The sequence below is a fragment of the Streptomyces sp. NPDC127114 genome (assembly GCF_042677525.1).
Classification (GTDB): Bacteria; Actinomycetota; Actinomycetes; order Streptomycetales; family Streptomycetaceae; genus Streptomyces.
The window spans coordinates 79,266-133,771 of the sequence record NZ_JBHXTJ010000012.1 but is presented as its reverse complement, the minus strand read 5'-3'; the positions used below and the strand labels follow the sequence as shown (position 1 = coordinate 133,771).

55 protein-coding genes and 5 tRNA genes (2 of these 60 cut by a window edge) are annotated in these 54,506 nt (G+C 71.8%); 12 read left to right on the top strand and 48 right to left on the bottom strand.

Going from position 1 to position 54,506, the window contains the following annotated elements; genetic code table 11:
• The 9 genes from lepB (ACFVGS_RS15430) to ACFVGS_RS15390 form a co-directional block, all read right to left on the bottom strand.
• Positions 1–429, bottom strand: the 5' end (the start) of a protein-coding gene (gene lepB / locus ACFVGS_RS15430; RefSeq protein ID WP_385692723.1) for a signal peptidase I. It extends 696 nt beyond the left edge of the window; 429 of the gene's 1,125 nt are visible here — the first part of the coding sequence; it begins with the start codon at positions 427–429; the stop codon falls past the left edge of the window.
• Positions 344–1,411, bottom strand: a complete 1,068-nt coding sequence (gene lepB, locus ACFVGS_RS15425) for a signal peptidase I (RefSeq protein ID WP_384421825.1) — start codon at positions 1,409–1,411, stop codon at positions 344–346. Before lepB (ACFVGS_RS15425) ends, lepB (ACFVGS_RS15430) begins: the two co-directional genes overlap by 86 nt.
• Positions 1,404–2,240, bottom strand: coding sequence for a signal peptidase I (lepB, locus tag ACFVGS_RS15420; RefSeq protein ID WP_385692701.1), 837 nt, complete (start codon positions 2,238–2,240; stop codon positions 1,404–1,406). The genes lepB (ACFVGS_RS15425) and lepB (ACFVGS_RS15420) overlap by 8 nt, the downstream gene beginning before the upstream one ends.
• Before the next feature lie 38 nt (positions 2,241–2,278).
• Positions 2,279–2,629: a 50S ribosomal protein L19 gene (rplS, locus tag ACFVGS_RS15415; RefSeq protein ID WP_384421821.1), complete on the bottom strand. Its 351-nt coding sequence runs from the start codon at positions 2,627–2,629 to the stop codon at positions 2,279–2,281.
• Positions 2,630–2,758: 129 nt separating this feature from the next.
• A complete protein-coding gene (trmD, locus tag ACFVGS_RS15410; RefSeq protein ID WP_384421819.1) occupies positions 2,759–3,580 on the bottom strand; it encodes a tRNA (guanosine(37)-N1)-methyltransferase TrmD in 822 nt (273 codons plus the stop codon).
• On the bottom strand, positions 3,580–4,239 hold the full coding sequence (rimM, locus tag ACFVGS_RS15405; RefSeq protein ID WP_385692700.1) for a ribosome maturation factor RimM: 660 nt from the start codon (positions 4,237–4,239) through the stop codon (positions 3,580–3,582). Before rimM ends, trmD begins: the two co-directional genes overlap by 1 nt.
• 77 nt (positions 4,240–4,316) lie before the next feature.
• Positions 4,317–4,556: an RNA-binding protein gene (locus tag ACFVGS_RS15400; protein WP_056566048.1), complete on the bottom strand. Its 240-nt coding sequence runs from the start codon at positions 4,554–4,556 to the stop codon at positions 4,317–4,319.
• A gap of 2 nt (positions 4,557–4,558) precedes the next feature.
• Positions 4,559–5,002, bottom strand: coding sequence for a 30S ribosomal protein S16 (gene rpsP / locus ACFVGS_RS15395; RefSeq protein WP_384421815.1), 444 nt, complete (start codon positions 5,000–5,002; stop codon positions 4,559–4,561).
• 213 nt (positions 5,003–5,215) lie between these two features.
• Positions 5,216–5,809: a hypothetical protein gene (locus ACFVGS_RS15390; RefSeq protein ID WP_384421813.1), complete on the bottom strand. Its 594-nt coding sequence runs from the start codon at positions 5,807–5,809 to the stop codon at positions 5,216–5,218.
• 357 nt (positions 5,810–6,166) lie between these two features.
• On the opposite strand from ACFVGS_RS15390, the gene ACFVGS_RS15385 reads away from it, so the two are divergent.
• Positions 6,167–6,892: a class I SAM-dependent methyltransferase gene (locus ACFVGS_RS15385; protein ID WP_385692699.1), complete on the top strand. Its 726-nt coding sequence runs from the start codon at positions 6,167–6,169 to the stop codon at positions 6,890–6,892.
• Positions 6,893–6,951: 59 nt separating this feature from the next.
• Here the strand turns inward: ACFVGS_RS15385 and ftsH are convergent, their stop codons facing one another.
• From ftsH to ACFVGS_RS15355, 6 genes are all read right to left on the bottom strand, one after another.
• The gene (ftsH, locus tag ACFVGS_RS15380; RefSeq protein ID WP_385692698.1) at positions 6,952–8,871 is read right to left on the bottom strand and encodes an ATP-dependent zinc metalloprotease FtsH; all 1,920 of its coding nucleotides are present in this window, start codon (positions 8,869–8,871) and stop codon (positions 6,952–6,954) included.
• Between the two features lie 158 nt (positions 8,872–9,029).
• Positions 9,030–10,583, bottom strand: coding sequence for a signal recognition particle protein (gene ffh, locus ACFVGS_RS15375; RefSeq protein WP_385692697.1), 1,554 nt, complete (start codon positions 10,581–10,583; stop codon positions 9,030–9,032).
• Between the two features lie 100 nt (positions 10,584–10,683).
• A complete protein-coding gene (locus tag ACFVGS_RS15370) occupies positions 10,684–13,125 on the bottom strand; it encodes a [protein-PII] uridylyltransferase (RefSeq protein ID WP_385692696.1) in 2,442 nt (813 codons plus the stop codon).
• A 26-nt stretch (positions 13,126–13,151) separates the two neighbouring features.
• Positions 13,152–13,490, bottom strand: coding sequence for a P-II family nitrogen regulator (locus ACFVGS_RS15365; RefSeq protein ID WP_004924863.1), 339 nt, complete (start codon positions 13,488–13,490; stop codon positions 13,152–13,154).
• Positions 13,487–14,833, bottom strand: a complete 1,347-nt coding sequence (locus tag ACFVGS_RS15360) for an ammonium transporter (RefSeq protein WP_384422962.1) — start codon at positions 14,831–14,833, stop codon at positions 13,487–13,489. The genes ACFVGS_RS15365 and ACFVGS_RS15360 overlap by 4 nt, the downstream gene beginning before the upstream one ends.
• Positions 14,834–15,186: 353 nt before the next feature.
• Positions 15,187–16,662 (bottom strand): hypothetical protein, encoded by a 1,476-nt coding sequence (locus tag ACFVGS_RS15355; protein ID WP_385692695.1) that lies wholly within the window; start codon positions 16,660–16,662, stop codon positions 15,187–15,189.
• Positions 16,663–17,084: 422 nt separating this feature from the next.
• Here ACFVGS_RS15355 and ACFVGS_RS15350 point away from each other — a divergent pair, with 422 nt between their 5' ends.
• On the top strand, positions 17,085–17,738 hold the full coding sequence (locus ACFVGS_RS15350) for a bifunctional DNA primase/polymerase (RefSeq protein ID WP_384422966.1): 654 nt from the start codon (positions 17,085–17,087) through the stop codon (positions 17,736–17,738).
• Between the two features lie 87 nt (positions 17,739–17,825).
• Here the strand turns inward: ACFVGS_RS15350 and ftsY are convergent, their stop codons facing one another.
• Complete coding sequence (ftsY, locus tag ACFVGS_RS15345; RefSeq protein WP_384422968.1) at positions 17,826–19,046, bottom strand: signal recognition particle-docking protein FtsY; 1,221 nt, start codon at positions 19,044–19,046, stop codon at positions 17,826–17,828.
• 115 nt (positions 19,047–19,161) lie between these two features.
• On the opposite strand from ftsY, the gene ACFVGS_RS15340 reads away from it, so the two are divergent.
• Both ACFVGS_RS15340 and ACFVGS_RS15335 read left to right on the top strand, forming a co-directional pair.
• Positions 19,162–20,622: a cytosine permease gene (locus tag ACFVGS_RS15340; protein WP_384422970.1), complete on the top strand. Its 1,461-nt coding sequence runs from the start codon at positions 19,162–19,164 to the stop codon at positions 20,620–20,622.
• A gap of 58 nt (positions 20,623–20,680) precedes the next feature.
• Complete coding sequence (locus ACFVGS_RS15335) at positions 20,681–21,688, top strand: LLM class flavin-dependent oxidoreductase (protein WP_384422972.1); 1,008 nt, start codon at positions 20,681–20,683, stop codon at positions 21,686–21,688.
• Between the two features lie 17 nt (positions 21,689–21,705).
• Here the strand turns inward: ACFVGS_RS15335 and ACFVGS_RS15330 are convergent, their stop codons facing one another.
• From ACFVGS_RS15330 to ACFVGS_RS15315, 4 genes are all read right to left on the bottom strand, one after another.
• On the bottom strand, positions 21,706–23,139 hold the full coding sequence (locus ACFVGS_RS15330) for a sugar porter family MFS transporter (RefSeq protein WP_384422973.1): 1,434 nt from the start codon (positions 23,137–23,139) through the stop codon (positions 21,706–21,708).
• A gap of 229 nt (positions 23,140–23,368) precedes the next feature.
• The gene (gene smc, locus ACFVGS_RS15325; RefSeq protein WP_385692694.1) at positions 23,369–26,929 is read right to left on the bottom strand and encodes a chromosome segregation protein SMC; all 3,561 of its coding nucleotides are present in this window, start codon (positions 26,927–26,929) and stop codon (positions 23,369–23,371) included.
• Positions 26,930–27,127: 198 nt separating this feature from the next.
• A complete protein-coding gene (locus ACFVGS_RS15320) occupies positions 27,128–27,346 on the bottom strand; it encodes a hypothetical protein (protein ID WP_365348954.1) in 219 nt (72 codons plus the stop codon).
• Positions 27,347–27,751: 405 nt separating this feature from the next.
• Complete coding sequence (locus ACFVGS_RS15315; protein WP_384422977.1) at positions 27,752–28,033, bottom strand: acylphosphatase; 282 nt, start codon at positions 28,031–28,033, stop codon at positions 27,752–27,754.
• 199 nt (positions 28,034–28,232) lie between these two features.
• On the opposite strand from ACFVGS_RS15315, the gene ACFVGS_RS15310 reads away from it, so the two are divergent.
• Positions 28,233–29,078, top strand: a complete 846-nt coding sequence (locus tag ACFVGS_RS15310; RefSeq protein WP_385692693.1) for a CAP domain-containing protein — start codon at positions 28,233–28,235, stop codon at positions 29,076–29,078.
• Between the two features lie 91 nt (positions 29,079–29,169).
• On the opposite strand, the gene ACFVGS_RS15305 is transcribed toward ACFVGS_RS15310, so the two are convergent.
• Positions 29,170–29,754: a flavodoxin family protein gene (locus ACFVGS_RS15305; RefSeq protein WP_384417033.1), complete on the bottom strand. Its 585-nt coding sequence runs from the start codon at positions 29,752–29,754 to the stop codon at positions 29,170–29,172.
• A 133-nt stretch (positions 29,755–29,887) separates the two neighbouring features.
• On the opposite strand from ACFVGS_RS15305, the gene ACFVGS_RS15300 reads away from it, so the two are divergent.
• Positions 29,888–30,274, top strand: a complete 387-nt coding sequence (locus tag ACFVGS_RS15300) for a winged helix-turn-helix transcriptional regulator (protein WP_384417030.1) — start codon at positions 29,888–29,890, stop codon at positions 30,272–30,274.
• Between the two features lie 77 nt (positions 30,275–30,351).
• Here the strand turns inward: ACFVGS_RS15300 and mutM are convergent, their stop codons facing one another.
• From mutM to ACFVGS_RS15255, 9 genes are all read right to left on the bottom strand, one after another.
• Positions 30,352–31,245, bottom strand: a complete 894-nt coding sequence (mutM, locus tag ACFVGS_RS15295; protein WP_384417028.1) for a bifunctional DNA-formamidopyrimidine glycosylase/DNA-(apurinic or apyrimidinic site) lyase — start codon at positions 31,243–31,245, stop codon at positions 30,352–30,354.
• Between the two features lie 126 nt (positions 31,246–31,371).
• Positions 31,372–32,142: a ribonuclease III gene (gene rnc / locus ACFVGS_RS15290; RefSeq protein ID WP_384417025.1), complete on the bottom strand. Its 771-nt coding sequence runs from the start codon at positions 32,140–32,142 to the stop codon at positions 31,372–31,374.
• A gap of 19 nt (positions 32,143–32,161) precedes the next feature.
• On the bottom strand, positions 32,162–32,335 hold the full coding sequence (gene rpmF, locus ACFVGS_RS15285; protein WP_030195083.1) for a 50S ribosomal protein L32: 174 nt from the start codon (positions 32,333–32,335) through the stop codon (positions 32,162–32,164).
• Positions 32,336–32,337: 2 nt separating this feature from the next.
• The gene (locus ACFVGS_RS15280; protein ID WP_384417045.1) at positions 32,338–32,943 is read right to left on the bottom strand and encodes a YceD family protein; all 606 of its coding nucleotides are present in this window, start codon (positions 32,941–32,943) and stop codon (positions 32,338–32,340) included.
• Positions 32,944–33,101: 158 nt separating this feature from the next.
• A complete protein-coding gene (locus ACFVGS_RS15275; RefSeq protein ID WP_384417022.1) occupies positions 33,102–34,139 on the bottom strand; it encodes a cell division initiation protein in 1,038 nt (345 codons plus the stop codon).
• Positions 34,140–34,413: 274 nt separating this feature from the next.
• Positions 34,414–34,905 carry a pantetheine-phosphate adenylyltransferase gene (gene coaD / locus ACFVGS_RS15270; RefSeq protein WP_384417042.1) on the bottom strand — a complete coding sequence of 164 codons (492 nt, stop codon included), beginning with the start codon at positions 34,903–34,905 and terminating at the stop codon, positions 34,414–34,416.
• Positions 34,906–34,931: 26 nt separating this feature from the next.
• Positions 34,932–35,513, bottom strand: a complete 582-nt coding sequence (rsmD, locus tag ACFVGS_RS15265; RefSeq protein ID WP_384417019.1) for a 16S rRNA (guanine(966)-N(2))-methyltransferase RsmD — start codon at positions 35,511–35,513, stop codon at positions 34,932–34,934.
• Positions 35,514–35,595: 82 nt separating this feature from the next.
• The gene (gene recG, locus ACFVGS_RS15260; RefSeq protein ID WP_385692692.1) at positions 35,596–37,809 is read right to left on the bottom strand and encodes an ATP-dependent DNA helicase RecG; all 2,214 of its coding nucleotides are present in this window, start codon (positions 37,807–37,809) and stop codon (positions 35,596–35,598) included.
• A 63-nt stretch (positions 37,810–37,872) separates the two neighbouring features.
• Positions 37,873–39,453 (bottom strand): DAK2 domain-containing protein, encoded by a 1,581-nt coding sequence (locus ACFVGS_RS15255; protein ID WP_385692691.1) that lies wholly within the window; start codon positions 39,451–39,453, stop codon positions 37,873–37,875.
• Positions 39,454–39,688: 235 nt separating this feature from the next.
• Here ACFVGS_RS15255 and rpmB point away from each other — a divergent pair, with 235 nt between their 5' ends.
• Positions 39,689–39,874 carry a 50S ribosomal protein L28 gene (gene rpmB, locus ACFVGS_RS15250; protein ID WP_003957616.1) on the top strand — a complete coding sequence of 62 codons (186 nt, stop codon included), beginning with the start codon at positions 39,689–39,691 and terminating at the stop codon, positions 39,872–39,874.
• A gap of 149 nt (positions 39,875–40,023) precedes the next feature.
• Here the strand turns inward: rpmB and thiD are convergent, their stop codons facing one another.
• Both thiD and ACFVGS_RS15240 read right to left on the bottom strand, forming a co-directional pair.
• Positions 40,024–40,836: a bifunctional hydroxymethylpyrimidine kinase/phosphomethylpyrimidine kinase gene (gene thiD, locus ACFVGS_RS15245; RefSeq protein WP_384417010.1), complete on the bottom strand. Its 813-nt coding sequence runs from the start codon at positions 40,834–40,836 to the stop codon at positions 40,024–40,026.
• On the bottom strand, positions 40,833–41,795 hold the full coding sequence (locus ACFVGS_RS15240) for a thiamine-phosphate kinase (RefSeq protein ID WP_384417007.1): 963 nt from the start codon (positions 41,793–41,795) through the stop codon (positions 40,833–40,835). The genes thiD and ACFVGS_RS15240 overlap by 4 nt, the downstream gene beginning before the upstream one ends.
• Positions 41,796–42,028: 233 nt before the next feature.
• Between ACFVGS_RS15240 and ACFVGS_RS15235 the strand changes: the two genes are divergently transcribed.
• Positions 42,029–42,262 carry an Lrp/AsnC ligand binding domain-containing protein gene (locus tag ACFVGS_RS15235; protein ID WP_384417004.1) on the top strand — a complete coding sequence of 78 codons (234 nt, stop codon included), beginning with the start codon at positions 42,029–42,031 and terminating at the stop codon, positions 42,260–42,262.
• A gap of 20 nt (positions 42,263–42,282) precedes the next feature.
• Positions 42,283–42,759, top strand: a complete 477-nt coding sequence (locus tag ACFVGS_RS15230) for a DUF3515 domain-containing protein (RefSeq protein ID WP_384417001.1) — start codon at positions 42,283–42,285, stop codon at positions 42,757–42,759.
• A 14-nt stretch (positions 42,760–42,773) separates the two neighbouring features.
• Here the strand turns inward: ACFVGS_RS15230 and ACFVGS_RS15225 are convergent, their stop codons facing one another.
• The 3 genes from ACFVGS_RS15225 to ACFVGS_RS15215 all read right to left on the bottom strand — a co-directional run bounded on the left by ACFVGS_RS15225 (position 42,774) and on the right by ACFVGS_RS15215 (position 45,977).
• Positions 42,774–43,913, bottom strand: coding sequence for a D-alanine--D-alanine ligase family protein (locus tag ACFVGS_RS15225; RefSeq protein WP_384416997.1), 1,140 nt, complete (start codon positions 43,911–43,913; stop codon positions 42,774–42,776).
• A 313-nt stretch (positions 43,914–44,226) separates the two neighbouring features.
• Entirely contained in the window at positions 44,227–45,228 is a 1,002-nt protein-coding gene (locus ACFVGS_RS15220; RefSeq protein WP_384416995.1) for an NAD(P)H-dependent glycerol-3-phosphate dehydrogenase, read from the bottom strand.
• Positions 45,225–45,977: a lysophospholipid acyltransferase family protein gene (locus ACFVGS_RS15215; protein WP_384416991.1), complete on the bottom strand. Its 753-nt coding sequence runs from the start codon at positions 45,975–45,977 to the stop codon at positions 45,225–45,227. Before ACFVGS_RS15215 ends, ACFVGS_RS15220 begins: the two co-directional genes overlap by 4 nt.
• Before the next feature lie 121 nt (positions 45,978–46,098).
• Here ACFVGS_RS15215 and cofC point away from each other — a divergent pair, with 121 nt between their 5' ends.
• Positions 46,099–46,770 (top strand): 2-phospho-L-lactate guanylyltransferase, encoded by a 672-nt coding sequence (gene cofC, locus ACFVGS_RS15210; protein ID WP_384416988.1) that lies wholly within the window; start codon positions 46,099–46,101, stop codon positions 46,768–46,770.
• A gap of 9 nt (positions 46,771–46,779) precedes the next feature.
• Entirely contained in the window at positions 46,780–46,983 is a 204-nt protein-coding gene (locus ACFVGS_RS15205) for a hypothetical protein (protein ID WP_385692690.1), read from the top strand.
• Between the two features lie 105 nt (positions 46,984–47,088).
• On the opposite strand, the gene ACFVGS_RS15200 is transcribed toward ACFVGS_RS15205, so the two are convergent.
• The 4 genes from ACFVGS_RS15200 to leuC form a co-directional block, all read right to left on the bottom strand.
• Positions 47,089–47,772 carry an HU family DNA-binding protein gene (locus tag ACFVGS_RS15200; protein WP_384416982.1) on the bottom strand — a complete coding sequence of 228 codons (684 nt, stop codon included), beginning with the start codon at positions 47,770–47,772 and terminating at the stop codon, positions 47,089–47,091.
• A 143-nt stretch (positions 47,773–47,915) separates the two neighbouring features.
• Positions 47,916–48,143 carry a hypothetical protein gene (locus tag ACFVGS_RS15195; protein WP_260227783.1) on the bottom strand — a complete coding sequence of 76 codons (228 nt, stop codon included), beginning with the start codon at positions 48,141–48,143 and terminating at the stop codon, positions 47,916–47,918.
• Between the two features lie 104 nt (positions 48,144–48,247).
• Positions 48,248–48,841: a 3-isopropylmalate dehydratase small subunit gene (gene leuD / locus ACFVGS_RS15190; RefSeq protein ID WP_384416979.1), complete on the bottom strand. Its 594-nt coding sequence runs from the start codon at positions 48,839–48,841 to the stop codon at positions 48,248–48,250.
• Positions 48,842–48,847: 6 nt separating this feature from the next.
• The gene (leuC, locus tag ACFVGS_RS15185; protein ID WP_384416976.1) at positions 48,848–50,272 is read right to left on the bottom strand and encodes a 3-isopropylmalate dehydratase large subunit; all 1,425 of its coding nucleotides are present in this window, start codon (positions 50,270–50,272) and stop codon (positions 48,848–48,850) included.
• A 140-nt stretch (positions 50,273–50,412) separates the two neighbouring features.
• Between leuC and ndgR the strand changes: the two genes are divergently transcribed.
• Complete coding sequence (ndgR, locus tag ACFVGS_RS15180; protein WP_128977462.1) at positions 50,413–51,129, top strand: IclR family transcriptional regulator NdgR; 717 nt, start codon at positions 50,413–50,415, stop codon at positions 51,127–51,129.
• A 162-nt stretch (positions 51,130–51,291) separates the two neighbouring features.
• On the opposite strand, the gene ACFVGS_RS15175 is transcribed toward ndgR, so the two are convergent.
• The 9 genes from ACFVGS_RS15175 to gltX all read right to left on the bottom strand — a co-directional run.
• Positions 51,292–51,367, bottom strand: a tRNA-Glu gene (locus ACFVGS_RS15175).
• A gap of 44 nt (positions 51,368–51,411) precedes the next feature.
• A tRNA-Gln gene (locus ACFVGS_RS15170) sits at positions 51,412–51,483 on the bottom strand.
• Positions 51,484–51,501: 18 nt separating this feature from the next.
• Positions 51,502–51,577, bottom strand: a tRNA-Glu gene (locus ACFVGS_RS15165).
• 62 nt (positions 51,578–51,639) lie between these two features.
• Positions 51,640–51,712, bottom strand: a tRNA-Glu gene (locus tag ACFVGS_RS15160).
• A 41-nt stretch (positions 51,713–51,753) separates the two neighbouring features.
• Positions 51,754–51,825 (bottom strand) — tRNA-Gln (locus ACFVGS_RS15155).
• Between the two features lie 97 nt (positions 51,826–51,922).
• Positions 51,923–52,642: an HAD family hydrolase gene (locus tag ACFVGS_RS15150; RefSeq protein WP_385692689.1), complete on the bottom strand. Its 720-nt coding sequence runs from the start codon at positions 52,640–52,642 to the stop codon at positions 51,923–51,925.
• Positions 52,643–52,675: 33 nt separating this feature from the next.
• A complete protein-coding gene (locus ACFVGS_RS15145; protein ID WP_384416970.1) occupies positions 52,676–53,047 on the bottom strand; it encodes a hypothetical protein in 372 nt (123 codons plus the stop codon).
• The gene (locus ACFVGS_RS15140) at positions 53,044–53,307 is read right to left on the bottom strand and encodes a hypothetical protein (protein WP_384416968.1); all 264 of its coding nucleotides are present in this window, start codon (positions 53,305–53,307) and stop codon (positions 53,044–53,046) included. Before ACFVGS_RS15140 ends, ACFVGS_RS15145 begins: the two co-directional genes overlap by 4 nt.
• 110 nt (positions 53,308–53,417) lie before the next feature.
• A protein-coding gene (gene gltX / locus ACFVGS_RS15135) for a glutamate--tRNA ligase (RefSeq protein ID WP_384416965.1) crosses the window boundary here: on the bottom strand, positions 53,418–54,506 show its 3' portion. The gene runs 384 nt beyond the window's last position; 1,089 of the gene's 1,473 nt are visible here — the last part of the coding sequence; its start codon lies beyond the right edge, outside the window; it ends in the stop codon at positions 53,418–53,420.

The window sequence follows — 54,506 nt, the reverse complement described above, 5'->3', positions numbered from 1 at the left end:
CGCGATGCCGATGAGCAGGGGCAGTTCCTTCCAGAAGGAACGCGGCTTCTTCGGGGCGCGGCCGCGCCCCGACGGACCCTCGTCCCCGCCGCCGTCGCCGCCGTCCGCGTCCCCGGTGCCGCCGCCGTCACCGGCCGGGCCGTCGGCAGGGCTGCCGGCGGGGATGCCTGCGGGACCGGCGGCCGGGTCGTCGGCGGGGATGCCTGCGGGACCGCCCGCCGGGCCGGAGCCCGGCAGCGCGCCCTGGTCCGGGCGGTGCTCGGAGCCCTGGACCGGGTGATCGCCCTGGTGGTCGCCCGGTCGCCGGTCGGAGCGTGGATCGGGGTCCGGGCGGCCCGTGGAGTCATCCGTCATGGCCGCCGCCGACGGGACGGGCCGCTCGGGCCGTTTGTCGGGCTCGCCGTGTCCGGATCGTGCGCCGACGGCCAAATCCCCCACATCCACTCCTCAGTCCGTGCAATCGCCCGCCCCGGAACAGGGACAGGCCCACCACTCCCATAACGAGCAGAAGTTCCGCAGGGGTCGGGAGCCGGGGCAATCCGTTCAGATCATGCTGGGAAACACTATGCGACACGCCCCGCGCCGCGGCCGCGTCCGCCCCGCCGCGGCTCGCTGCCGGTTCGGGTACGGACGCGAAGGTCGCGCGCTCTTCGAGCCTGCGCCAGTGGCCGACCGGCCAGGCGATGACGACGGCCCGGCCGACGATCCGGTCCTCCGCGACGGTGCCGTGCTCCGGCTCGTCGAGATGGAAGCGGGAGTCGGCGGAGTCGGAGCGGTGGTCGCCCAGCACGAAGACCCTCCCCTGCGGGACCTTCACCTCGAACGGGATCTTCGAGGGCTCGTTCCCCGGGTGCAGATACGGTTCGTCCAACGCTACGCCGTTGACGGTGATCCGCCCGTCGGCGCCGCAGCACTTCACCGTGTCCCCGCCGACCGCGACGACCCGTTTGATCAGGTCCCGCTCGTCGGCCGAGGGCAGCAGCCCGATGAAGGTCAGCGCCTGCTTGAGCTGTCTGAGGCCCACCGGGTCGTCGGACGGCGGCGCGGTCTCCTGCTGGAGCCAGTTGCCGGGGTCCTCGAACACCACGACGTCACCGCGCCGCGGCTTCGAGCCGAACCACGGAGTCAGCTTGTCGACGAGCACCCGGTCGTCGATCCGGATCGTCTGCTCCATCGAGCCGGACGGGATCACGAACGCCTGCACCAGGAAGGTCTTGAGGACCAGGGCGATCAGTACGGCGACGGTGACGAGGAGCGGGATCTCCGTGATGGCGGAGCGCCGGCGCCGCCGCTTGACCTTGCGGGCGAGCCTGCGTCGCTCGGCCCGCCCCGGAGGCGTACGGCCCGGACCGTCCGGCGCGGAGCCTTCGGCCCCGCGGCGGCCGGCGGGCGCCTTGCCCCGCCTACCCATGGCCGCGCCCGCGCCCCGTCGCGTGACCGCCTCCGGTCCACTGCGGTACGGAGGCGAAGGCGTCGGTCTCCGGCACGGTGGACCAGCGGCCGAACGGCCAGCCGATCCAGTCGGCGCGGCCGACGACCTTGTCGACGGGGACCACGCCGCCGCCGGGCTGTCCGAGGTGGTCGCGGGAGTCACTGGACTGGCTGCGGTGGTCGCCCATCACCCACAGGGTGCCGTCGGGTACGACGATGTCGAAGGGCACGCTGGACGGCTGGTCGCCCAGCATGACGTACTGCTCGCGCACGGGGACGCCGTTGACGGTGATCCGGCCGTCCTTGTCGCAGCAGACCACGCGGTCGCCGCCGGTGCCGATCACCCGCTTCACGAAGTCGGTCTCGTCGGGCTCGGCGAGGCCGAGGGCCGCGGCGGCGTCGTGGAGCAGACCGGTGACCGGGTTGCCCGTGGTCTCCTCCTGGACGAAGGAGCCGGTGCCGTCGAAGACCACGACGTCACCGCGGCGCGGCTCGCTGCCGAAACGGTACGCCAGCTTGTTGACGAGGATCCTGTCGCCGATCTGGAGGGTGGGCTCCATCGAACTGCTCGGGACCAGGAACGGCTGGAGCACGAAGTGGCTGAACAGCAGCAGGAAGACCACGCAGGCGAGGCCGATGGCGCCCGTGCGGCGCCAGGTCAGGAAACCGGACGGCTCGCCCGCCTCTTCCTCCGGAGCCTCCGTCCCGTCGGAGGCCCCGGGCCCCGTCCCGGAAACGCGCGCGGAGCGCGACCGCTCCTCCTCGCCGGAGGAGCGGCCGCGCTCCGTGTGCTGTGCTTCGGTGTCCATCGGGGGCGAGCCTATCCCGCCACCCTGTGGGCCGACGCTCAGTTGTCGCGCTTCTCCTTGATCTTGGCGGCCTTGCCGCGCAGCTCACGCAGGTAGTAGAGCTTGGCGCGACGGACGTCACCGCGGGAGACGAGCTCGATCTTCTCGAAGATCGGGCTGTTCACCGGGAAGGTGCGCTCGACGCCGACGGAGAAGGAGACCTTGCGGACCGTGAAGGTCTCGGAGACGCCCGAGCCCTGACGGCGGATGACGACACCCTTGAACTGCTGGATACGGGAGCGGTTGCCCTCGATGACGCGAACGTGGACGTTCACGGTGTCACCCGGACGGAAGGCCGGGACGTCGGAACGCAGCGAAGCGGCGTTGACCTGGTCGAGCAGGGAGGCCATGGAGGTCTCTTTCCTCGCTGATGCCACAGGTCATCAGCGGTATGTACGAATGATGGTTGATCGCCGTCCGTACCTGGCGGGCGTCGTTCCCCCTGTGGCAGGGGCGCGCGCCGGACGCACGGCAGCGGCCTATTCTTCCACGCCCTCCGGCCTGCGCCAAAATCGGCCGCCGGGCTCCGGGGCCCAGCCGAGCATGGAGAGGATCTCCCGGTCCTTCTTGTCGAAGGCGGCGGGGTCGCAGCGCTCGATCAGGTCCGGGCGGTTGGCGGCGGTGCGCCGGAAGGCCTCGTCACGGCGCCACCGGGCGATCTTGCCGTGGTGTCCGCTGAGCAGCACGTCCGGGATGCCGCGGCCGCGCCACTCCGGGGGCTTCGTGTAGACGGGGCCTTCCAGGAGGTTGGCCATGGCGCCCGGGGCGAAGGAGTCGTCGCGGTGCGACTCGGCGTTGCCGAGGACGCCGGGCAGCAGCCGGGCCACGGCCTCGGTGATCACCAGGACGGCGGCCTCGCCGCCGGCCAGGACGTAGTCGCCGATGGACACCTCGTAGACCGGCATCCTGGTGGCGTACTCGTCGATCACGCGCCGGTCGATGCCCTCGTAGCGCGCCGGCGTGAAGACCAGCCAGGGCCGCTCGGAGAGCTCGACGGCGAGCTCCTGGGTGAAGGGGCGGCCGCTGGGCGTGGGGACGACGAGGACGGGCTCGTGCGCGCCGGCCTCGAAGCCGTCCGCGAGGGTCTGGTCGAGGGCGTCGCCCCAGGGCTCGGTCTTCATGACCATGCCGGGGCCGCCGCCGTACGGGGTGTCGTCGACGGTGTTGTGCCGGTCGTAGGTCCAGTCGCGGAGGTGGTGGACGTGGACGTCGAGCACGCCGCGGGCGCGGGCCTTGCCGACGAGCGAGACGTTCAGCGGCTCGAGGTACTCGGGGAAGATCGTGACGACGTCGAGGCGCATCAGGAGGCGTCCTTGCCGGCGTCGGGGTTCTCGTCCTCGTCGGAACCCTGCTCGGCGGCTCGGTTCCCGGCCTCGGCCTCGACGCCCGCCTCGGCCTCCCCCGCCTCCGCACCGGCCTCCTCCTCGCGCGCGGACGCGACGACGGCCTCGCTGTCGTCGATCAGGCCGGGCGGCGGGGCGATGACGGCACGCTGGTTCTCCAGGTCGATCTCGGTGACGATCTCCGAGACGAAGGGGATCATCAGCTCGGTGCCGTCGGGCCGTTCCACGATGAACAGGTCCTGGGACGGCAGGTGGGAGATCTCGGAGATGACGCCGATCGCGGTGCCGTCGGCGAGGACGACGTCGAGGTCCACGAGCTGGTGGTCGTAGTACTCGTCCTCCTCCTCGGGCAGTTCGTCGGGGTCGACGTCGGCGATGAGGAGGGTGTTGCGCAGGGCCTCGGCCGCGTTGCGGTCCTTGACGCCCTCGAAGCGGAGCAGCAGCCGGCCGCTGTGCACCCGGCCGGCCTCGATGGTCAGCGGCCCGGCGGAGGCCGGGTCGGTGTGCAGGACGGCGCCGGGTCCGAGCCGCAGCTCGGGCTCGTCGGTCCGCACCTCGACGGTGACCTCGCCCTTGATGCCGTGGGCGCGGCCGATCCGCGCGACTACCAACTGCACTGGTGATCTCTCCTGTCGTACGGCAACGGGCCGGGGAGGGCGGTCAGCCCTCCCCGGCCCGTGCCGGTGTCAAACTTTCAGCGGACCTGGTCCACGTCGACGAGGTCGACGCGGATGCCACGGCCGCCGATGGCGCCCACGACGGTGCGCAGCGCACGCGCGGTGCGGCCGTTGCGGCCGATCACCTTGCCGAGGTCGTCCGGGTGGACCCGGACCTCGAGGACGCGGCCACGGCGCAGGTTGCGCGAGGCGACCTGCACGTCGTCGGGGTTCTCGACGATGCCCTTCACGAGGTGCTCGAGAGCCTCCTCGAGCATGATCAGGCCTCGGTCGACTCAGCGGCCTCGGCCGGAGCCTCGGCCTCGTCCGCCTTGGCCTTCTTGGCCTTGGGGGTGATGGCCTCACCCTTGCTGTCGTCGCCCTCGAGGGTCTTGGCGAACTCGTCGAAGGAGGCGCGCTTGGCTTCCTTGGTCGCCGGGGCGAGCAGCGGCTTCTCCGGGGCCGGGAGGCCCTTGTGCTTCTGCCAGTCGCCGGTGAGCTTCAGGATGGCGAGAACCGGCTCGGTCGGCTGGGCGCCGACGGACAGCCAGTACTGCGCACGCTCGGAGTCGACCTCGATGCGCGACGGGTTGTACGTCGGGTGGTAGAGGCCGATCTCCTCGATCGCACGACCGTCCCGGCGGGTGCGGGAGTCGGCGACGACGATGCGGTAGTGCGGCTGGCGAATCTTGCCGAGGCGCTTGAGCTTGATCTTGACTGCCACTGGAGTGGTGTCTCCTGGTCTTGACGTGGTTGGGCACTTGAGATGCCACGTGGGGTTGCGGTACTCGGGTGCCCGATGGACGCGTCAGTCGGAGGAGAGAGGGGTCCTGTGCGACTGTCGAGTACAGCTAGCCATTGTGCCACACGCCGCGGGGCCGACCGCGCGCGGTCCACCGGCCCCGGGTCCCCCGGCCCCGGGTCGGCCGACCTGGGGTCAGCTCGCGGCGCCCACCGTCTCCGGGATGCGGAACGGCTTGCCGCAGCCGCCGCAGACGATCGGCGCCTGGGCGAGCACGGACGGCACCACGCGCACGTTGCGCCCGCAGTCACAGACGGCCTTGACGCGGACGCCGCCGCCCGAGGAGCCGTGCCGGGCGGCCGGTCCGCGGAAGGAGCGCTTGGTGTCGGCGGCGGTCGCGACGGTGTGGGCCTTGAGCGCGCGCTGGAGGCGCTCGATGGTGGGCCGGTAGCGCCGCCTGGCCTCCGGGTTCAGGGTGACCAGGGAGAAGCCGCTGCTGGCGTGCGGCTCCTCGGGATGGTCCAGGCCCAGCTCCTCGGCGATCGCGAGGAATCTCCGGTTGTGATAGCGGCCGGCCCGGGAGGTGTCGCGGACACCTCGGGCGGCGGCGATGCCATGGACTGCCTCGTGGAGCAGTCGCTCGAAGGAGAGCTCGGCGCCACAGGCGGACGAGGACTCTCCGATCAGGGACTCGGGCGCGGCAAGGTCGGGCAGCTCGGGGTGGTGCCGCTGAATGTCGGCCCACGCCTGTGCCAGCTCTGCGGCGAGAACAGGTGGTGTCGTGCTCACGTCGGGTACAACGAGCCGGATCCCCTCCGGGTTCCATTCCGGGGCAACTCAAATATTTTGCACGTACCCGTCAGTCGGTACGGATGTGGGGGGAGGGCGCGTAGCGGCGCATACGCCCCGGCGCGCGGCAGGTCACGCGCACCCGAGCGGTGTGGGACGGACAGTACCGGGCCTCTGCCCGAACTCGGGCATCGGCCCCTCCCCCCGGCGGGAGTCCATGGCCGGAACCCGCGCCTGGCGCACGGGGCCGAAGCCCGTCCGGCCCCAGCACTGGACGGCGGCGCGCTCGCGCAGTTCCCTGGCTACGGGGGGTTGTCGTCCGAGTACGGATCCGAGTGACGGATTGGGGCGCTTTCCATGACACCTACGCTCGTCCCGCACCACCCCGCGCGCGACTGGGCCGAGATCCAGGAACGGATGCTCGTCCCGCTCTACGAGGCGGTGTACGGCCGGCTCGGCGTGGGCGCCGGCTCGCGGGTGCTCGGCCTCGGCTGCGGTTCCGGCCTGGCCCTGCTGATGGCGGCCGGGCGCGGGGCGCGGGTGGCCGGGGCCGACCGGGACCACGCGCGCGTGGCGCTGGCGCGGGAGCGGCTGCCCGGGGTTCCGCTCGCGGTGTCCGGGCTGCCGGAGGGCGGTCCGTACGACGTGATCACGGCGTTCCACGGCACGGCCGGCGTGGCCGGGGGCCTGGCGGCGGTCACTCCGATGGCGGAACGGGGCGCGGCGTTCGTGCTCGCGGGCTGGGGGCCGGCGGAGCGGTGTGCGACGGCGTCGGTGCTGCGGGTCGCGGCGCGGCTGGCGGACCGGCGCCCGGCGGACCGGGACGCTCTCGAGGAGACGGCCGCGGCGGCGGGCCTGCGGCCGGACGGGTCGGGGCGGGTGGCGTGCCCGTTCGGCTACGCGGACCGGGACAGCGCGGTGCGCGGGCTGCTCTCGACGGGTGAGTTCGACGCGGCCGTCCGGGCGACGGATCCGGACCAGGTCGAGAAGGAGCTCCTGGAGGCCCTGGAGCCGTACGTCCGCGCGGACGGGACGGTGTGGATGGCGAACGTCTTCCGGTACGTGATCGCCCGGTCGGCCTGAGACCGGCGCCGTCTCCAGGGCCGGTCGGACTCGGTTCCGCACGTTCCTCCGGACCGGCTCTACGCGTCCTTCCCCAGCCGCGGGATGCCCGCCGCCCGGTAGGCCTCGGCCTCCTCCAGGGTCTCGGCGGCCAGCAGGGCCTCGGCGAGGGCGTCGAGCTTGTCGCGGTGCTCGCGGAGCTGGCGCAGGGCGCTCTCGTAGCACTCGTCGACGATGCGGCGCATCTCCTCGTCGACGGTGTCGAGGGTGGCGGGCGCGGCGGAGAGTCCGTAGGCCTGCTGGGCGTCGCCGGGGATGGCGGTGAGGCGGCCGACGCGTTCGCTCATGCCCCAGCGGCCGGCCATGCCGCGGGCGATGCCGGTGACCTGTTCCAGGTCGCTCTCGGCGCCGGTGGTGATGACGCCGAAGACGACCTGTTCGGCGGCCATGCCGCCGAGGGCGCCGATGATGCGGCCGCGCAGGTAGTCCTCCGTGTAGGCGTACTTGTCGGACTCGGGCGTGGACAGGGTGACGCCGAGGGCGCGGCCGCGGGGGACGATGGTGATCTTGCGGACGGGGTCGGCGCCGGGCTGGAGCATGCCGAGGAGGGCGTGGCCGCTCTCGTGGTAGGCGGTGCGGCGGCGTTCCTCCAGGGGCATGACGAGGGGGCGTTCGGCGCCGAGCTGGACCTTCTCCAGGGCGTCGGAGAGGTCGGACCGGGTGACGGACTTCTGCTGGCGTTTCACGGCGAGCAGGGCGGCTTCGTTGGCGAGGTTGGCGAGTTCGGCGCCGGTCATGCCGGGGGTGGTCTTGGCGACGTGTTCGAGGTCGACGTCCTGGGCGAGCGGGATCTGCCGGGTGTGGATCCTGAGGATGGCCTCGCGGCCGCCGCGGTCGGGCGGGTTGACGTGGACGATCCGGTCGAAGCGGCCGGGGCGGGTGAGGGCCGGGTCGAGGACGTCGGCGCGGTTGGTGGCGGCGAGGACGATGACGCCTTCGGAGCCGGTGAAGCCGTCCATCTCGGTGAGGATCTGATTGAGGGTCTGTTCGCGTTCGTCGTGGCCGCCCATGCCGGCGCCGGCGCCGCGGGCGCGGCCGATGGTGTCGATCTCGTCGATGAAGATGATCGCGGGTGCGACCTTGCGGGCCTCGTTGAACAGTTCGCGGACGCGGGAGGCGCCGACGCCGACGATCATCTCGATGAACTCGGAGGCGGAGGCGGAGAAGAAGGGCACGCCGGCCTCGCCGGCGACGGCCCGGGCGAGCAGGGTCTTGCCGGTTCCGGGCGGTCCGGCGAGCAGCACGCCGCGGGGCATCTTGGCGCCCATGTCGCGGTAGGCGTCGGGGTTCTTCAGGAAGTCGACGACGTCGTTGAGTTCGCCCTCGACCTCGTCGATGCCGGCGACGTCCTCGAAGGTGGTGCGTCTGCCGCCTTCGAGTTCGACGGGCTTGGGCGGGGCCTTGCGGCCGAGCATGCCGCCGGCGCCGCCCATGCCGGCGCTCATGCGGCGGGCGATGAACACCCACAGGAGGACGAGGAGCAGCATCGGGGCGAGCGAGATCAGCAGGTTGGCGAGGAAGCTGCGTTCCTGGACGACCGGTTCGGCGGTGACGGTGACGTTGTTCTTGGTGAGCTGGGCCCACAGGTCGTCGTCGGCGAAGGCGGGCCGCTGGGTGGTGAACTTGGTGTAGTCGCCGTCGCCGCTGGGGACGGGCTGTTTGTTCTTCAGCTGGCCCTGGATGGCGTCGCCCTTGGAGTAGATCTTGGTGACGTTGCCGGCGGCGACCTGTTTGTCGAACTCCGTGTAGGAGATCGTCGGCCCTTCCTTCTCGTTGAAGAAGGACAGGACGAGGTTGGCGATCAGGTAGACGACGAGTGCGGTGAGGATGAGCCCGCCCCAGCCGCCGGGCATCTTCTTCCTGGCCGGCGGGGGCGGCGGTGCCCCTTCCGAGCGCCAGGGCTGGTCGGTCCGGTCGCGCGGGGGTACGGGGTTGGCCACGGGCTCTCCTCGGGGCGGCAGTGGCCCCAGTATCGAAGACCTGGTCAATCCCGGCATTACGGATGGGCTGACCGTACGAAAAGGGGCCCGGGGCGGTTTCCCACCGCCCCGGGCCCCTTCGTACGACCTCGGCCTCGGCCTCGTACGGCCGGAAGCCGTCAGCCCATGAACTTCTTGAACTCGTCCGGCAGCTCGAAGTCGCCCGGGCCCTGGCCCGCCGCCGGCAGACCGAAGGCGCCGCCCGCCTGGGCCTGCTCGCGCTTCGCCTGGGCGGCCTGCTCCTCGGCCTTCCGCTTCATCGGGTTGCCGCTCTTGCGCTTGCCCTTGGCCTGCTTGACCTGCTTCTTCTGCCGGCCGGGGCCGCCGCCCATGCCCGGGATGCCCGGCATGCCCGGCATGCCGCCGCCCTGGGCCATGCGCGACATCATCTTGCGGGCCTCGAAGAAGCGCTCCACCAGGCCCTTGACGGCGCTGACCTCGACGCCGGAACCCTTGGCGATGCGGGCGCGGCGCGAGCCGTTGATGATCGTCGGGTCCTGGCGCTCGGCCGGGGTCATCGACTTGATGATGGCGCCGACACGGTCGACCTCGCGCTCGTCGATGTTGGCGATCTGCTCCTTCATCTGGCCCATGCCGGGCAGCATGCCGAGGAGCTTGGAGATGGAGCCCATCTTGCGGACCTGCTCCATCTGCGCCAGGAAGTCGTCGAGCGTGAACTCCTGGCCCTTCTTGGACGCCAGCTTGGAGGCCATCTTGGCGGCCTCTTCCTGGCTGAAGGTCTGCTCGGCCTTCTCGATGAGCGAGAGCACGTCGCCCATGCCGAGAATGCGGGACGCCATGCGGTCCGGGTGGAACGCGTCGAAGTCGTCCAGCTTCTCGCCGTTGGAGGCGAACATGATCTGCTTGCCGGTGACGTGCGCGATGGAGAGCGCGGCACCACCGCGGGCGTCGCCGTCGAGCTTGGAGAGCACCACGCCGTCGAAGCCGACGCCGTCGCGGAAGGCCTCCGCGGTGTTGACCGCGTCCTGACCGATCATGGCGTCGACGACGAAGAGGATCTCGTCGGGCGACACCGCGTCGCGGATGTCGGCGGCCTGCTGCATCAGCTCCTGGTCGATGCCGAGGCGGCCGGCGGTGTCGACGATGACGACGTCGAACAGCTTGGTGCGCGCGTACTCGATCGAGTCCTTCGCGACCTGGACCGGGTCGCCGACGCCGTTGCCCGGCTGCGGGCCGTAGAAGGCCACGCCCGCGCGGTCGGCGACGACGGAGAGCTGGTTGACGGCGTTGGGGCGCTGGAGGTCACAGGCGACGAGCAGCGGGGAGTGGCCCTGACCCTTGAGCCAGAGACCGAGCTTTCCGGCGAGGGTGGTCTTACCGGCACCCTGCAGACCCGCGAGCATGATCACGGTCGGTGCGGTCTTCGCGAACCGGAGGCGGCGGGTCTCGCCGCCGAGGATGCCGACGAGCTCCTCGTTGACGATCTTGATGACCTGCTGCGAGGGGTTCAGCGCCTTGGAGACCTCGGCGCCCAGCGCCCGCTCCTTGACGCGGGAGATGAACGCGCGCACGACCGGGAGGGCGACATCGGCCTCGAGCAGGGCGATACGGATTTCCCGGGCCGCGGTGTCGATGTCCTGCTCGGAGAGGCGGCCTTTACCCCGGAGGGACTTGAAAGTCGCGCTGAGGCGGTCGGAAAGCGTATCGAACACGGTGGTCGCGATTCCTCGGGTCGGGGTGGGCAGTCACCCAAGGGTATCCGGCCCGGGGAGACAGGTGCCCTGGACGGTACGCGGCGGGGCCCCGCCGCGGTCAGCGCAGGGCCTCCTCCAGTGCCGCGGCCAGCCCCGCCGCCTCCTCCGGGGCGAGCAGGGAGCCGTCGGGGCGGGTCACGTACAGGGTGTCGACGGCGTTCGCGCCCAAGGTCGAGACGTGGGCGCTGCGCAGCCGGACCTCGGCGCCTTCCAGGGCGCGGCCGATGCGGTGCAGCAGGCCCGGGGCGTCCTGGGCGCGGACCTCCAGGACGGTGGCCAGGCGCGAGCCGGCCTCGGCGACGGTGACACGGGGCGGCGGGGCGGTGACGCCGCGGCGCCTGGGGTAGGCGGCGTCGCGTTCGGCGAGCCGGGCGGGCACGTCGAGGGAGCCGTCGAGGGCGCGGACCAGGTCGGCGCGGAGCCGGTGGGCCTCGGGCAGCGAGCCGTACTCGGCGGCGACCCGCCAGTCGAGGATCAGGACGGGTCCGTCGCCGAGCTCGCGGGGCAGGGCGACGGCGCGCAGTTCGGCGGCGCGGACGGTCAGGCGGTGCAGGGCGAGGACGCCGGCGACGGCGGGCAGCACCCCGGGGCGTTCGGGCAGCGCGACGAGGAGTTCCACGCCGACCGGTTCGGGTTCCTCGGTCGCCTCGACGGGTTCGGTGCGGAGGGCGAGGACGGGTTCGCCGGTGCGCAGTGCCTCGATGCCGAGCCGTTCCTGTTCGGCGCTGGGCGCGGCGGCCTCCGGGTCGGGCAGCTCCTCCCCCGCGAGCACTCCGGCGACGCGTTTGACGAGGTCGGCGACGAGGGAGGCGCGCCAGGTGGACCAGGCGGCCGGGCCGGTGGCGAGGGCGTCGGCCTCGGTGAGGGCGTGCAGGAGTTCCAGGGCGCCGAGGGTGCCGACGGCGGCGGCGACGGACTGGACGGTGGCGGGGTCGTCGAGGTCGCGCCGGGTGGCGGTCTCGACGAGCAGCAGGTGGTGGCGGACGACGGTGGCGATGACGGCGGTGTCGGCGCGGTCGAAGCCGATCCGGGTGGCGACGTCGCGGGCGATGGTCTCGCCGGCGACGGAGTGGTCGCCGGGCCAGCCCTTGCCGATGTCGTGCATCAGGGCGGCGACGAGCAGCAGGTCGGGCCGGTGGACGCGGCGGGCGAGGGAGGCGGCGCGGACGGCGGTCTCGACGAGGTGCCGGTCGACGGTCCAGGTGTGGACGGGGTTGCGCTGGGGGCGGCAGCGGACGCGTTCCCAGTCGGGCAGGAGCCGGGTGACGAGGCCTTCGGCCTCCAGGGCCTCCCAGACGGGGACGGTGGATTCGCCGGCGCCGAGCAGGGTGACGAGTGCCTCGCGGGCCTCGGCCGGCCAGGGCACCGGCAGCGGCTTGGCGGAGGTGGCGAGGCGGCGTACGGCGTGCGGGGAGAGCGGGAGTCCGGCCTGGGCGGCGGCGGCCGCGGCGCGCAGCGGCAGGACGGGGTCGCGTTCGGGGCGGGCGCTCAGGGCGAGGACGACCTCGCCGTCCATCTCGACGACGCCTTCGGCGAGCGGGGTGCGTTCGACGGGCGGTTTCGCGGCGCCGGAGCGCCCGAGGAGGGAGCGGAACCGGGGCCGGGCGGAGCGGGCCCGCAGGACCCGGTTCACCTCGCGCCAGGTGACGTCGGAGGCGTACGAGACGGTGCGGGCGGCCTCGTAGACCTCGCGGAGCAGGGTGTCGGCGTCGAGGAGGCCGAGTTCGGCGGCGACGGCGTCCTGTTCCTGGAGGGCGAGCCGGTCGGTGGCGCGGCCGGTGGCGAGGTGGAGGGCGTCGCGGGCGTCGAGGAGGCGGCGGCGGGCGTCGTCGAGTCCTTCGCGGGGGGCGTCGGCGAGCCAGGAGGCGGCGACGGCGCGCAGGGCCTGGGCGTCGCGCAGGCCACCGCGGGCCTCTTTGAGGTCGGGTTCGAGGAGGTACTGGAGTTCGCCGGAGCGTTCGGCGCGCTCGCGGCACAGGGCGTCGAGTTCGGGGAGCCGGCGGGTGGCCTGGTTGCGCCAGTCGGCGAGGACGGCGGTGCGCAGGGCGGCGACGAGGCCGAGGTCGCCGGCGACGGGCCGGGCGTCGAGGAGGCCGAGCTGCACCTTGAGGTCCTCGCCTGCGGTGCGGCGGGCCTCGGCGGTGGTGCGTACGGAGTGGTCGAGGGCGAGGCCGAGGTCCCACACGGGGTACCAGAGGCGGTCGGCGAGGGCGGCGACGGTCCGGGAGTCGGCGCTGCCGTCGTGGAGCAGGAGCAGGTCGAGGTCGCTGCGCGGGGAGAGTTCGCCGCGGCCGTAGCCGCCGACGGCGACGAGGGCGATGCCGCGCGGCGGTGCGGCGGCCTCGAACAGTCCGGCGAGCCAGTCGTCGGTCAGCCGGGCCAGGGCGGTACGGCGCGGCGGCCCGGACCGCTCCTTCTCGGTGAGAAGGCGCAGCCGGGCCGCCGCGTAACCGCTGGGTCCCGAATCTTCGGTTTCCTTGTGTGTGTCGAGGCTCGTCACCAGCGGCTCCTGTCCGTTTCCGGGGGTTACAGCGCGTCGGGTCCGCGTTCGCCGGTGCGGACGCGTACGGCGGTCTCGACCGGCACGCTCCACACCTTTCCGTCACCGATCTTGCCGGTGCGGGCGGCCTTCACGACGACGTCGATGAGCTGTTCGGCGTCGTCGTCCTCCACGAGGACCTCGATGCGGATCTTGGGGACGAGGTCGACGGTGTACTCGGCGCCCCGGTAGACCTCGGTGTGTCCGCGCTGGCGGCCGTATCCGCTGGCCTCGGTGACGGTGAGCCCGTGGACGCCGAACGCCTGCAGGGCCTCCTTGATCTCGTCGAGCCGGTGCGGCTTCACGACCGCGGTGATGAGCTTCATGCGTCCACCTTCGTGTTCTGCGTCGGGGCGGGGGCGGCTGCGGCGGTGGTGCGCGGGGCGATGCCTCCGCCGGCTCCGCTGAAGTCGTACGCGGTCTCGGCGTGCTCGACCTGGTCGATGCCGGAGACCTCGTCGTCCTCGCTGACCCGCATGCCCATGGTCTTGTCGATGACCAGGGCGAGGATCGCGGAGGCGATCAGAGAGTAGGCGAGGACGGAGAAGACGCCGATCGCCTGCTTGCCGAGCTGCTCGAGGCCGCCGCCGTAGAAGAGGCCCTTGGCCTCGGACTGGACGCCGCCGGTGGCGAAGAAGCCGACGAGGAGGGAGCCGACGACTCCGCCGACGAGGTGGACGCCGACGACGTCGAGGGAGTCGTCGTAGCCGAGCTTGTACTTCAGGCCGACGGCCATGGCGCAGAGGAGGCCGGCGACGGCGCCGATGGCGATCGCGCCGAGCGGGGAGCAGGAGCCGCCGGAGGGCGTGATGGCGACGAGGCCGGCGACCGCGCCGGAGGCGGCGCCGAGGGTGGTGAAGGAGCCGTGGCGCAGCTTCTCGTAGATGAGCCAGGCGAGCATGGCGGCGGCGGTGGCGACCTGGGTGTTGACGAACATGACCGCGCCGACGCCGTCGTCGTTGCCGAGCCACGAGCCGGCGTTGAAGCCGAACCAGCCGAACCAGAGGAGACCGGCGCCGAGCATGACCAGCGGGAGGCTGTGCGGGCGCATCGGGTCCTTCTTGAAGCCGACGCGCTTGCCGATGACGAGGATCACGCCGAGGGCCGCGGCACCGGCGTTGATGTGGACGGCGGTGCCGCCGGCGAAGTCGATGACGCCCATCTCGAAGAGCCAGCCGCCGGTGCCCCAGACCCAGTGGGCGACGGGGAAGTAGACGATCGTGACCCAGAGGGTGATGAACAGGGCCCAGGCGGTGAACTTGACGCGGTCGGCGAGGGCGCCGCTGATGAGGGCCGGGGTGATGATGGCGAACATCAGCTGGAAGACGGCGAAGACGTACACCGGGATGGTGTAGCCGGGCCACAGTTCGGTGATGCCGATGCCGCTGAGGCCGACGTATTCCGAGGACCAGCCGAAGAGCGAGGCCGAGTCGGTGCCGAAGGCGATGCTGAAGCCGTAGAGCACCCACAGGATCGTGACGATCCCGAGGCTGATGAAGCTCATCATCAGCATGTTGAGGGTGGACTTGACGCGGACCATGCCTCCGTAGAAGAAGGCGAGGGCCGGGGTCATCAGCATGACCAGGGCGGAGCAGATGAGCATGAACCCGGTGTTGGCTGCGGACAGCGTGGGCGCGTCTGCTGCCAGGGTCGTGATGGCTGCTGCCATCGGCGTCTCCTCGTCGTCGGTACGGCCTGTGCGGGGGCGGGGCCGGAGAGCGGCTCGGCCATGAGGGGTGGCCGGTTATGAGCCAGAGATTCGCGCAGGCCGGTTTCCGCCGATGCCGCTCGATGTTTCGCCGCAGTGACGAAGGGGCGGGGCGTGTTACGCGGTCGTGAACGCCAGGGTCACGGGGAGGTAACGGGCGTACCATCCGTCGTCCCGTGGCGGGGACGGCGGCCGGCCGCGCCGTCCGTCCGTGTGTCCTTGCGGCGGGGGAGCCGAGTCGGGCTTACGGGACGGCCGGCGCGGCCGGGGTCTGGGAGGGGCGGTGCGGTGGTACGGGGCGCTGCCCGCCGGGCTCAGACGGCCTCGGCCGTCTCGGGGAGCAGCGCGGTGAGCCGGTCGGTGAGCTGGACGACCTCGGCGACGTCGCCGTAGTCGCGGGCGGCGGTGTCGACGGTCTTGCGGAGCCGGGTGTTGACCCGTTCGGAGCGGACCTTGCGGGCGATGCCGAGGGCCTTCTCGGCAAGGACGACGGACTGCTCGGGCTCGCGCTTGAGGAGGTGGACGGTGGCCATGCCGATGAGGTTGAGGGCGTACGAGCGCTGGTGCTCGGGGTCCTTCTCGAAGAGTTCGACGGCCCGTTCCATGACGGGCTCGGCGAGCGAGGCGTAGGTGGGCGAGCGGCCCGCGACATAGGCGAGGTCGCGGTAGGAGTGGGAGTTCTCGCCGTTGAGCTCGGCCTCGGAGAAGAAGCGGATCCAGTCGGGCTCGGGCTCGCCGTCGAGACCGACGTCGGCGAAGGTGTCCTCGGCCATCCGCACGGCCCGCTTGCACTTGGAGGGCTGGCCCATGTTGGCGTAGGCGCGGGCCTCCATCGCATACAGCATGGCCTGGGTGCGCGGGGTGGCGCAGTCCCGACTGCCGTACTGGGCCAGATGGATGAGTTCGAGGGCGTCGTCGGGCCGGCCGAGGTGGATCATCTGGCGGCTCATCGAGGAGAGGATGTACGAGCCGAGGGGCTTGTCGCCGGCCTCCTTGGCGGCGTGCAGGGCGAGCACGAAGTACTTCTGGGCAGTGGGCTGGAGACCGACGTCGTAGCTCATCCAGCCGGCCAGTTCGGCGAGTTCGGCGGCGCATTTGAACAGGCGCTGGGCGACGGCGGGCGGCTGGGGCTCCTGGAGCAGGTCGGTGACCTCGTGGAGCTGGCCGACGACGGCCTTGCGGCGCAGTCCGCCGCCGCACTGGGCGTCCCACTGGCGGAACATCGCGGTGGTGGACTCGAGCAGGTCGAGCTCGACGGGCGAGAGCCGGTGCGGGCGGCGTTCGTCGGCGGCGGGCGCGGGCCGCTCGGGCTCGGCGACCGGGGTGGGCACCAGCCAGCGCTGCATGGGCTCGATGAGGGCGGGCCCGGCGGCGAGCTGGAGCGAGGAGCCGAGGAAGCCGCGGCGGGCGAGCATCAGGTCGCTGCGGGAGAACTCGCTGAGCAGGGCGACGGTCTGGGGGCCGGCCCAGGGCAGGTCGACTCCGGACACGGAGGGCGACTGGTGGGCGGCGCGCAGGCCGAGGTCCTCGACGGCGACGACGGAGCCGAAGCGCTCGGAGAACAGCTCGGAGAGGATCCGCGGGATGGGTTCGCGGGGCTGTTCGCCGTCGAGCCAGCGGCGCACCCGGGAGGTGTCGGTGGAGATGTGGTGCGCGCCCATCTGGCGTGCCCTGCGGTTCACCTGGCGCGCCAGCTCGCCCTTCGACCAGCCGCTGCGCACGAACCACGAGCTCAGCTGCTCGTTCGGGCGCTTGCCGGCAGTCGTACCGTCTGCGCCGTTGCCGCCCACTGGAACGCCCCCATCCACCTGATGTCGTCTGCGAACCCTTGCCAGAATGCCGTGTTCCGCGGCGCCCGTCCGGCGTTTTCGCTCCTTCGAACGGAAAAACGGGTTGCCTCCGGCATACCCGCTCGTGCGCTTCGCCCCCGGGTTCGTGTACCGAAGGTAATCCTACGATCACGCGTCCGGGCACGGCGTTTCAAGAAACGCCACCATTCGCCACCCCTTCGAATGAACTCGCCACGGGCGGAACGCGATTCACTTGACAGGCGAAGGATCGGGGTCGGCGAACCGGGGCGCGAGGAGGCGCGTGTCGCGGTCCGCACCACCGGCCACACCACCGCACGCCCGCGGCGGCGGTGACCGTGGCAGATCGTGACGGTGGGTCTCCGGTCCGTAACCACCGGCGCGTCCGACCCGTTGGAGGGGGCATGGGCTTCACGATCGGCGGCATTCGTGAGATGCGGTCCGGCTCACGTCGCCGCGTACGCACCACGGAGTGCACAGCGGTGGCCGAGTACACCGGACTGTGGGGCTGGGACGTGGTCCCGGGAGCGCGGGCGGCGGCCGGCCGGTGCTCCTGCGGCGATCCCTCCTGTACGGCCCCGGGGGCGCATCCCCTCTCCTTCGCCGAGCCGGTGCCGGCCGGCGCGGGCCTCGACGTGGCGACCAAGGCGTGGTCGGAGTACCCGGGGGCGACGATCCTGCTGCCGGTCGGCCGCTCCTTCGACGTGATCGAGGTCGCCGAGGCCGCGGGCCGCCGGGCCCTCGTCCGGCTGGAGCGGATGGGTCTGCCGCTCGGGCCGGTGTGCGCGACGCCGACGGGCCGGGCCCGGTTCTTCGTGGCCCCGGGCGCAGCGGACGAGCTGCCGCAGCTGCTCTACCGGATGGGCTGGGACGACGCCGATCTGGACCTGCACTGCCTGGGTCCGGGAACCCATGTCACGGCCCCGCCGTCGGATCTGGGCGGTCTCGGCCCGGTCCGCTGGCTGCGCCCGCCGACCCTGGACACGGCCGGGGCGCCGCCGCAGGCCCGGCTGCTGCTCGGCACGCTCGCGTACATCTGCCACCGCACGCACTTCTGACCGGGCGCGCGGCGCGAGGACGGGAAGGGCCCCTGCCGTTGAGCTGCGGCAGGGGCCCTTTCTCGTGCGCGTCGCGCGCCGGACGCCTCAGTCCCCGATGAGGGCGTCGACGAACGCGCCCGGCTCGAAGGGGGCCAGGTCGTCCGGGCCCTCGCCCAGGCCGACCAGCTTGACCGGGACGCCCAGCTCGCGCTGGACGGCGACGACGATGCCGCCCTTGGCGGTGCCGTCGAGCTTGGTCAGGACGATGCCGGTGATGTCGACCACCTCGGCGAAGACGCGGGCCTGGATCAGACCGTTCTGGCCGGTGGTGGCGTCGAGGACGAGCAGCACCTCGTCGAGCGGGCCGTGCTTCTCCACGACGCGCTTGACCTTGCCGAGCTCGTCCATGAGGCCGGTCTTGGTGTGCAGCCGGCCGGCGGTGTCGATGAGGACGACGTCGGCCTTCTCGGCGATGCCCTCCTTGACCGCGTCGAACGCGATCGACGCCGGGTCGCCGCCCTCGGGGCCGCGCACGGTGCGCGCGCCGACCCGCTCGCCCCAGGTCTGGAGCTGGTCGGCGGCGGCGGCACGGAAGGTGTCGGCGGCGCCCAGGACGACGGACTTGCCGTCGGCGACCAGGACGCGGGCGAGCTTGCCGGTGGTGGTGGTCTTGCCGGTGCCGTTGACGCCGACGACCATGACGACGCCCGGGACGTCCTCGGGGCTCTCCGTCCGCACGGTGCGGTCGAAGTCGCCGAGGAGGGCGACGAGCTCCTCGCGGAGCAACCCGCGCAGCTCCTCGGGGGTGCGGGTGCCGAGCACCTTCACGCGCTCGCGCAGCCGCTCGACCAGCTCCTGGGTGGGCGCGACGCCCACGTCGGCGGTGAGGAGGGTCTCCTCGATCTCCTCCCAGGTGTCCTCGTCCAGGTGCTCGCGGGACAGCAGGGAGAGCAGTCCCTTGCCGAGCGAGTTCTGGGAGCGGGCGAGCCGGGCCCGGAGCCGTACGAGACGGCCGGCGGTCGGCTCGGGTACCTCGATCTCGGGAGCCGCGAGCTCCTCGGCGGCCGGCTCCTCGACGACCACCGGGGCCTCGGGGGCCTGGGCGGTGGGGAGCTCGACCTCCTCGACGGTGCGGCGTGGTTCTTCCCGCGGTGTCTCCGCCTCGTCGCCGACATGCGGCTCGGCGGGCGGAGCGGTGATGGTCGGCGTGGTGGACGGCGGCTCGGCCGGCGGCAGCTGCTTCTTCTTGCGACCGCTGACCACGAGCCCGCCGGTCACGACGACCGCGACGGCCAGAGCGATGACTACAGCAAGGATGAGTTCCATAACGTCGTCCAGTATCGGCCACGAAGGCGCCGGGGGCGGAGCACGCCGTGAAGGGGTCGGGCGCGCGGCACGTAAAGTGTGTGGTTCCCCCACATCTGTACGACGGAGTACCCCTATGTCCCACGCGTCCGAGACCGAAGGCGCGCAGAGCGGCGGCACCATGGAGAGCCGCGGCCTCGAACCCGTGCCCGACGCCGAGCGGACCGGCCGGGTCCGCGAGCTGTTCCCGACCTGGGTCGCGGCCAACATCAGTGTGCTGCTGCTCACCATGGGCGCCGGCCTGGTCGTGTTCAACGGTCTGAACTTCTGGCAGGTCCTGCTCGTGGCCGTGGCCGCGCCGGTCCTGTCGTACGGGATCGTCGGCCTGATCTCGATCGCCGGGAAGCGCGGTGGCGCGCCGGGCATGGCGCTGTCGCGGGCCGTCTTCGGTCAGCGGGGAAACCTTTTTCCCGGCTCGTTGATCTGGGTGGCGCGCTGGGGCTGGGAGACCATCAACGCGGTCACCGGCGCCTACGCGGTGCTCACGGTGCTGGATCTGCTCTTCGGCGTGAGGTCGAACACGTTCCTCATCGTGGTGACGCTGCTGGCCTTCGTGTCCTGCACCTTCCTGGTGTCGGGGCTCGGGATCACCGCGCTGCGGGTGTGCAGCACCTGGTCGACGTACCTCTTCGGTGCCTTCTCGGTGCTCGTGCTGGGCTACCTGGTGGCGAACACGGACTGGTCGGCGGTCTTCGCGAAGCCGGCCGGCTCGACGGCGATGCTGGTCGCGGGCGTCGGCACGATCGCGGCGGGCGGCATCAGCTGGGTGCCGTCGGGCCCGGACTTCACGCGCTACCTGCCGCGCACGGCCTCGTCGAGGGGCGTGGTCGGCTCGACGGTCGGCGGGGCGGGGATCGTGGTGCTGCCGATGGTGCTGATGGGCGCGGTGATGGCGGTGGCGACGCCGGACCTGGCCTCGGCGCAGGACCCGGTGTCCTTCATCGGGGAGCTGCTGCCGGCCTGGATCTCGGTGCCGTACCTGCTGATCGCGCTGATCGGGATGCTGCTGATCAACTCGATGTCGATGTACTCGGCGGGCTTCACGGCGCAGACGCTCGGCATCAAGGTGTCGCGGGCGGCGGCGGTCAGCGTGAACGCGGTGATCAGCCTGGTCTTCGGCTTCCTGCTGATGGTGGTGGCGAGCAGCTTCATCGGCTCGTTCATCTCGTTCCTCACGCTGCTCGCGGTGGCGTTCTCGGCGTGGATCGGCGTCTTCGGCGTCGACATGCTGAGCCGCCGGACGTACGACGCGGAGGCGCTGATGGACACCACGCGGAGCAGCGCGTACTGGTACCGGGGCGGTTTCGCGTGGCAGGCGATGACGGCGTGGGGCGTGGCTCTGGTGGCGGGTCTGCTGTTCACCAGGGTCGACTGGTTCGCCGGCCCGCTGGCGTCCTCGTGGATCGGGAGGAACGGCCTGGGCTGGGCGGCGACGATCGTGGTCGCCGGTGTGCTGTACGCGGTGCTGCCGCGGGAGCGCGAGTCGGCGCGGGCCGCGGTGGCGGCGGCCGAGGCGCGCGAGACCGTTTCCATCTGACGTAGCGTCAGATAACGTCCCCCTTCGCAGGCATCCCACCCGCGGAGGGGGACTTTCCGTGCCGTTCACCGTCATCCGCTTCAACCTCGTCGACCCGCACGCCGATCCGGCCTCCCTCTCGGCCCGCTACCGGGCGGCCCTGGAGATGGCGGCGCACGCCGACGCGCACGGCGTGGACACCGTGCAGACCGAGGAGCACCACGGCGCCGAGAACAACTGGCTCCCCTCCCCCTTCGCCTTCGCGGGCGCCGTCTTCGGCGCGACGAAGACGATCGCGGTGACCGTGTCGGCGATCATCGGGCCGCTGCACGACCCGCTGCGGCTCGCGGAGGAGATCGCCGTCCTGGACCTGCTGAGCGGCGGGCGGCTGGTGACGGTCGCCGGGATCGGCTACCGGCCGGAGGAGTACGAGGAGCGCGGCGTCGACTGGGGCCGCCGCGGCAGGCTGCAGGACCTGCTCCTGGAGACCCTGCTGGCCGCCTGGTCGGGCGAGCCCTTCACGTATCAGGGCCGTACGGTACGGGTCACCCCGCGGCCCTTCACGCAGCCGCATCCGCTGCTGCTCGTCGGCGGCTCGTCGAAGGCGGCGGCGCGGCGGGCGGCCCGGCTGGGGCTGCCGTTGTTCCCGAGCGCGCACCTGCCGGAGCTGGAGGCGTACTACCGGGAGCAGTGCGCCGCGTTCGGCACGGAGGGCTGGACGATGATGCCGGCGCGCGAGACGCCGCTGCTGCACGTCTCGGAGGATCCGGACCGGACCTGGGCGGAGTACGGGGAGCACTTCCTGCACGAGGCGCGGACCTATGCGTCCTGGCAGTCGAAGGACATCCGGTCGGCGGTGCGTTCGGCGGCGGCGACGGTGCCGGAGCTGCGTGCGGAGGGCGTGTACCGGGTGGTGACGCCGGAGGAGTGCGTGGCGCTCGGCGGGGAGCTCGACAGTCTGGTGCTGCATCCGCTGTGCGGCGGCATGCCGGTCGAGGAGGGCTGGCGGAGCGTGCGGCTGTTCTGCGACGACGTACTGCCCCGGCTCGAGGTGCGGACCTCGGGCCGGGGCAGTTCTCGTGGGTGAGGAGGGGGCAGCGGGGTTTAGCCCATCTCCTCCAACGCCTTGCCCTTGGTCTCCTTCACGTACCTGAGCACGAAGGGGACGGAGAGCACGGCGAAGACCGTGTAGATGACGTAGGTGCCGGAGAGGTTCCAGTCCGCGAGGGACGGGAAGCTCGCGGTGATGGCCCAGTTGGCGATCCACTGCGCGGAGGCGGCGACGCCGAGGGCGGCGGCGCGGATGCGGTTGGGGAACATCTCGCCGAGGAAGACCCAGACGACCACGCCCCACGAGAGGGCGAAGAAGAGCACGAAGACGTGGGCGGCGACGAGCGCCACGACGCCCTGCGCGGTGGGCAGCTTGCCGTCGACGAGGTCGGCGGAGAAGGCCCAGGCCTCGAAGGCGAGGGCGATCGCCATGCCGACGGAGCCGACGAGGGCGAGCGGCCTGCGGCCGACCCGGTCGACCAGGACCATCGCGATCACGGTGCCGACGATGTTGATGATCGACGTGGTGAACGAGTAGAGGAACGAGCTCGACGGGTCGACGCCGACGGACTGCCAGAGCGTCGCGGAGTAGTAGAAGGCGACGTTGATGCCGACGAGCTGCTGGAAGACGGAGAGTCCGATGCCGACCCAGACGATGGGCAGCAGCTTCGACCGGGTGCCGGCGACCAGCAGGTCCCTGAAGGTGGACTTGTGCTCGCTGCGCATGGCCAGGTCGATCTCGGCGACCCGGCGGTCCAGGTCGACGCCGTGGCCCTCGACCTCGGCGAGCACCTCCTTGGCCCGGTCGACGCGGCCGACGGAGATGAGGAAGCGCGGGGACTCGGGGATCGCGAAGGAGAGCAGGCCGTAGAGGACGGCGGGGACGACCATCACGCCGAGCATCCACTGCCAGGCCTCGAGGCCGCCGATCTCGCCGCGCTGGTCGCCGTCGGCGAGGTTGAGGATGCCCCAGTTGACCAGCTGGGAGATGGCGATGCCGATGACGATGGCGGCCTGCTGGAAGGAGCCGAGGCGGCCGCGGTACGCGGCGGGGGCGACCTCGGCGATGTAGGCGGGGCCGATCACGGAGGCCATGCCGATGGCGAAGCCGCCGACGATCCGCCAGAAGGCCAGGTCCCAGAGGGCGAAGGGCAGGGCGGAGCCCACGGCGCTGACCGCGAAGAGCGCGGCGGAGATCTGCATGCAGCGGATGCGGCCGATGCGGTCCGCGATCCGGCCGGCGGTGGCGGCGCCGATGGCGCAGCCGATCAGGGCGATGGCGATGACCTGGGCGAGGGCCGCGGAGCCGATGTCGTAGCGGTCGCGGATGGCCTCGACGGCGCCGTTGATGACGGAGCTGTCGTAGCCGAAGAGGAAGCCGCCCATCGCGGCCGAGGCCGTGATGAAGATGACGTGTCCGATGTGGTCCGGATGGGCCGCTCGGCCTTCGGACGAAGGCGGTGTGGGCGCCTGCGCGGTGCTGGTCACGGGGGACTCCTCGGGGCTCCGGCAGCGTCGCCGGTGCGGTGGGGGGCGAGCCCTTCCAGTGGGGCACAACTTCACGCCGCGCACCACTTGAAGGTAAAAGCAACGTTGCAGAGACTATGCCTTCAGGTTTCGAAGTCAATACCTGATGTCGTATGACTTGAAACGCACGGCGAGGCTCATTGCGTTCACAAGTTGAATTGATCTTGAAGGAGAGCCCTGGCCGACCGGGTCAGCGCAGCCGCTGGCTGATGACCTTCGAGACGCCGTCTCCCTGCATCGACACGCCGTACAGCGCGTCGGCGACCTCCATCGTCCGCTTCTGGTGCGTGATGACGATCAGCTGCGAGGACTCCTGGAGCTCCTGCATGATCCGGATCAGCCGCTGGAGGTTGGTGTCGTCCAGTGCCGCCTCGACCTCGTCCATCACGTAGAACGGGCTGGGCCGCGCCTTGAAGATGGAGACCAGCAGCGCCACGGCCGTCAGCGAGCGCTCGCCGCCGGACAGCAGCGAGAGCCGCTTGACCTTCTTGCCCGGCGGACGGGCCTCGACGTCGACGCCGGTGGTGAGCATGTCGTCGGGATCGGTGAGGACCAGCCGGCCCTCGCCGCCCGGGAAGAGCCTGCTGAAGACGCCCTCGAACTCGCGCGCCGTGTCCCGGTACGCCTCGGTGAAGACCTGCTCGACCCGCAGGTCCACCTCCTTCACGACCTGAAGGAGGTCCGCCCGGGTCTTCTTCAGGTCCTCCAGCTGCTCGGAAAGGAACTGGTGGCGCTCCTCGAGAGCGGCGAACTCCTCGAGGGCGAGCGGATTCACCTTGCCGAGCTGCTGGTACGCCCGTTCGGCGGCCTTGAGCCGCTTCTCCTGCTCCGCGCGGACGAAGGGCCGCGGCTGGTTGCGCGGGTGTTCCGGGTCGTCCGGAAGGTCCTCGCCCTCGGCGGGCGGCGACGGCGGTACGGGCTGGTGGGGGCCGTACTCCTCGACGAGCACGGCCGGCTCCACGCCCAGCTCCTCCAGTGAGCGGGCCTCCAGCTGCTCGATCCGCAACCGCTTCTCGGCACCCAGGACCTCGCCCCGGTGCACCGAGTCGGTGAGCTTGTCCAGCTCCGCCTTGAGGTCACGGCCCCGGCCGCGGGCGGCGGCGACGTCCTGCTCGCGGGCGCGCTTCGCCGCGTCGGCGAGCTCCCGCTCCCGCTCGGCGCGGGTCAGCGAGACCTCGACGTGGGCGAGCAGCTGACGGGCGCCCGACGCCACCGCCGTGGCGACCTCCGCCTCGTGGCGCAGCCGGGCCCGGCGCTGCTCGGCGCGCGCCCGCGCCTCGCGCTCCGCGCGGGCCGCCCGGTCCAGGGAGTCGGCCCGGCCGGCGAGGCCCTTGACCCGCTCCTCGTGGGTACGGACCTGGAGCCGGGCCTCCATCTCGGTCTGGCGCGCGTTGGAACCGTCGATCGCGAGCCGGTCGCGCACGGACGTGTCGGGCTCGTCCTCCCCTCCGTCCCCCGAGGAGGCGTTCTCCTCGGCCACCAGCAGCCGCTCGGTCAGCTCCTCCGCCTCGGCCAGCGCCCGGTCCAGGGCCTCCGCGGCGCGCGCTGCCGCGGCGGCGGTGCGCTCGGCCTCCCCCGCCGCTCCCCTGGCCTGTCCGGCGAGCCGCCCGAGCTGCTGCGCCACGGCCGACTTCTCCCGGTCCGCGGCCCGCCGCCGCTCGCCCAGCTCCTCGACGAGGGCGGCCGCGGCACGCCGCCGCTCGACGGCGGCCTCCTTCGCCGCCTCCAGCTCTCCGCACCGCACGTCGAGCCCGGCGAGCTCGGCCGCCGCCTCGTCCACGGACGCCTGCACCTCCAGCAGGCTCGGCGCCCCGGCGGACCCGCCCTGCGCGAGGTGCGCCCCCAGCAGATCGCCTTCGGCGGTGACCGCGACGAGCCCCGGGTGCGCCCGCACCACGTCCACGGCCTGGTCGAGCCCGTCGACGACGACCACGTCCCTCAGCAAGCGCCGTACGGCGCCCATGAGTTCGGCCGGTCCGCCGACCAGCCGGGCCGCCGGCGCGGTGCCGTCGACGGCGGGCGGCCCGGCCGGCTCGTCGGCCCCGGCGAGCAGCAGCGACGCACGGCCGGCGTCCTGCTTGCGGAGGAGGCGCAGAGCCTCGGCCGCCGTGGCCGGGTCCGTGACGGCGAGGGCGTCGGCGGCGGCGCCGAGGGCCGCGGCGACGGGGATCTCGTAGCCGGGGGTGACGGTCAGCAGCTCCGCCGCCGGCCCGAGGAGGCCGGTGAGGCCGGCGGCGATCAGGGCGCCGGTGCCGTCCTTGCGGCGCAGGCCGAGGGCGAGGGCGTCGTGGCGGGCGCGGGTCGCGGCGCGGGCGCGGTCGGCGTCGGCGGCGGCCTCCCGGGCCGCGGTGAGCGCGGCCTCCGCGTCGGCGAGCTCGCGGCGGGCGGCCTCGTGGCGCTCGGCCAGCTCGGTGTCGTCCGCGTCGAGGCCGTCGACCTCGGCCTTCAGCTGCTCGTACTCCTCCTGGGCGGCCACCGCGCGTTCCTGTGCCTCGTCGCGCGCGGCGGCGAGCCGGTCGATCTCGGCCTGGGCGGACGCGGCGCGCGAGCGGGCCGCGTTGACCTGGCCGTGCAGCCGGGCCAGGCCCTCCCTGCGGTCGGCGATGGCGCGGGCGACGTCCTTGAGACGGCGCTCCTCGACGGCGAGGGCGCGTTCGAGCTCGGCGCGGTGGGCGACGGTGTCCTCCAGGGCCCGCTCGGCGGCCTCCAGGGCGGCCTCCAGCTCGGCCTCCTGCTCGCGGATCCGGGCGGCCTCGCGCTCCATGTCCTCCGGCTCGCGGCCCCGCCGCTCCTCCGGCGGCTGCGTCGTGGCGCTCTTCACGCGGGCGTCGGCGAGCGAGACCGTGCCGCGCACCCGCTCGGCGAGCTGCGACAGCTCGTACCAGGTCTGCTGGGCGCGCTGGAGCCGCGGCGCGAGACGGCGCGCCTCCTCCTCCAGCTCGGCCTCCTTGGCGAGCGCCGCCTTCAGTTCGGCCTCGGCGGCCTCCTTGCGGGCCAGCAGCGCGGCCTCGTCGGCGACCTCCGCCTTCAGTGCCTCCCGGAGGCGTACGAGGTCGTCGGAGAGCAGTCGCAGGCGCGCGTCGCGCAGGTCGGCCTGGATGACGGCGGCGCGCCGGGCGACGGCGGCCTGCCGGCCGAGCGGTTTCAGCTGGCGGCGCAGTTCGTCGGTGAGGTCCTGGACGCGGGCCAGGTTGGCCTGCATCGCGTCGAGCTTCCGCAGCGCCTTCTCCTTGCGCTTGCGGTGCTTGAGGACGCCCGCGGCCTCCTCGATGAAGGCGCGGCGGCCCGTCGGGTCGGCGTGCAACACGGAGTCGAGCTGGCCCTGGCCGACGATGACGTGCATCTCGCGGCCGATGCCGGAGTCGGAGAGCAGGTCCTGGATGTCGAGCAGCCGGCACGTGTCGCCGTTGATCTGGTACTCGCTGCTGCCGCCGCGGAACATGATCCGGGTGATGGTGACTTCGGCGTAGTCGATGGGCAGCGCGCCGTCGGAGTTGTCGATGGTCAGGGAGACCTCGGCGCGGCCGAGCGGCGGCCGCCCGGTCGTGCCGGCGAAGATGACGTCCTCCATCTTGCCGCCGCGCAGCGACTTGGCTCCCTGCTCCCCCATGACCCAGGACAGCGCGTCCACGACGTTGGACTTGCCCGAGCCGTTGGGCCCGACGACGCAGGTGATTCCCGGTTCGAACCGCAGCGTGGTGGCGGAGGCGAACGACTTGAAACCGCGGAGCGTCAGGGCCTTGAGGTGCACGCCTGCGGACTCTACCCGGGGTCTCGGGTTTCACCCATGAAGGTGCAGGGCACACCCTCAGCCAAGGAGGGTGGGACATGGGGGCAGGGGGTTGCGCGAGAAAAAGGTGCGCAAGAAAGAAGGGACGCCGAAGCGCCCCTTGCATATCCAGCTGTGCTGGCGAGAGTGTTTCTCACCTGGCCCCTCGGGGCTGAGACCTCAGGTGAGCGCAGGCTCCGCCTTGGTGACGTCGAGATCGATGCTGTCCAGCAGCGACTCTCCCGTGTGCTGAGCGGCGGCAGCGGTGAGCGCGTCGTTCTCCGACTGGATCCTTACCAGCTCGGACTCCAGGTCCTGAACGCGCTGCTGAAGCCGTCGCATCTCGGCGAGGAGTCGCGGGTCGGAGCCGCCGACGTAACCGAGAAGCGCCTTTGCCATGATGGATGGTCCTCCACACTGAGTGACCGACCGAAGCGGTGTGGGTCGTGAGGGATTCGCACCCGCGGTGCTCGACCGTGCTCTTTGTCGTGCCCGTTCTCACGGTCGAACAACTGAGGTGCGCGGGGGCTTCCAGAGTCTCACCAAAAAGTTTGACGGTCAACACGATCACGCCCTGCATCGAAGGGTCACCGGGGGGCATGCGGCCGCGGGAAGGGCGGCGGCGCCTCGCAACTCGGTGCCCGAGGGGCGTGGAGATCATCCTTACTCGCGCAGCCTGGCACGGCAAGCGCTTCTTGGCAACCACCAGGCCGTTTTCGCTTCCGCGACCGTTCACCGCACCCCCGTCCGAGACCGTTCGGAGCCGTCGGAAGGGGGTGCGCGAGGGGTCGCCGGGGCGAGGTGTCAGCGGATGGCGAAGGTCTCGTAGCCGCCGCGCGGGGTGGCCCAGATCTCAGTGACTCCGTCCACGCGCCCGGGCGTGTCGCCGGAGCGGAGCCAGTCGAGCAGACGGTGGCAATTCTCACTCGGCCCCTCGGCCACGACCTGGACCCGGCCGTCGTCGAGGTTCAGGGCGAAGCCGACGAGCCCTCCGATCTCCAGCGCGTTTGCCCTGGTGAACCAGCGGAAGCCCACTCCCTGTACCCGGCCGCGCACCCAGGCGGTCATCCGTACGTCGTCAGTCATGCCTGCACGCTAACGGGCGGATTACGGAAGGAGCACGTCAGCCCGGCATGTCATGGCGTACAGTCCGTGCGGAACGGGGCTCACCCGATCGGCGGAGCCCGGTGAGACCGCTCCTCCGGGAGCCCCGCGAAAGCAAAGATCGGCAAACACCACAGTTCACAGGTCCGGTTCAGAGGTCCAGAGGTCAGGAGGCGAGCGGATGGGAAGGCATCGCGGCGAACGGCGCGGCGCGCCCGTACGCACCGGGCTGCTCGGCATCTCCGCGGCGGTCGCGGTGGGCGCGATCGGTGTCGCCTCGGGCCTGCTGCCCGGCGGCGAGACGTTCTCGGTCGGCAACTCCGGCAAGGAGACGCCGCGGGTGGAGGCCGAACGGCAGGCCCCGCGCCTGACCACGCAGGGCGGCTCCTCGGTCTCCCCGGCGCGGTCGGCGAGCCCGGACGGCGGTACGGGCACGGGGACGGCGAAGGGCAAGGCGGCCTCGCCCTCGGCGACCCCGAAGCCGAAGCCCACTCCGACGAAGACCGCGACCCCGAGCCCGAAGCCCTCGAAGCCCAGGGCCACGCCCACGCCCGCGCCGGCGCCCACGAGGACGGTCCGGCCGACCCAGGCCCCGGTCACCGTGGTCCCGTCCTCCCCGTCGGCCACCGTCCGCTCCGTGACCGAGCGCGAGCAGGCCGCGGAGGCCGAGGTCGTGCGGCTGGTGAACCTGGAGCGCGCCAAGGTCGGCTGCGTCGCGGTCCGCTCGGACGCCGAGCTCGCCGCCCTGGCCGGCGCCTTCAGCGCGGACATGGCCGCACGGAACTTCTTCGACCACACCGATCCCGACGGCGACTCGCCCTGGACCCGCGCCGAGAGGGCGGGCGTCATGAACCTCGGCGGCGAGAACATCGCCCGCGGCCAGGTCGACGCCGCCGCGGTGATGAAGTCCTGGATGGCCAGCGACGGCCACCGCGCCAACATCCTGAACTGCGACTACAAGACGCTGGGCGTGGGCGTCCACTTCGCGGACGGCGGTCCGTGGTGGACCCAGGACTTCGGCTTCTGAGCCTGCGCCTCCCCGGCCTCGCACGCGTACGGAAGGGCCCCGTCACCGGAACGGTGACGGGGCCCTTCCGCGTGGTCCCCGGTCGGGCCGGTCAGGCCGCGGCCTTGCCGAGGACGAAGGTGCGGGCCGTGGTGGCGACACGGCGGCCGAGGTGCTCGGCGGTGGCGATGTCGGCCTTGTGGACGCCCTCGGGGCCCAGGTCGTTGTGGGTCTGGGCGGCGGCGCCGGAGAAGAAGCCGAGGCGGTTGATGTCGTTCTCGGAGGCCTCGCTGGTGTTCCAGCCGGGCTTCAGACCGAGGTTGACCCAGGTCATGCCGTGCTGGCCGGCGAGGGTCTGGAAGAACTGCAGGGTGTGCAGCTTGTCGCCGCTCTTCGAGGCGGAGTTGGTGAATCCGGCGGCCAGCTTGTCCTGCCAGGCGTCGGCGAACCAGCGCTTGGAGGAGGCCTCGGCGAACTGGTGGAACGCGCCGGACGCGGTGCCCATGTAGGTCGGCGAGCCGAAGACGATCGCGTCGGAGCCGTCGAGGAGCTCCCACTGGGCGTCGGTGATCTGGTCGACCCTGATCAGGTGGACGGTGGCGCCGGCCTCGGCGGCACCGTCACGGACCGCCTCGGCGAGGACGGCGGTGTGGCCGAAGCCGGAGTGGTAGGCGATGGCGACGACGGGGGTGGTCATGGAAGGACTCCTCGGCGAAAGGGTGAAGGACGGCAGGGGGAACGCCAAGAAGTAGAGCACTAACTTTTGGAAAGCGCAACAGATCAGTTAGCGCTTCCTGGCGCACAGCGCTGCGCGCGCGTATGGTAGGGGCATGACTGACGACCTCGCCTACGACGTGTTCGCGAAGTCCTGCCCTTCGCGCGGCACCCTGGAGCACGTGACCGGCCGCTGGGGCAGCCTGATCCTGGGCGCGCTCCACGACGGCACGTTCCGCTTCAACGAGCTGCGGCGCAGGGTCGACGGCGTGAGCGAGAAGATGCTGTCCCAGACACTGCACGCGCTCGAACGCGACGGCCTCGTCCACCGCGACGCCCAGCCCACCAATCCCCCGCGGGTCGACTACTGCCTCACGCCGCTCGGCCGCGAGGTGGCCGAGCAGCTGCTCGGCCTGATCCGGCTGGTCGAAGGCCGGATGGACGAGGTGCTCGCCGCCCGCGAGAGCTACGACGACGGGCAGCCGGCGACGGTCGCGCCGTAGCGCCGGTCACGCGTGGCGTCGCCGGTCGGACCGCGGCGCCGCCCCTGTCGCCGTAGCGCCGGTCGCCCCCGCGTACGTCAGAGCGTGACGCGCGGCGGGCGCTGGCAGCGCGGGCAGAAGTAGCTGGAGCGGTTCATCCACGGGCGCCGGCGCATCGGTGTGCCGCACCGCCGGCACGGCTCGCCCTCCCGCCCGTACGCGTCCAGGGACCGGTCGAAGTAGCCCGACTCGCCGTTCACGTTCACGTACAGGCTGTCGAAACTCGTGCCGCCGGCCGCGAGTGCCGCGTTCATCACGTCCCGGACGTGCCCGAGGAGCTCGGCCGCCCGCGGCCGGGTGATCGTCGCCGTCGGCCGCTCGTAGTGCAGCCTCGACCGCCACAGCGCCTCGTCCGCGTAGATGTTGCCGACCCCGCTGATCAGCGACTGGTCGAGCAGCGCCCGCTTGATCGTGGTGCGCCGCAGCCGCAGCGCGGTGGCGAAGGCCGCGTCGTCGAAGGCGGGGTCCAACGGGTCGCGCGCGATGTGCGCGATGACGTCCGGGAGCCCGTCGGCGCTGTCCGGGGCGGTGTCGTGCAGCGAGAGACCGCCGAAGGTCCGCTGGTCGACGAAGCGCAGCTCGGTCCCGGCCACGCCGGCGGCGGAGTCGCCGCCGGACGGGGCGAAGCGGATCCGGATCCGCAGGTGCTTCTCGTCCGCCGCCTCCTCGGGCTGCACGAGCAGCTGGCCGCTCATCCCGAGGTGGCCGAGCACGGACGCCTCGCCGCCCTCGAGCGGCAGCCACAGGTACTTGCCGCGCCGCCGGGCGATCCCGAAGCGCTGTCCCTTCAGCCGTGCGGCGAAGTCCGTGGCACCCTCCGGGTGGCGCCGCACGGCCCGCGGGTGCAGGACCTCCACCTCCGTGACGGTCCGGCCGGCGACCCACCGCTCAAGACCGCGTCGTACGACCTCGACCTCGGGCAACTCGGGCACGGGACTCCTCCGGACGGCTCTCTTCGGCTGATGCCCGCAGCCTACAACCGCCCTGACACGGCGCTGCCCCCGTCCCCTGGGCAGGGGACGGGGGCAGCGTCGGAAAGCGAAGGATGGAGCGGAGGGTCAGGCCGTGGCCTGCTCGTCGGAGGCGTTCTCGGCCGCGGCCTTCGCCGCCGCCGCCGCACGCTCGTCCGCGGCGGCGCGGATCTCGCGCCACGCGGACTCCGCCGCCTGCTGCTCCGCCTCCTTCTTGCTGCGGCCGGTGCCGGTGCCGTACGAGACACCACCGACGCGGGCAGCAGCAGTGAAGGTCTTCTCGTGGTCCGGCCCCTCCTCGCTGACGAGGTACTCCGGAACGCCGAGCCCCTCGGCCGCGGTCAGCTCCTGGAGACTGGTCTTCCAGTCCAGGCCGGCGCCGAGGTTCGAGGACTTCTCGATCAGCGGGTCGAAGAGCCGGTGCACCAGCTCGGACGCCGCGTCGAGGCCCTTGTCGAGATAGACCGCGCCGATCACCGCTTCGAGGGTGTCGGCGAGGATGGACGCCTTGTCCCGGCCGCCCGTGCCTTCCTCGCCCCGGCCGAGCCGGATGAACGAGCCAAGGTCGAGGCCGCGGCCCACGTCCGCCAGCGCACGCGAGTTGACCACCGCGGCCCGCAGCTTGGCCAGCTGGCCTTCGGGCAGGTCGGGGTGGGTGCGGTACAGCGTGTCCGTGACCACCAGGCCGAGCACCGAGTCCCCGAGGAACTCCAGCCGCTCGTTGGTGGGCAGACCGCCGTTCTCGTACGCGTACGAACGGTGGGTGAGCGCACGCACCAGAAGGGCGGACTCGAGCTGATACCCGAGCCGCCCTTCCAGAAGCGTGTGGGACGAGGCCGAATTGACGTGGTCAGACATCGTGCCTCTCACCGGCCCCTCAGACGGAGAGGACCTGGCGCTTGTTGTAGGTGCCGCAGCTCGGGCACGCGATGTGCTGCTGCTTCGGCTCCTGGCACCGCTCACACGAAACCAGGGGGGTGACCGCAGCCTTCCACTGCGACCGGCGGTGGCGCGTGTTGCTGCGCGACATCTTCCGCTTCGGAACAGCCACGGCTACTTCTCCTGCTTCTCGTCGACACCGGATGCGGCATCGCTCATGTTGTCCTTCTCGTCGGCTCCCAGTGAACCGGCGAGTCCCTGCAGTGCCGCCCAACGCATGTCGACGGCGTCATGGTGGTGGTCCGGGTTGTCGTTCAGGTTGATTCCGCACTCGGAACACAGACCTGCACAGTCCTCCCGGCACACCGGCTGCATGGGCAGTGCGAGCACCACCGCATCGCGCAGCACGGGCTCGAGGTCGAACATGCCGTCCTCGAGGGGGATCATGTCCTCGTCGTCCTCGGCTTCGTCGTCCGCGGCCGCCTTGACGCGGCCCCGGTCGTCGGAGTCGGGGTACGAGAACATCTCCTGGAAGTCCGCGTCGAGCTCCAGCTCGACGGGCTCCAGACACCTTACGCACTCCCCCTCTGCCGATGCACGGGCGGTGCCTGTGACAAGCACCCCTTCCATGACCGACTCAAGGCGGAGCTCGATCTCCACCGGGGCGCCCTCGGGCACCTCGATGACCCCCGCGATCCCCAGCTCACCGGGGGCGTCGACCGTGCGGGAGAGCCGCTGCATGGCACCAGGACGCCGCCCCAGCTCGTGCGTGTCGAACACGAGGGGGTTGCGATGGTCGAGGCGCGTGCTCAGGGTTCTTCCTGCTTTCGGATCGTTCACAACGTGAGGGGCTGCCTTGCGCGGGCAGCACTGATCGCGGACATACGCGCGACCGAACAGCCAGAATACTGGACGCTTCGCTCAGGGCCCAATCCGGGTCAGTGACCCTGCTCGTAACGGCGCAGCTGCTCCAGGTCGATCATGCTCGTGTCGAAGAAGCTGGTCTCGTCCAGCGCGGCGGACGGCGGCTGCTGCTGGACGTGGGGCTGCGCCTGCGGCTGCTCGTAGCCGTACTGCTGCTGGTACGCGTAGGGGTCGGCCTGCGGCTGCTGGTAGCCATAGGGGTCCTGGACCGGCTGCTGGTAGCCGTACGGGTCCTGGACGGGCTGCTGCGGGTACCCGTACGGGTCGGGCTGGACCTGCTGCGCCGGGATCTGCACCGGCTGGGGCTCGGCGGCCGGCTCCGGGTCGGCCAGTTCCGCGAGGCCGGCCAGGTAGTCGGCGTCGCTGGTGTGCAGCGGGTTGCCCGCCGCGTCCTGTGCGGCCATGTGCTCGCCGAGGGCGTCGCTGGCGATCCGGCCGTGCAGCTTCTGCCGGCCGCGGCCGACCGCCTCCAGCGTCTTGCTGAGGACGGCCTCGAAGGCGCCCAGCTTGGCGTCCACGTAGGAGTCGGCCCGCTGGATCAGGGTCTGCGGGTCCGCGCTGTACTCGGGGGCGTCCTCGTCGGCGTAGCCGTCCGCGTCGACGCCCGGGCCCCGGCCGAGGAGCTTCTCGCGGCCGCGGTCGACGGAGGCGATGGTCTTGTTGAGGACGACCTCGAAGTTGGCGAGCTTGGAGTCGACGTAGTCGTCGGCCTCGGCCCGGATCTCCTCGGCCTCGCGGCGGGCCTCGCCCAGGATCCGCTCGGCCTCGTCCTGCGACTGGCGGGCCACCTGGGTGTCGGAGATCAGCGAACCGCGCTCGGCGTGGGCGGCCTCGATGATCCGCTCGGCCTCCCTGCGGGCCTGCTCGACCATCTGCTCACGCCCGCCGAGCAGCTCCTGCGCCTGGGCGAGGGAGCCCGGCAGGGCCTCGCGGACCTCTTCGAGCAGCGCGAGCAGCTCGGCACGGTTGACCACGCAGGACGCCGACATGGGCATGGAGCGGGCGCTCCGGACCGTCGCGACGATCTCGTCGAGCTTCTTCTGCACGTCCACCGGTGCTCGCCACTCTCTACAGCTGGATGGAGACGGACGGGACGACTGTAAGGCCAGTCGGCCCCTGGCCGGGACCAGGGCCTGTCCGGCGGATCAGGGTCGGATAGGCCGCGGCGTCTGGTGCGGTGCATCGCAAGGCGCCGGAGCGTCGCGATAGCGGAGCTATCGGGGCGCTTCGGCAACGCGGCGAGGTGCCGTGCCAGACGCCGCGGCCCCGGCCATGATCCGCCGGACAGGCCCTGGGTGACGGAGCGTCAGCGGCGGTGGCCGGCGGTCACTGTCCCGAGCGGTTCTCGGCGAGCCGCTCGGTGAGCCGGGAGAGCACCGCGGGCGGCACCAGGTGGGAGACGTCGCCGCCCCAGGCCGCGACCTCCTTGACCAGGGAGGACGACAGGAAGCTGTACGTCGGGTTGGTGGGCACGAACAGCGTCTCCACGCCGGAGAGGCCGTTGTTCATCTGGGCCATCTGCAGCTCGTAGTCGAAGTCGCTGACGGCCCGCAGTCCCTTGACGATGGCGGGGATGTCGCGCTGCTTGCAGAAGTCGACGAGCAGGCCGTGGAAGGACTCGACCTCGACGTTCCCGAAGTCGGCGGTGACCTCGCGGATCAGCTCGATCCGCTCGTCGACCGTGAACAGGCCCTTCTTCGACTGGTTGATCATCACCGCGACGTGCACGACGTCGTACAGCTTGGAGGCGCGGGCGATGATGTCGAGGTGTCCATTGGTGATCGGGTCGAACGACCCGGGACAGACGGCGCGGCGCAACTTGGTTCCCTCGCTCTCCGGTCCGGTCATCGTGCGTCTTCGCACGTAGAGGCGGCGCGACCGTACCAAAACGTGCCTTCGCCGTAGCGACGGGCCCGCAGGGGTGCGAAGCCGTCCGGCCAGCCGAACTCGCCGCCGCGGGTGCTGCGCTCCACGGTGACGAGGGCATCCTCGGCGATCCAGCCCCCCGAGCGCATTGTGAGGAGGATCTCTCGAAGATCGTCGTCCGCGACGGCGTACGGCGGGTCGAGGAAGACCAGGTCGTACGGCTCGGCCGGCGCCGGTCCCGACACGATCTGTTCCGCTTTGCCCGTACGGAACTCGGCGCCCGCGAGCCCGAGCGAGCGGATGTTCTCGCGCACGGTGCGCGCGGCGCGCTGGTCGGCCTCGACGAGCAGGGCGTGGGAGGCGCCGCGGGACAGCGCCTCCAGACCGACGGCTCCGGAGCCCGCGTAGAGGTCGGCGACGCGGGCGCCGGCGAGACCGTGGAAGGACTCCCAGGTGGAGAAGAGACCTTCCCTCGCCCGGTCGGAGGTGGGCCGGGTACCGGTGCCCGGGGGCACCGCGAGTCGGCGTCCGCCGGCGGTGCCGGCGATCACGCGGGTCATCTGGGGTCCTCGTCATCCATAAGCCGTTGCGTAGGCAATAGCTTAGGGCGGCGGGGCCGGGAGGGAGACGGCCGTGCGGCGGTCAGCCCTTCTCCAGGTACTCCTCCCGGTCCTTGTCGAGAAGCGCGTCGAGCGCGGTGCGCAGCGCGGGGTGGCCGGTGAGGCCGGGGTCGGCGACGACGAGGGCGGTGGCCTCCTCGCGGGCGGCGGCGATGACCTCCTCGTCCTCGATGACGGCGAGCACCCGCAGCGAGGAGCGGACGCCGGACTGGGCCTGGCCGAGGACGTCGCCCTCCCGGCGCTGTTCGAGGTCGATCCGGGAGAGTTCGAAGCCGTCGAGGGTGGACGCGACGGCGTTCAGCCGCTGCCGCGCGGAGCTGGCCTCGGGCATCTCGGAGACGAGCAGGCAGAGACCGGGGGCGGAGCCCCGGCCGACGCGGCCGCGCAGCTGGTGCAGCTGGGAGACGCCGAAGCGGTCGGCGTCCATGATCACCATGGCGGTGGCATTGGGGACGTTCACGCCGACCTCGATGACGGTCGTGGCGACCAGGACGTCCGCCTCGCCGGCGGCGAAGCGGCGCATCACGTCGTCCTTGTCGTCCGGGTGCATCCGGCCGTGCAGCACCTCGACGCGGAGCCCGGCGAGCGGACCGGCCCGCAGCTGCTCGGCGACGTCGAGGACGGCGAGCGGCGGACGCTTCTCGGCCTCGTCCTCGGGACCCGCCTTCTTCCCGGACTTCTGGTCCTCCTCGTCGCCGATGCGCGGGCACACCACGTACGCCTGGTGCCCGGCCTCGACCTCCTCGCGGACCCGCTCCCAGGCCCGGGCCAGGAAGTGCGGCTTGTCGGCGGCGGGCACGACATGGCTGGCGATCGGGGACCGGCCGGCGGGCAGCTGGTCCAGGACGGAGGTCTCCAGGTCGCCGAAGACGGTCATCGCGACGGTGCGGGGAATGGGCGTGGCCGTCATGACGAGCAGGTGCGGCGGCTGCTTCCCCTTGCCGCGGAGGGCGTCGCGCTGCTCCACGCCGAAGCGGTGCTGCTCGTCGACCACGACCAGACCGAGGTCGTGGAACTGCACCTTGTCCTCGATGAGCGCGTGCGTGCCGATGACGATGCCGGCCTCACCGGTGACCAGGTCGAGCAGCGCCTGCCGCCGGGCCGCGGCGCCCATGGAACCGGTGAGCAGCACGACCTTGGTCGCGTGCTCGGCCCCGCCGAGCATTCCCCCCTCGGCGAGCTCCCCCATCATCTCGGTCACCGAGCGGTGGTGCTGCTGCGCGAGGACCTCGGTGGGCGCCAGCATCGCGGCCTGCCCTCCGGCATCGACGACGGCGAGCATGGCGCGCAGGGCCACCATGGTCTTCCCGCTTCCGACCTCCCCCTGGAGGAGGCGGTGCATGGGGTGTTCGGTGGCGAGGTCGTCGAAGATCTCCTGGGAGACCTTGCGCTGGCCCTCGGTGAGGGTGAAGGGGAGCTTGGCGTCGAAGGCGGTGAGCAGGCCGTCGGGGGCCGGGCGGCGGGCGACGGCCGGGAGCTGCGTCTCGGCGTGACGGCGGCGCGCGAGCGCGACCTGGAGGACGAAGGCCTCGTCCCACTTGAGGCGGTCGCGGGCGGCGGCGATGTCGGCCTTGGTACGGGGCCGGTGGATGCGGGTGAGGGCGTCGGGCAGGTCGGTGAGGCCGCGGCCGTCGCGCAGGGCGGGCGGCAGCGGGTCGACGAGGCCCTCCCAGCCGGTGGCGGCCATGGAGTCGAGGGCGATGCCGACGGACTGCTCGATGGTCCAGGACTCCAGCTGCTTGCACGCCGGGTAGATGGGCAGCAGCTCGCTCGCGAAGGCCTTGACGGTCTCGGTGCCGCTGTCGGCGTCGAGCAGCTTGTACTCGGGGTGGGCGAGCTGGAGGCGGCGGTTGAAGACGCCGACCTTGCCGGCGAACATGGCGCGCCGGCCGGGCAGCAGTTCCTTCTGGTGGAAGTGGACGGTGCGGCCGAAGAACACCAGCTGCATCCGGCCGCTGCCGTCGGTGATGGTGACCTCAAGGCGCTGGCCCTTGCCGCGCCCGCCCTTGTTGAAGGTGTGCACGCGCGCGTCGGCGACCTGGGCGACGACGGTGACGTGCTCGTCCAGCGGCAGGTCGGCCAGCGCGGTCAGCTCGCCTCGCTCGGCGTACCGACGCGGGTAGTGGTGGAGCAGGTCGCCGACCGTGTGCAGGTCCATGTGCTCGGCCATCACCTTGGCGGTTGCGGCGCCGAGCAGCTTCTTGAGGGGTTCGTCGAGGGCGGGCACGCGTTCCATTGGACACCACCGGACTGACACCCGTCGCGCAGCCGCGACGGCGATCCTCGCGGCCGCGCGGGGCTACTCGACGCCGACGAGCAGCGGCGGCGCGCCCTCGCCCGCGTGGTAGACAGTGGTGTCGACGGCCAAGTACGTGGTGCGGACGTGCTGTTCGAGGGTGGCGGCGAGGCCGGCGGGCGTGTCGTCGGCGACGACGAGGGTGACCAGCTCGCCGCCCGCGGAGAGCATGCGGTCGAGGACCGTGACGGCGGTGGCGGTGAGGTCCTGGCCGATGACGGCGACGTCGCCCTCGATGAGGCCGAGGACGTCGCCGGCCTGGCAGACGCCGGCCGAGGTGAAGGACTGGCGTTCGGCGACGGCGAGTTCGGCGTAGCGGGTGGCGCCGGCCGCGGCCGTCATGGCGACGACGTCCTCGTCGAAGCGGCGGTCGGGTTCGTGGACGGCGAGGGCGGCGATGCCCTGGACGGCGGCGCGGGTGGGGATGAGGGCGACCCGGATGCCCTCGGCCCTGACCTGTTCGGCGGCCGCGGCGGCGATCTGCCGCAGCTCGGTGTCGTTGGGCAGCAGGACGACCTCGCGGGCGTGGGCCCGGCGGATCGCCTCGGCGAGGTCGGTGCCGGTCGGCGTCTCGCCGGGGCGGGCGACCAGGGTGGTCGCGCCGGCCTGGGCGCACAGTCCGGCGAGGCCGTCGCCGGGCAGGACGGCGACGACCGCCCGCCCGGCGGGTTCCGGGCGTGCCTCGAAGTGGGTGACGCGGATGCGGTACGGGCGTCCCGCCTCGACGCCGGCCTCGACCGCCGCGCCGGCGTCGTCGACGTGGACGTGGACGTTCCACAGCCCGTCGCCGCCGACGACGACCAGGGAGTCCCCCAGTTCGTCGAGGCGCCGCTTCAGGGTGTCCACGGCGGCGTCCTCGGCCTCCAGGAGGTAGATGACCTCGTAGGCGGGCCCGGCGCCGGAGAGGCAGTCGCCCAGGACGACCGGCCCGTGCGCGGGTTCGGCGAAGGGCGTCGGCGCCTCGCCGGTCAGGGCCTCCACGAGCGCGCCGAGCACCGCGACCAGACCGCGTCCTCCGGCGTCCACGACGCCCGCGCGGCGCAGTACGTCCAGTTGGCCGGGGGTCTGCTCCAGGGCCGTCCTTGCCCCCTCGTAGGCGCTCCTGGCCACCGTCACGAGTTCCCCGCCGGCCGCGCAGGCGCCGGCGGCCGCGTCGGCGACGGTGAGGAGGGTGCCCTCGACCGGGTGGGCGACGGCCCGGCGGGCCGCTTCGGCGGCGCTCGCGAGGGCGCGGGCGAGGTGGTCGCCGTCGCCGCCCTCGGCGAGGACCGCGGACATGCCGCGGAGCAGCTGGGAGAGGATGGTGCCGGAGTTGCCGCGGGCGCCGATCAGCGCGCCGTGGGCCATCGCCCGTATGATCTCCGCCACGTCGGGGGCCTCCGCGGCTCCCTTGGCGAAGGCCTCGTCGGCGGCCCGGGCCGCGGATTCGACGGTCAGGTACAGGTTGGTCCCGGTGTCGCCGTCCGCGACGGGATAGACGTTGATGGCGTCGATCTCGTCGCGCTCCCTGCCGAGCGCCGCCAGCGCCCCTGCGCACCAGGATCGGACCGCTTCGGCGTCGAGGGTCTGCGGTGCTCGCGGCAACGGGTGGTCCTCCTGTGCTTCGCGGTGGGTTCACCGCAGGGTAGACCCGCGTCCGTCCGGAGCCCGGGGCGGGGGCCCGGCGGACCGTGGTAGTTTCGTTCCACGGAAGCAGTCGTTGTATGCTGCTTCGGTTGCCCGGCACAGTCGGGCCATTCCCCCGGCAAGCCACTTCAGATCCCTGATCCGATCCGGTGCGCCGGATTTCACTGTAAATCTGAAGTCTTTGGAGTGACCCGTGGCTGCCAACTGCGACGTCTGCGGCAAGGGGCCGGGCTTCGGCAACAACATTTCGCACTCGCACCGCCGTACGTCTCGTCGCTGGAACCCGAACATCCAGCGTGTGCGTGCCGTGGTCGGTCGGACGCCGAAGCGGCTCAACGTCTGCACCTCGTGCATCAAGGCCGGCAAGGTCTCGCGCTAATTGGTGCTCCCCCGCGTCAAGCGGGGACAGCCCCGCCGACGTCTCGTCGTAGCGCAGCCCTGCGGTTGCCTTGAAAGGCCGGTTCACCTCGGTGAACCGGCCTTTTGCCATGCCCGGGGAGACGCCCGGGGCCATGGCCCGGGGATGCCTCAGCGCAGGCGCCAGGCGTGGTCCACCGGGCCGATGCCCCCGCCGAGCGCGAAGCCGGCGGCGATCGCTCCCGTCACGTAGGTCTTCGCCTGCCGTACGGCCTCCGGCACCGTCAGCCCCCTGGCGAGCCCCGACGCCACCGCCGAGGCGAGCGTGCAGCCCGTCCCGTGGGTGTGCCGGTTGTCGTGGCGCGGGGCGCGCAGCCACAGCTCCTCCGAGCCGTCCGTCAGCAGGTCCACGGCCTCCTCGGCCGAGGCCGCGAGGTGTCCGCCCTTGATCAGCGCCCAGCGCGGCCCGTACGACAGGATCGCCTCGGCCGCCCGCCGCATCCCGGCCTCGTCCTCGACGGCGACGCCGGTGAGCTGCGTCACCTCGTCCAGGTTCGGGGTGGCGACGGTCGCGACGGGGAGCAGCCTGGTGCGGACGGCGTCGAGTGCGGAGGCCGCGAGCAGCGGGTCCCCGTGCTTGGAGACGCCCACCGGGTCCACCACGACGGGCACGCCCGTGGCCGTGGCCGTCCCGGCGAGGAGTTCGGCGACCGTCTCCACGAGCACGGCGGAGGCCAGCATGCCGGTCTTGACCGCCTGGACGCCGATGTCGTCGACGACGGCCCGGTACTGGGCCCGTACGGCCTCCTCGGGCAGCTCCCAGGCGCCCTGGACGCCCAGCGAGTTCTGGGCGGTGACGGCGGTGATCACGCTCATGCCGTGGACGCCGAGCGCGAGCATGGTCTTGAGGTCGGCCTGGATGCCGGCGCCGCCGCCGGAGTCGGATCCGGCGACGGTGAGGACCAGGGGCGGCCGGGAGGTCATTCGGCGCCGCCGAAGTGGTCCCAGCCGCCCTTGCTGTGCCAGGGCGCGCCGTCGACGGTCACCTGGGGCAGTGCGGAGGGGTTGAGGACCTCGCCGATGACCTTCCAGCGGGCGGGGAGCTTCACGTCCGGCGGGAAGGTGGCGACGATCGCGTGGTCCTCTCCCCCGGTGAGCACCCACTGGAGCGGGTCGACGCCGACGGCCTGGCCGATGTCGTTCATCTGGCTGGGGATGTCGATGAGGCCGGAGCGCAGGTCGATGCGGACCTTGCTGGCCTCGGCGATGTGGCCGAGGTCGGCGATCAGGCCGTCGCTGACGTCGCACATGGCGGTGGCGCCGAGGCCGGCCGCCGCGGGGCCCGCGTGGTACGGCGGCTCGGGGCGGCGGTGGGCCTCGACGAAGGCGCGCGGGGAGCGGAAGCCGCGGGAGAGCACCGCGTAGCCGGCGGCGGACCAGCCGAGCCAGCCGGTGTAGGCGACGACGTCGCCGGGCTGGGCTCCGCCGCGGGTGACGGGGTCGTGGTTGCGCAGGTCGCCGAGGGCGGTGATGGAGACGGTGATCGTGTCGCCGCGGACCACGTCGCCGCCGACGACCGCGGCGCCGGCGACCTGACATTCGTCGCGCAGTCCGTCCATGAGTTCGGTGGGCCAGGTGACGGGGAGCTCGGCGGGTACCACGAGGCCGAGCAGGAGCGCGGTGGGCACGGCGCCCATGGCGGCGATGTCGGCGAGGTTCTGGGCGGCGGCCTTGCGGCCGACGTCGTAGGCCGTCGACCAGTCGCGGCGGAAGTGGCGTCCTTCGAGCAGGATGTCCGTGCTGGCCACCACGCGCCGGTCGGGGGCGGAGACGACCGCGGCGTCGTCGCCGGGCCCGATCCGCACCGCGGGCGTGGAGGTGAGCCGGGAGGTGAGCTCCCTGATGAGCCCGAACTCGCCGAGCTCTCCGACTGTGCCCTTCACCGCGATTCACCTCGTGTCGTCGTGCCGGCCGCCGCGCCGCTCCGCCGCTCCTCGCCGTGCGGGTCGCGGGCCGTCACCGTGCCGGATACCGTCAAGTAGACCGTCAACTTCTCATGTGCGTACGCCACCCCGCGTGCGCCTCCGAACCCGGAGGTCTCCCCGCGGCCCGCGGCGACGCGGTACCGTGGCGTCTCTTTCTCCCACAAGATCCTCGTGGCCGCCCTGGAGGTTCCGTGGTACAGGCGTACATCCTTATTCAGACCGAGGTGGGCAAGGCGTCGACCGTCGCCGAGACCATCGCAAAGATCGCGGGGGTGATCCAGGCGGAGGACGTGACGGGTCCGTACGACGTCATCGTGCGCGCGGAGGCCGACACCGTCGACGCGCTGGGCCGCATGGTGGTCGCCAAGGTCCAGCAAGTGGAAGGAATCACGCGCACCCTCACCTGCCCGGTCGTGCATATCTAGCCCCCGTCTACCCTTGGCCGGTGACGTCTTCCCACCGGCCCTTCGGCCTGCCCGCTTCCGCCGCCGCGGCCGTGCTGCTGCTGGCCGCCACCGGCTGTTCCGCCTCGGAGACGCCGGTGCCGGTTCCCAGCCCTCCGGCGGCCGAGGCCGCCCTCTGCCGTGCCCTCGCGAAGGAGCTGCCCGGCACCGTGGCGGGTCTGGAGCGGACCGGCACCGAGCCGGAGTCCGAACTGACCGCCGCGTGGGGGGATGCGGCGATCGTACTGCGCTGCGGAGTGCCCCGGCCCGAAAAGATGAACGATCCGCAGGCGCAGGGCGTCGAGGCCGACGGCGTCGGCTGGCTGGTCGAGCAGCGCGAGGGCGACGGACCCCGCTTCACCACCACGTACCGCAGGACGTACGTGGAGGTGTCGCTGGACGAGCGGTACGCGCACGACATGGGCCCGCTCGTGGATCTCGCCGCCCCTGTGAAGAAGGCCGTCCCCCCGAGTCTGTGACCCGGGGGTCCGTGTCAGCGCAGGCCCGTGGAGCGGTTCAGCGCGGCCTGGATGAGCCGGTCGACGAGCTCCGGGTAGCTGACGCCGCTCTCCTGCCACATCCGCGGGTACATGGAGATGGGCGTGAAGCCGGGCATGGTGTTGATCTCGTTGATGACGAAGTCGCCGTCCTCGGTGAGGAAGAAGTCGGCGCGCACCAGGCCCTCGCAGGAGACCGCTTCGTAGGCGGCGACGGCGAGCCGCTGGACCTCGGCGGTGGCCTCGTCGCCGATCGGCGCGGGCACCAGGCCGGAGGCGGAGTCGATGTACTTCGCCTCGAAGTCGTAGAAGTCGTGGTCGGTGACCGGCGGGATCTCGGCGGGCACGCTGGCGCGCGGGCCGTCCTCGAACTCCAGGACGCCGCACTCGATCTCGCGGCCGCGCACCAGCGCCTCCACGATGATCTTCGGGTCGTAGCGGCGGGCCTCCTCGATCGCCTCGTCGAGGCCGGAGAGGTCGTCGACCTTGGTGATGCCGACGGAGGAGCCGCCGCGGGCGGGCTTCACGAAGAGCGGCCAGCCGTGGTCGGCGGCGAACTCCACGATCTTCTTGCGGGCGGCGGCCGGGTTCTGGTCCCACTCGCGCGGCCGGATGACCTCGTACGGGCCGACCGGCAGGCCGAAGGAGACGAAGACCCGCTTCATGTACTCCTTGTCCTGGCCGACGGCGGACGCGAGGACGCCCGCGCCGACGTACGGGATGCCGGAGAGCTCCAGGAGGCCCTGGAGGGTGCCGTCCTCGCCGTACGGGCCGTGCAGCATCGGGAAGACGACGTCGACCTCGCCGAGGGCCCGCGGCAGGGAGCCGGGCTCGCTGAGGACGACCTCGCGGCTGGCCGGGTCGACGGGCAGGACGACGCCGCCGGTCTCGGACTCGGCGAGCTCGGCGACGTCCGGGAGGGCGCGCTCGGTGATCGCCATCCGCTCGGGGGCGTCGGCGGTCAGCGCCCAGCGCCCCTCCCGGGTGATGCCGATGGGCAGCACGTCGTACTTGTCCCGGTCGATGGCGCGCAGGACGGCACCGGCGGTGACGACGGAGATGGCGTGCTCGGAGCTGCGTCCGCCGAAGACGACGGCCACGCGCGGCTTGCGGGGGCTCTGGGTGTTCTCGCTCATATCGCGTTGAGCGTACCCTGCGGCGTCCGAACTCCTGAGCGCCCCGCTTCCGCTTCGCGCGTCCGGCTCAGCGGCGCCTAGGGCCCGTCCGGCGGATCAGGGTCGGACAGGCCGCGGCGTCTGGTGCATGGGGTCTCCCCAGGCCCGCCAGGGCCGAGGGGAAGCATCGCGAGGCGCCGCAGCGTCGCGAATGGGGTCTCCCCTGCTCGAGCGAAGCCGAGAGCTTGGGGAAGGAGCTATCGGGGCGTTTCGGCAACGCGGCGAGGTGCCGTGCCAGGCGTCGCGGACCCGGCCATGATCCGCCGGACAGGCCCTAGCGGCGCTCCGCCTTGGCGCTGCGCGACATCAGCTCCTTGAGCGCGACGACCGGCGGCTTGCCCTCGTGGACGATCGAGACGACGGTCTCGGTGATGGGCATGTCGACGCCGTGGCGGCGGGCCAGATCGAGCACGGACTCGCAGGACTTGACGCCTTCGGCGGTCTGCTTGGTCGCCGCGATGGTCTCCTGGAGGGTCATCCCGCGGCCCAGGTTGGTGCCGAAGGTGTGGTTCCGGGAGAGCGGCGAGGAGCAGGTGGCGACCAGGTCGCCGAGGCCCGCGAGGCCGGAGAAGGTGAGCGGGTCGGCGCCCATGGCGAGGCCGAGCCGGGTGGTCTCGGCGAGGCCGCGGGTGATGAGCGTGGCCTTGGAGTTGTCGCCGAGGCCCATGCCGTCGGCGATGCCTACGGCGAGGCCGATGACGTTCTTGACCGCTCCGCCGAGTTCGCAGCCGACGACGTCGGTGTTGGTGTACGGGCGGAAGTACGGGGTCAGGCAGGCGGTCTGGAGCCGCTTGGCGACCGTCTCGTCGGCGCAGGCGACGACGGCGGCGGCAGGCTGCCGGGCGGCGATCTCCTTGGCCAGGTTCGGTCCGGTGAGCACGGCGACGCGCTCGGCCGGCACCTGGGCGACCTCCTGGACGACCTCGCTCATCCGCTTGGCGGTGCCGAGTTCGATGCCCTTCATCAGCGAGACGAGGACGGTGCCGGGCGCCAGGTCCGGGGCCCACGCGGCGAGGTTGGCGCGCAGGGTCTGGGAGGGCACGACGAGGACGGTGAAGTCGGCGCCGCGGGCGGCCTCGGCCGGGTCCGCGGTGGCCGTGATGCCCTTGGGGAGTTCGACGCCGGGGAGGTAGTCGGGGTTGGTGCCGGTGCTGTTGATGGCCTCGGCGAGTTCGGCGCGGCGGCCCCAGAGGCTCACCTCGCAGCCCGCGTCGGCGAGCACCATGGCGAAGGCGGTGCCCCAGGATCCGTTGCCGAAGACGGCTGCCTTGGTCACTTCTTGCCTTCCTCCGCGGCCTTGCGGCGCTGCTGCAGCCGGGCCTTCCTGTGGTCGTACGGCTCGGCGGGGGCCTGCTCGCCGCGGATCTCCTCCAGGATCCGGGTGATGGCCGCCATGATCTCCTCGGTGGCCTCGCGCAGCACGTCGGGCGTGGGCTCGAGGTCGTAGAAGCGGGAGAGGTCGACCGGCGGACCGGCCTGTACGACGAGCGTCTTGCGGGGCAGCAGCCGGAGCTTGTTCTCCTTGGCGTACGGCGGCATCGCGAGGTTGGCGCCCCACTGGGCGACCGGGATGACCGGGACCTTGGTCAGCAGGGCGACGCGGGCGGCGCCGGTCTTGCCGGCCATGGGCCACATCTCGGGGTCGCGGGTGAGGGTGCCCTCGGGGTAGAAGGCGACGCACTCGCCGCGCTCGATGGCGTCGACGGCGGCCCGGAAGGCGTCGAGGGCGTTGGTGGTCTCGCGGTAGACCGGGATCTGGCCCGTGTTGCGCAGCATCATGCCGACGAACGAGCCCTTGAAGAGGCCGGCCTTGGCGAGGAAGCGGGGCACGCGCCCGGTGTTGTACTGGTAGTGCGCGTAGGACAGCGGGTCCAGGTACGAGTTGTGGTTCACCGCGGTGATGAAGCCGCCCTCGGCCGGGATGTGCTCCGTTCCGCGCCAGTCCCGCTTGAACAGCACCACCAGCGGGGGTTTGGCGATGACCGCCGCCAGGCGGTACCAGAAGCCGATTCTGCGGCGGGACACTCGTGCACCTTTCTCCGGACTGCGCAAGGGGTCAAGTGTCGCCCCATGCTCCTGGCCTGTCGAGGACACCGTACGCCCCGGGGCTCCGGGGCTTCGCGTGGGCGGGACAGAATGGTCCGCGATGAAGACCTACGCCGCCGGCGACGCCGGTGACAACGCTGCCGACGGCTGGTCCCTGGTGGTGCCCCTGAAACCGCTGGCCCTGGCCAAGAGCAGGCTGGGTGCGGCGGTGGGCGCGGGGCTGCGGCCCCGGCTCGCGCTGGCCTTCGCCGAGGACACCGTGGCGGCGGCGCTGACCTGCCCGGCGGTGCGGGATGTGGCGGTCGTCACGGACGATCCGGCGGCGGGTGCCGCGCTCGGCGCCCTGGGCGCCAGGATCGTGGCCGACGTGCCGGGCACGGGGCTCAACGGGGCGCTGGCGCACGGGGCCCGCGCGGTGCGGGCGGTACGGCCCGGGGCGCGGGTGGCGGCCCTGAACGCGGACCTTCCGGCGCTGCGGCCGGCCGAGCTGGCCCGGGTCCTGGCGGTGGCGGGGCAATTCCGGCGGGCTTTTCTCGCGGATGCCGCCGAAATAGGTACGACATTCCTCTCGGCTGGTCCCGGGGTGGAATTGGAACCGGCTTTCGGAGGGGCTTCGCGCCGTCGGCATTTGTCCTCGGGCGCGGTGGAAATCCGGCTGGCGGGGGTGGATTCCGTGCGCCGGGACGTGGACACCGGGGAGGACCTGGCGGCCGCGGTGGCGCTGGGCGTGGGGCCGCGGACGGCGGCCCGCTGGGTGCGCGCGGCCGGATAGGCTGCGGCCATGCAGGCGACCGCGTACACGTACGACTCCGAGACCCGCAGCGGCAGTGTGCTGCTCGACGACGGCACCCCGGTGGAGTTCGGGACCGAGGCCTTCGACGCGGGCGGGCTGCGGCTGCTGCGTCCGGGGCAGCGGGTGCGGATCGAGACGGAGGGCGAGGGCGCGTCCCTGCGGATCACGCTGGTGACGCTGCAGACCTTCTGATCAGGGCCGGAAGGAACGGCCTGGCAGCGCCTTCCGGGGCGGAACGCGCCGCGGGCCGGGCTCCCCCAGGGGGGAGCCCGGCCCGGCGTGTGAGCACCTGCCGTGTTACTTCTTCGCGGCGGTCTTCTTCGCGGTGGTCTTGCGCGCCGTCGTCTTCTTGGCGGGCGCCTTCTTCGCGGTGGCCTTCTTCGCCGGCGCGGTCTTCTTGGCGGCGGTCTTCTTGGCCGCGGCCGTGGTCTTCTTCGCCGGGGTCGCCTTCTTCGCGGCCGCGGTGGTCTTCTTCGCCGCCGGGGTGGTCTTCTTGGCGGCCGTGGTGGTCTTCTTCGCGGCCGTGGTGGTCTTCTTCGCGGCGGCCGTGGTGGTCTTCTTCGCCGGGGTGGCCTTCTTCGCGGCGGCCTTCTTGGCGGTGGTGGCCTTCTTGGCGGCCGCCTTCTTCACGGTGGCGGAGGCGCCACCGGTGAGGCTGCCCTTGGGGGCCTTCTTGACGGAGACCTCGCCTCCCTTGGGGAGCTTCTTCGAGCCGCTGACCAGGTCCTTGAAGCCCTGACCCGCACGGAAGCGCGGAACCGAGGTCTTCTTGACCCGGACCCGCTCACCCGTCTGCGGGTTGCGGGCGTAGCGGGCCGGACGGTCGACCTTCTCGAACGAGCCGAAGCCGGTGACCGAGACCCGGTCCCCGCCGACCACGGCGCGCACGATGGCGTCGAGCACGTGGTCGACGGCGTCGGCCGCCTGCTGGCGACCGCCCATCTTGTCGGCAATCGCTTCTACGAGCTGCGCCTTGTTCACGTCTTCCCCTTCGGAGACATTGCCGGAACGAAAGTGTTCAAGCTTTTTCGCACGTTAGGCATGTATATACCGCAAATCAAACACGAAACGGGCTAATCACCCTAGTGCCGCAACGCGGAAGTGCCGTTGCGGAGTTCCTGGTGTCAGTCGTCTTCAGGGAATCGGCCCTCGTCGAGGTCCTTCATCAACCGGTCCAGACGCGTTGCCGCGTCCGCGAGATCGTGCTTCGCCGCGGCCGTGACGACCAGCAGCTTCCGGGACAGCGCCATCCTTACGCCCTCCGGGACTTGCAGTTCGCGCACCCTTGTGTGCGCTTCCTTCAATCGGGCGGCGACTGCCTCGTAGAGCTCGAGTTGGCTGTCGCGTTCCATGCACCGATTGTGCCATCTAGGGCGAGTTGTCGCCCGACGGGGTCTCAACAAGCGACTGCGCCCCCCACCGGACGGTGGGGGGCGCAGTACTGGAAAAGCGCTGCTCAGACGGCAATTGTACGGGGCTTGAAGGAGGGCCTCGCCGCCTCGTAGGCCGCGATGTCCGCTTCGTTCTGAAGGGTGAGGCTGATGTCGTCCAGACCGTTCAGCAGTCGCCAGCGGGCGTTCTCGTCGAGCTCGAAGTCGGCGTCGATCCCGGGCGCGAGGACCTTGCGGGCCTCCAGGTCCACGGTGACCTCGACGGCCGGGTCGGCCTCGGTCAGCTCCCACAGCGCGTCGACGGTCTCCTGCGGCAGGACGACGGTCAGCAGGCCGTTCTTCAGCGAGTTGCCGCGGAAGATGTCGGCGAAGCGGGAGGAGATCACGGTCTTGAAGCCGTAGTTCTGCAGCGCCCAGACGGCGTGCTCACGGGAGGAGCCGGTGCCGAAGTCCGGACCCGCGACCAGGACCGTGGCGCCCTGCCGCTCGGGGCGGTTGAGGACGAACTGCTCGTCCTTGCGCCAGGCCTCGAACAGGCCGTCCTCGAAGCCGTCGCGGGTGACCTTCTTGAGCCAGTGCGCCGGGATGATCTGGTCGGTGTCGACGTTGCTGCGGCGCAGCGGGACGGCGCGGCCGGTGTGCGTGGTGAAAGCTTCCATGGTTCCTCAGACCCCCGCGGTGGTGGCGACGTCGGACAGATCGGCCGGGGAGGCCAGGTGGCCCAGGACGGCGGTGGCGGCGGCGACCTGGGGGGAGACCAGGTGGGTGCGGCCGCCCTTGCCCTGCCGGCCCTCGAAGTTGCGGTTCGAGGTGGACGCGGAACGCTCACCGGGGGCCAGTTGGTCGGGGTTCATGCCCAGGCACATCGAGCAGCCCGCGTGCCGCCATTCGGCGCCGGCCTCCTTGAAGACCTTGTCCAGGCCCTCCTCGACGGCCTGCAGGGCGACCCGGACGGAGCCGGGGACGACCAGCATGCGGACGCCGTCGGCGACCTTGCGACCCTCCAGCAGGGCCGCCGCGTTGCGCAGGTCCTCGATGCGGCCGTTGGTGCAGGAACCTACGAAGACGGTGTCGACCCTGATGTCGCGCAGCGGCTGCCCGGCGGTCAACCCCATGTACTCCAGGGCCTTTTCGGCCGCCAGGCGCTCCGAAGCGTCTTCGTACGAAGCCGGGTCGGGGACGTTCGCCGAAAGCGGCGCGCCCTGACCGGGGTTGGTGCCCCAGGTGACGAACGGGGCCAGCTCGGCGGCCTCGATGACGACCTCGGCGTCGAAGACGGCGTCCTCGTCCGACTTCAGCGTCTTCCAGTACGCGACGGCGGCGTCCCAGTCCTCGCCCTCGGGGGCGTGGGCACGGCCCTTGAGGTAGGCGAAGGTGGTCTCGTCGGGGGCGATCATGCCCGCGCGGGCGCCGGCCTCGATCGACATGTTGCAGATGGTCATCCGGGCCTCCATCGAGAGCTTCTCGATGGCGGAGCCGCGGTACTCCAGGACGTAGCCCTGGCCGCCGCCGGTGCCGATCTTCGCGATGATCGCCAGGATCAGGTCCTTGGCGGTGACGTCCTCGGGCAGCTCGCCGTTCACCGTGATGGCCATGGTCTTCGGACGGGCCATGGGCAGCGTCTGGGTGGCCAGGACGTGCTCGACCTGGCTGGTGCCGATGCCGAACGCCAGACCGCCGAAGGCGCCGTGCGTGGAGGTGTGCGAGTCACCACAGACCACGGTCATGCCGGGCTGGGTCAGTCCCAGCTGCGGTCCCACGACGTGGACGACGCCCTGCTCGACGTCGCCCAGCGGGTGCAGCCGCACGCCGAACTCGGCGCAGTTCTTCCGCAGGGTCTCCAGCTGTGCGCGGGAGACCGGGTCGGCGATCGGCTTGTCGATGTCGAGGGTCGGGGTGTTGTGGTCCTCGGTGGCGATGGTGAGGTCGAGGCGCCGCACCTGCCGGCCGTTCTGGCGGAGGCCGTCGAAGGCCTGGGGGCTGGTCACCTCGTGCAGCAGGTGCAGATCGATGAAGAGGAGGTCGGGCTCGCCCTCGGCGCGCCGGACGACGTGGTCGTCCCAGACCTTCTCCGCGAGTGTCCTACCCATCGCTTTCCCTCCGGCCGGCGGCTGCGCCGGCACCACTAGAGACCCGTTTCGCGGGCCGTTGTGCGGCCGCCTCACCAGAGTCACAGGTTCCGAGAAAAATTGAACTTGCGTTTCACAGAGTGAGACGCGAATATCGTTGCATGGACAACTCTAGCGGCGTAGGCGTTCTCGACAAGGCAGCCCTTGTCCTGAGCGCCCTGGAGTCCGGTCCGGCCACCCTCGCAGGACTGGTCGCGGCGACGGGACTCGCACGACCCACGGCCCACCGACTGGCCGTGGCCTTGGAACACCACCGGATGGTGGCCCGCGACATGCAGGGCCGGTTCATCCTCGGACCGCGGCTGGCGGAGCTCGCCGCCGCGGCCGGCGAGGACCGTCTGCTCGCGACCGCCGGGCCGGTGCTGACGCATCTGCGCGACGTGACGGGCGAGAGCGCCCAGCTCTACCGGCGCCAGGGCGACATGCGCATCTGCGTGGCTGCGGCCGAGCGGCTGTCCGGACTCCGGGACACCGTCCCGGTCGGCTCCACGCTGACCATGAAGGCCGGCTCGTCCGCGCAGATCCTCATGGCCTGGGAGGAGCCCGAGCGGCTGCACCGCGGTCTTCAGGGCGCCCGCTTCACGGCGACGGCCCTGTCGGGCGTACGGCGCCGCGGCTGGGCCCAGTCGATCGGCGAGCGGGAGCCGGGCGTCGCGTCCGTCTCCGCGCCCGTACGCGGCCCCTCCAACCGCGTGGTGGCCGCCGTGTCGGTCTCGGGTCCGATCGAGCGCCTGACCCGCCACCCGGGCCGTATGCACGCCCAGGCGGTCATCGACGCGGCCGCGCGCCTGACCGAGGCCCTGCGCCGCAACGGCTGATCCTTCTCTTCCTTCTTCTCCTGTAGGTTTCCCGGCCCACCGCTCCAACGCCGCAGCGGTGGGCCGGAGTTGTGTTCGTGATCACGTCAGCGACCACGTCACGATCATGGTCTGCCGGGAACAGCGAAGAAGCCCTCCCCCGAAGGGAAGGGCTTCTTCGTTTGGTACCCCCGACCGGATTCGAACCGGCGCTACCGCCTTGAGAGGGCGGCGTGCTAGGCCGCTACACAACGGGGGCAAGATCTCTGGACCACGCGACGCTAGTCGCATGATGTCACTGCGCTGGCCTACCTGGACTCGAACCAAGACTAACTGAACCAGAATCAGTCGTGCTGCCAATTACACCATAGGCCACTGGTGGTTTAGACCAGTTGGTACCCCCGACCGGATTCGAACCGGCGCTACCGCCTTGAGAGGGCGGCGTGCTAGGCCGCTACACAACGGGGGCCCTAGCGATCCTGCATCGGGTTCACCTGGGAGCTACCCAAGTGATCCCGCGGGAAGGATCTGTACCCCCGACCGGATTCGAACCGGCGCTACCGCCTTGAGAGGGCGGCGTGCTAGGCCGCTACACAACGGGGGCTTTGTGGATGCCATCCACGGTTTGCAGATGAGCTCTGCGAGCTGGCCTACCTGGACTCGAACCAAGACTAACTGAACCAGAATCAGTCGTGCTGCCAATTACACCATAGGCCACCGGGGCGCGATCCCTCCGAGGAGAGGATCTTGCTCTGGCTTGCGCTTTCGGGTCTTTCCGGCCTTTCGGCCCGTTCCCCTCGGCGCAGGAAGAACATTACCCGAAGGTGGACGGTGCTCCAAAACGCGTATCCCCACGCAGCACCCCGGGCAGCTGACGGAGGTCGGTGATCCGGGTCAGCTCGGGCCTGCCGCCGCTGTCGGAGCGGTCCAGCCACACCCCGAGGAGCCCCGCCTCGACCGCGCCGCGCGCGTCGGTGTCGGGCTGGTCGCCGACGTACGCCACCTGCTCGGGCGCGAGCCCCAGTGCCGCGCAGGCCGCGTGGAACGCCTCGGCCGCCGGCTTGGCCACGCCGAGCTCGGCGGCGCACACGACGGCCTCGAAGCGGTCCCGTACGCCGAGGGCGCGGAGCTTGTGGTCCTGGTTGTGGATGCTGGAGTTGGACAGCACCCCGTGACGGTAGTCACGGGCCAGCAGGTCGAGGACGGGCAGGGTGTCGGGGAACAGCTCCCAGGCGGCCTCGTAATGGGCCACGTACCGGTCGAACCAGGCGTCGGCCTCGACGACGGTGAGCTCGGGCCGCCCGAGGAAGTCGCGCACCCGGCCGCGCCGCTGCTCCTGGAAGTCCCCGCCCTCGGTCTCGTACCGGCGCCAGTGCAGCTCCGTGAGCTCCTTCCAGCGCCGGAGGGCCTCCTCGACGGTGCCGTACGCGCCCATCCCCTCGGCGGCCAGATGCGCCCGCATCCCGGCCCGGTCGGCGCTCGCATAGTCGAAGATCGTGTCGTCGATGTCCCAGAGCACCGCGCGGATGGTCATGGAAACGACGGTACCGCCCGTCACCCCTGCCGGTCAGGGCTTCCCGATGTCCACGGCCCACACCCCGGTGCCGTCGTAGGCCTCGGGCACGGCGGTGAGGACCTGGCCGTCGGGGACCCCCGAGGCGGCCGCGTAAACGGCGTGCGCGTGGCGCCAGTCGACGCCGGCGGCGACCGTCTGCTCGACGGCGGCCGTGGCGGCGACATCGAGGGGCAGGAACTCGAGCCCGGGAAGCGCACCGGCGTGCGCGACGATCCCCGGCAGTTCCAGGCTCGCCGCGAACAGGCAGAGCGCCGGTACGTGAGCGCGCCGGGCCGGGTCGTCCACCTCGACCACGACGACCGAGGACAGCAGCCGGTGGCCGCGGCCGAGCGCCACCATGGCCGTGTGATCGAGGATGATCACCTGCGGCTCCCCACCTGCCGTGCGGCGATGGCCCGGCGCCAGGCCTGCCCCTCGTGCAGCACGTCGTCGTCGAGCTCGGCCCCGAACTGCTCGCGGACGTACGCGATCGCCTTCGCCGTCCGCTCGGCCCGCTCGGCCTCGGTGGGGATGGCGGCGACCATGCGCTCGACGTAGGCCCGGGTGCTCAGACCACGCTCCTCGGCCAGCGTGCGCAGGCGGTCCCTGATCTCGTCACTGATCTTGAGCGTCGTGTCAGCCATACCGAGAGAATACCGATGAATACCGTTTGCGGGGGGCCTGCGGCGATACGCCTCGGGGGCGGCGCCCGGAGAGGATCCGGGTGCCGCCCCCGAGGGTGACCGCGAAGGGATCAGCCGGCGAGCTTCGCCAGGGCCGCGTCGATGCGGGCCAGGGTCTTCTCCTGGCCCAGGATCTGGAGCGACTCGAAGAGCGGCAGGCCGACCGTGCGGCCGGTGACGGCGACGCGGACCGGGGCCTGGGCCTTGCCGAGCTTGAGGCCGTGGGCCTCGCCGGCGGCGAGGACGGCGTTCTTCAGGGACTCGGGGTCGTTCCAGTCGGCGGCCACGAGCTTCTCGCGGGCGGTGGTGAGGAGGGCGGCGGGCTCGCCCTTCATCGCCTTGTCCCACGAGGGCTGGTCGAAGACCGGCTCCTTGAGGAACAGGAAGTCGACGTTGGCCGTGATGTCCGACAGGACCGTCAGGCGGGTCTGGGCGTAGGGCGCGATGGCCTCCCAGGCGGCCCGGTCGAAGTCCTCCGGGGCCCAGTTGGCGTGCGGGGCCCGCAGCCACGGCTCGCAGGCCGCGGCGAAGTCCTTCACGTCCAGCATGCGGATGTGGTCCGCGTTGATGGACTCGGCCTTCTTGAGGTCGAAGCGGGCCGGGTTGGCGTTGACGTCCGCGATGTCGAACTTCTCGACCATCTCGGGGATGGTGAAGAGGTCCTGGTCGGCCGAGAACGACCAGCCCAGGAGGGACAGGTAGTTCAGCAGGCCCTCGGGGAGGAAGCCGCGCTCCCGGTAGAGGTTGAGGGAGGCCTGCGGGTCGCGCTTGGAGAGCTTCTTGTTGCCCTCGCCCATGACGTACGGCAGGTGGCCGAAGGCGGGGATCTCCTTGGCGACGCCCAGCTCGATCAGCGCCTTGTAGAGCGCGATCTGGCGCGGGGTGGAGGAGAGCAGGTCCTCGCCGCGCAGGACGTGGGTGATCTCCATCAGGGCGTCGTCGACCGGGTTGACCAGGGTGTACAGCGGGGCGCCGTTGGCGCGCACGATGCCGTAGTCCGGGACGTTCTCCGGGGTGAAGGTGAGCTCGCCGCGGACGAGGTCGGTGAAGGTGATCGTCTCGTCCGGCATCCGGAAGCGGACGATGGCCTCGCGGCCCTCGGCCTTGTAGACCTCGGTCTGCTCGGCGGTGAGCTCGCGGCAGTGGCCGTCGTAGCCGGA

Excerpts from the sequence above, each read along its gene's own strand:
- lepB (WP_384421825.1), bottom strand. The coding sequence starts at position 1,411 with ATGGGTAGGCGGGGCAAGGCGCCCGCCGGCCGCCGCGGGGCCGAAGGC.
- leuD (WP_384416979.1), bottom strand. The coding sequence starts at position 48,841 with ATGGAAGCTTTCACCACGCACACCGGCCGCGCCGTCCCGCTGCGCCGC.
- ACFVGS_RS15340 (WP_384422970.1), top strand. The coding sequence starts at position 19,162 with ATGTCCCACGCGTCCGAGACCGAAGGCGCGCAGAGCGGCGGCACCATG.
- rplS (WP_384421821.1), bottom strand. The coding sequence starts at position 2,629 with ATGGCCTCCCTGCTCGACCAGGTCAACGCCGCTTCGCTGCGTTCCGAC.
- thiD (WP_384417010.1), bottom strand. The coding sequence starts at position 40,836 with ATGACCTCCCGGCCGCCCCTGGTCCTCACCGTCGCCGGATCCGACTCC.
- lepB (WP_385692701.1), bottom strand. The coding sequence starts at position 2,240 with ATGGACACCGAAGCACAGCACACGGAGCGCGGCCGCTCCTCCGGCGAG.
- ACFVGS_RS15310 (WP_385692693.1), top strand. The coding sequence starts at position 28,233 with ATGGGAAGGCATCGCGGCGAACGGCGCGGCGCGCCCGTACGCACCGGG.
- ftsY (WP_384422968.1), bottom strand. The coding sequence starts at position 19,046 with ATGGAACTCATCCTTGCTGTAGTCATCGCTCTGGCCGTCGCGGTCGTC.
- ACFVGS_RS15385 (WP_385692699.1), top strand. The coding sequence starts at position 6,167 with ATGACACCTACGCTCGTCCCGCACCACCCCGCGCGCGACTGGGCCGAG.
- ACFVGS_RS15400 (WP_056566048.1), bottom strand. The coding sequence starts at position 4,556 with ATGCTCGAGGAGGCTCTCGAGCACCTCGTGAAGGGCATCGTCGAGAAC.
- ACFVGS_RS15205 (WP_385692690.1), top strand. The coding sequence starts at position 46,780 with ATGCAGGCGACCGCGTACACGTACGACTCCGAGACCCGCAGCGGCAGT.
- recG (WP_385692692.1), bottom strand. The coding sequence starts at position 37,809 with ATGGAACGCGTGCCCGCCCTCGACGAACCCCTCAAGAAGCTGCTCGGC.
- leuC (WP_384416976.1), bottom strand. The coding sequence starts at position 50,272 with ATGGGTAGGACACTCGCGGAGAAGGTCTGGGACGACCACGTCGTCCGG.
- trmD (WP_384421819.1), bottom strand. The coding sequence starts at position 3,580 with ATGCGCCTCGACGTCGTCACGATCTTCCCCGAGTACCTCGAGCCGCTG.
- ACFVGS_RS15365 (WP_004924863.1), bottom strand. The coding sequence starts at position 13,490 with ATGAAGCTCATCACCGCGGTCGTGAAGCCGCACCGGCTCGACGAGATC.
- ACFVGS_RS15225 (WP_384416997.1), bottom strand. The coding sequence starts at position 43,913 with ATGAGCGAGAACACCCAGAGCCCCCGCAAGCCGCGCGTGGCCGTCGTC.
- ACFVGS_RS15305 (WP_384417033.1), bottom strand. The coding sequence starts at position 29,754 with ATGACCACCCCCGTCGTCGCCATCGCCTACCACTCCGGCTTCGGCCAC.
- ACFVGS_RS15195 (WP_260227783.1), bottom strand. The coding sequence starts at position 48,143 with ATGGAACGCGACAGCCAACTCGAGCTCTACGAGGCAGTCGCCGCCCGA.
- ACFVGS_RS15140 (WP_384416968.1), bottom strand. The coding sequence starts at position 53,307 with ATGGCTGACACGACGCTCAAGATCAGTGACGAGATCAGGGACCGCCTG.
- ACFVGS_RS15350 (WP_384422966.1), top strand. The coding sequence starts at position 17,085 with ATGGGCTTCACGATCGGCGGCATTCGTGAGATGCGGTCCGGCTCACGT.
- ndgR (WP_128977462.1), top strand. The coding sequence starts at position 50,413 with ATGGACAACTCTAGCGGCGTAGGCGTTCTCGACAAGGCAGCCCTTGTC.
- ACFVGS_RS15315 (WP_384422977.1), bottom strand. The coding sequence starts at position 28,033 with ATGACTGACGACGTACGGATGACCGCCTGGGTGCGCGGCCGGGTACAG.
- rsmD (WP_384417019.1), bottom strand. The coding sequence starts at position 35,513 with ATGACCCGCGTGATCGCCGGCACCGCCGGCGGACGCCGACTCGCGGTG.
- cofC (WP_384416988.1), top strand. The coding sequence starts at position 46,099 with ATGAAGACCTACGCCGCCGGCGACGCCGGTGACAACGCTGCCGACGGC.
- ACFVGS_RS15320 (WP_365348954.1), bottom strand. The coding sequence starts at position 27,346 with ATGGCAAAGGCGCTTCTCGGTTACGTCGGCGGCTCCGACCCGCGACTC.
- ACFVGS_RS15150 (WP_385692689.1), bottom strand. The coding sequence starts at position 52,642 with ATGACCATCCGCGCGGTGCTCTGGGACATCGACGACACGATCTTCGAC.
- ACFVGS_RS15360 (WP_384422962.1), bottom strand. The coding sequence starts at position 14,833 with ATGGCAGCAGCCATCACGACCCTGGCAGCAGACGCGCCCACGCTGTCC.
- ACFVGS_RS15300 (WP_384417030.1), top strand. The coding sequence starts at position 29,888 with ATGACTGACGACCTCGCCTACGACGTGTTCGCGAAGTCCTGCCCTTCG.
- rnc (WP_384417025.1), bottom strand. The coding sequence starts at position 32,142 with ATGTCTGACCACGTCAATTCGGCCTCGTCCCACACGCTTCTGGAAGGG.